Raw genomic sequence first — 57671 nt, 5'->3', positions numbered from 1 at the left:
ACACTCAACACAAAAATCGGAAAAAAATTTTTCTTATCATGCAAAGGAAAAATAATTATTAAAGATAAATATAGGCAGAACAGTACAATACCAATTAAGGTAGCCCATACCGCAAAACTCATACTGATAGGTAACCAAACATTAACAAAATCCCAAGAAAGTCTCCCGAAAAATACAAATGGAATTTTATAAAGCGCATACCCAGCTAAGAACGCAAACAGAAACGTTATAAAGGGGATACAAATACTTTTAAATTTATTTTTTTCCAATTTCCTTTTTTTCTTATACACCTGAATCATAACTATGAAAATGAAGTATAGAGTAATAATTGAAAAAGGAACCATAAACAAAAGTACAGTAACAGAAAAAGCATCGATACTCTTATACATATCTTTACCGTTTGTCACCACACTCTCCCCCACAAGTGTGTCCATAATACCCTGGCCAATATTTTGAGTGTAATCGGAGTTCATGTTAGCCATCACCGCAACTCCCAACTTCTCTTGAGGATGAAATACAACGAAAGAGGAGAAATTCGGATTACTTCCTGCATGTGATATTTCACCAGGACCATTTTGAAAAACTTGCCATCCTCCGGCATAAGAAGAGCCATCCTCAGATGGTGGAACTGATCTGTTTGGTATATGTGTACTATAAATTGCCTTTTGCTGATCATCACTTAGTCCATATATCCCAAGCTGCATACGAAGCCACTTTTCCATGTCTTCAGTATTTGAGATAAAATAACCTGCGGGTGTATTCCCTCGATAAATAGGTGCATTAAACTCTATAGGCTTTAAAAAACCTATTTTATACCCCTTTGACATATCATATTTAGCGACATCTTTTCTAAACAAAAAAGTATTACTCATATTAAATTGGTTTAATATATTATTCTGAACGTATTGTTCAAAAGATTGATTGGTAACTTTTTGTATAACTAATCCTAGAATATCGTAGTTAATACTAGCATAATTGAATTGCTCTCCTGGATATGTCTCCAATTTTTGATTTAATATTTCTCTAACTGTATTTTCCAACGCATCATTGTCATTTGAGATAGGTATGTCCCCAATCGTATGAAAAGGGATCCCACTCGTATGATATAAAAGCTGTTCAAGAGTTATTTCAACATTTTTATTAAGTTGTTGTCCTTTATAATTACCTTCATATGTCATTTGAAACCAATGCAAATATTCGCTAACGGGGTCCTTTAAATCAATTAACCCCTTTTGAACAAGTTGATATATTGCGAGAGCTGTAAACGCCTTACTATTCGAACCGATTTCAAATAATGTTTTTTCCGTTACACGTCGCTTTTTCTCAAGATTTGAATAGCCAAAACTTTTTTTATATACAGCTTGATCACCTTTGACTACTATCACTGACATTCCAGGAATTTTGGCTTCTTGCATTTGTTTTTTTATAAGCGAGTCTAGTTGTTCTTTATCGTTTTCCGTAAACATTCTATTATTCTCTGCATTTGCTATTTGAATCCCAAATAGCATCTGTACATTTAATAATATTACAAGGGTAATCAAAACAAATTTTACTCTCATCATGATTGAATGACTCCTCTCTAATATCATATATTAAATATATTTTCAAGATCTTCACTCGAGAGGTTTGCCGTTTCAAAATCAGATGGAGTGAATTCAACCTGTCTTCTCTGGCAACAATGTTGAATCAAATCTCTCAATTGATTCATATACTCTGTGAAAAATTGGGATATTGTTTCTTGTTTAAATTTATTTTTGCTGTACGTAATCGACAAATTCAACTTTTTATCTACTGTATACGCAACGATATCTAACAAACAATCCATCTCATTTTTATCGCTGTTATCTTGACCGGAATTTTCATACGCAAACTCAAAAATCCCATTGGAAAATGTAGCATTAAAATCACCTAAATAGTTAAAACGAACATGCTTTCGAGATTCGCAACTTAATTCCTTCGAAATATACTTTAAAACTCCATAATTTAGACCTTTATTCGGAACGCCACGCAATTGCTCTTTTAATTGTTTAATTTGTTGTGATATATCTGTATCCTCAAACTGTAACCGAATTGGAAATAGACTCGTAAACCATCCAATAGTTCTCGATACATCGATTTCATCATTTAATTCTTCACGCCCATGCCCTTCAATTTCAATAATCACATCATTTGTTTTAATATACTTAGCCATTACCAATGATAGCGCTATAAGCATTAGCTCATTACCTTTTGTTCGATAAGCTTCATTTGCTTTTTGTAACAGCTGCATAGTTTCTTCTTCTGTTAACTTCTTAATCATTTTCTCGCAAAATTCCATACGATCCAATCCTAAATCAAAATCATTAAATGATTTCTCTTCATATTGATATACATGCTCCCAGTATCGCTTTTCTGATTCTGAAATTTGTTTACTCATTCTCTTCAACTCAATTGCCCAATCCTGTACCGAATTATCTTTTGGCGGCAAAGACGTTTTCTCCTTATTTTCTATCTGTTTATATAATTGATTTATATCTTCAAAAATAATTCGCCACGATATACCATCAACAGCTAAATGATGAGCTGTCATCAATATTCTTTTACCGAAATTACCTAAATCAAATATACAAACTTTAAGAAGAATTTCATTTTCAATATTAAAACTTGATTTCAACATTTCTCCAATACTAGCAATACGAACATTTTGTTCCGATTCCGATAATTCAGATAAATCGAACGATTCTATTTTTATCTTTTTATTGTAATTATTTTGATTATAAAATAATTCCTTCGTTTCCATCCGATAATTCAAGCGAAAAGCGTCGTGATGACAAACTAATAAGCTAAATGCCGATTCAAGTATCCCAACCTCAATGTCATCCTTTACTTTGACTAACACCGACTGTGTATAATGGTTTATATTGTTCAAATCTTTCGAAAAAAACCATGCGATAGATGGTATCGTTTCAATACTACCAACACATTGTTGATTACTCTTCTGCTCTTTTGTGCTATTCATTTCTAAATATAAAACCATATCTTCAATAACCGGATTAGCCAAAATATCCTTTGTTTTTATTTTAATCCCTTTCTCACGTATCTTAGAAGAAATTTGAATTGCTTTTATGGAATCCCCGCCTAGATGATAGAAGTTGTCTCTTATACTTACTTTTTCAACATTTAATACTTCACGTATAATACCTACTAAATCACTTTCTATCTCGCCCTCAGTTTTTTTCTCTATTTTAATTTCAGGTTTCGGCAAAGCCTCTCTATCCAGCTTTCCGTTAAACGTCAACGGTATTTCTTTCAATACAATAAAATACGAAGGAATCATATAAACTGGTAAGATTTCTTGTAAGAATCTAAATAGTTCGGATGTCTTCACCTTAACATTCTCAATATAGTAGGCACAAAGATAGCGATTTCCATCATAATCCTCTTGATCAATCACTACTACTTCCTTAATGCTCGGATGTTTTTGCAAGTTTATTTCGATTTCTTTTAGTTCTATACGGAACCCACGAACTTTTACTTGATCATCTTTCCTTCCCAAATACTCGATTTTATCTCCTTCAATAAATCTAGCTAAATCACCCGATTTATACATCTTCTCTTTTGCCGAATATGGATTTACAATAAATCTCTCTCGTGTCAAATCCTGATTGTTAAAATATCCTCTTGCAACACCCTCCCCAGAGATATAAATTTCTCCAATCCCCCCCATTGGTACTGGGCGAAGATCGGAGTCCAGCACATATATCTTCATATTTTGTGCAGGTACACCAATAGGAACAGATATCCCTTTATCTTTTTCAATATCGAATTGATGAATCATACATCCTACAACTGTTTCTGTGGGCCCATATTCATTATATATTTTTGTTTCTCTACCTAATTTTTTCTGTATGCTTACGGCAAGGTTTACTGTTAAGTTTTCTCCACCAACAATAATTTTTTTAATTGAACACTCATTTATTTCTAAATCTTTCAATAAATTAAGATGAGATGGAGTTAATTTAATAATACTTGCTTTTTTTTCTTTAAATATCTTATATAATACATATTCGTTTTCATCAGCAGGATAAATAATAATCTGATTACCACTAATTAATGGGGTAAATATAGTTGTAACAGTAAGATCAAAAGCAAGAGATGAATACAATGGGAAAACTTCATTTTCACTTGCACCTACATATACTTGCTTTGCCCAAGAAATATAATTAACCAATCCTTTCTGTTCAATCATTGTACCTTTAGGGTTTCCCGTAGAACCCGATGTATATATGATATAAGCGAGGTCAGTCGGCTCACTTCTATTTTTAATATTAGAAGTATCTCCCATATAAATATGAGCTGAATTTATATGGATAACCTCAATCGCATACAAAGAGAGATCCCATTGATGCGAAATATCAAAATTAGTGAAAAGAATATTGATATCTGAATCTTGCAGCATATAATTGACCCGTTCAGATGGATATTGTGGATCAATAGGTAAATATACCGCTCCCGCTTTTAAAATCCCTAAAATTCCAATAATCGTTTCTAGAGAATGCGTAGTTGATATTCCTATCACTGTACCTTTTGTTACATTTTTCTTTAATATATATCTCGCTAATTGATTAGATCTATCATTCAATTCACGATACGTAAGTTCCTTATCTTCCAAGCAAATTGCAACTTTATCTGGTGTCCTTTCTACTTGTTCTTCAAAAAGCTGATAGATTGTCTTGTTCTTTGGATACCCCCTATTCGTTGCGTTAAATTCATATATCAATTTATTCCACATATCTTCTGGTAAAATTTCTAATTCCATCAACTTTTTATTAGGTGATTCCAACATCTGATTCAGTAAATGACTGATTCCAAGATACATTTGTTCAATTTGCTTTTCTGTATACATATGATCCTTATAATCTATATCTAGATTAAATCCTCCTAATCTAGACCATTCTCGAATAATCAATTGAATTGAATAAATCTGATTCCTATTGTAAAATTCTTCATTTTCTATTGGTGTACCATTAATTTCAGTAGGAAGTTTTGTATTGTAATAGTTAATACATGTATCAAATAAATCACCATATCCCTTTTTCTTTAATTCCAAATCTTTCACCAATACATCATATGGATATTTTTGATGATAATAACAGCGAACCAATTCACGATTAATGCCTTTTATAAAATCTAAGACTGTCATTTCACTATCAACAGTATGACGAAATGGCATAGTACTTGTTAACATTCCCACAATATTTTTTTCATTTTTCCCCGCTCGATTAAGTACAGGCATTCCAATAATTAAATCATCCTGCCCATTTACTTTATTTAAGTAAATATAATATAGGGCAACAAAGAATGCGTACACAGAAACATTTATGCCAGTAGCAAATTGTTTAATTTCATCCGATTGGTTATTTGTTAAAGAATATGTTTTTCTATTTGCCTTTGCACAATCTACTTCGTTCTTCCGCTTCACAGTTGGGAGCTTACTAAACTTCTCATTCCAAAATTTTTTATCCTTCATAAATCTTTTTGAAGTTAAATACGATTCTTCCTTCTCAAGGCAATACATATAGGTACTATTAAGCTGATCTGTTATTTTTTCACCTTTCAAAAATTGAGTGTATGCATTACAAACCTGTTCAGTTAAAAGATTCATAGACCAACCATCAGAAATTATATGATGGACCTTAACGAAATATCCCCCTTCTTTAGTATCTCGTAATTTGAACAAAGCAAAATCAAATAAGTGTTGCTCATTGATATCGAAAGGTTTTGCAGCTTCCTGCTGAACCCAGGCATCTAAATCCTTCTGACTATTAAAAATAGTATATCGTACTTGATATTTATGATATTCCTCCACATATTGATGAACCTTCTCATCCGATTCTACAAATCGATGCCTGATTCCATCATTTTGTTTTATAAAATAATTAATTGCTTTCTCAAGGCAAACAAAATCCACTTCTCCTTGTATCTTTACTGTTCCCCCAATATTATGCAATGGCTGATGAGGATTAATTTTCTCCATATACCAAATCCTTTGTTGAGGATGAGTTAGTGAAAAATATTCTCTATACTTCAAATTATCACCACTTTATATTTAATATTTTTTGAAATAATTCACTTTTTGACCATATCTAATCATTTTTTTAGTCATTTCATCCGTAATATTATTCCATACAAAACCCGTTTTTCTTAACAGCATATTCGTTTTATCCCCCGTTATATGAAATAATGTTTGTTCGACATCATTAAATGTTTTCAATTCATCTCCTATACAATGCAGCTGTAAATTATATATATCAGATGCATGTTGATTAGCTTGTTTTTCATCAAAGATATAATCTATAAATTTTTCAATTGAGGTTTCTTTTACGTCTATGTCTAATCCATACGTTGTTAAAAGAGCTGATAAGCTTACATAGTTAGGATTGAAAATGTGATGAGTCTCATTCATTAATTCTTTTTTATTGAACAACTTAATAATTGCCTGACTAACATCATCCACACATGCAAAGTCTATATCTCTTTCCATTTCTGGAACCAATCCAATTCTTATATATGATTTCATCATTGAGTATAATGCATTCTGCTCTATGTTTTCTTGAAACCTTCCTGTTTTAGAATCAAAACCGATGTTTCCCACTCGAAAAACATTTACATTTATCCCCTTATCCCTCGTTTCCAGTACAATCTTTTCAGCTTCTAACTTTGTCTTTGGATAAGGATTTTCAATAATTTGCCCTAAATCATTATCATACTCTGTATACAATACGTCTTCTTTATTCTTTACCACACCAGAAGCTACAGCCAATGTAGAAATATGATTCACATCTTTCTTTACTCCCTTAACAGAAAAATCAATTACATTTCTCGTGGCTAGAACGTTTGCTTCATAGGATTTTTCATATTTCCCATAATGACTAACACTACCTGCTGAATGTATAATACATTGGATTGTTTCACTCAAATATTGATAGTTCGGCAGATCTAAACCCATATATTTTTTTGTCAGGTCGCCACTATATACAAAAATTCTTTTCTTATACTTATCATAAAAAGATGTCCCAAAATAAGAGCAAACTTTTTCTTTAATGCGATTTTCTGCTTTTATACAATTGTCACTTCTTATAATTAAATGTACATTGCAATCTAATTCAGTTAATAAATCATGTAATAAGTAAACGCCCAAATATCCCGTGCTTCCTGTCAATAGAACTTCCTTATAGCCGACTTGGCAAGAAAGGTTGATTCCGTAATACTTTTTGTTTCTATCATCATATAAACTTCGTATCGCTATGTCTCCTCTTATCTTCTCCTCCATCAACCGATGCCTTTCTCCTCTAGCAATCAGATAAGTTGCTAATGCATCTGGAATAGTCTTCTCCTTTTTATATGTCATATGTTGCGCTAAATCAGAGACTCTAGGGTATTCAAATAAATGATTAATAGAAATATCAAAATCCTTCTGCAAACTCGAAACAACATTGATAGCCGTTAGTGAGCTACCTCCTAATTCAAAGAAATCATCATGGATACTAACTTGTTTTACTCCCGTAACTCTTTTATATGATTCTATAATTTTCCGCTGTTTATCATCTTTCGGAATAATATTCCCCTTTAGCTCTTCTACATAGTCGCTTTGCGATAAAGGGGACCTCTCTTCCATTTCAATATCCTTAGAGAGGCTAAAGAACTGTCGTTCAAAAGGATACGTAGGGAGCGGAACACGATATCTTCTTTCTTGCGAAAAATACTTGGACCACTCGATCTTCACGCCATGAATATGCAACTTACCAATACTTTGAAGTAAGTACTTGTCATCACAAGTTTTTTCTTTCGGATGCCTTACAGTATTTACAATCGGGCAACTAGATTCTCCTTGAGTATGTTGTCTAACAAAACTGCTTAATGTTCTACCTGGTCCAACCTCCACAAAAACATTTTCCCTATCCGATAGTAGATGCTTAATTCCCTCAGAAAATTTCACTACATGTCGCAGATGATTCACCCAATAATCTGCACTTTTTGCTTGTTCTTCCGTAATCCATCCTCCTGTAAAATTGGATATAAACGGTATTTTAATGTCATGGAAATTAATTTCTTTTAACTTCTTTCCATAGATATCTAAAATTGAGTCCATCATGGATGAATGAAAGGCATGGGAAGTTGCAAGTTTTTTAAACTGAAAACCTTTCCTAATCAATTCCCCCTCAAAAGTATAGATTGCCTCATCAGAACCTGAAATTACGCATGATATTGGACTATTCACAGCGGCAATAGATACATCTTGATTCATTAGTGGTAAAATTTCATTTTCCGAAGCCATTACACTTATCATGCTTCCTTTAGGTAATTGCTGCATTAAGGTCGCCCGCTCATACACCAACTGTAGCGCTTGCTTTAATGAGAACACACCCGCCAAACAAGCAGCCACATATTCCCCTATACTATGTCCAATCATGCCGTCCGGATAGATGCCCCATTCCATTAGTGTTTTTGCTAATGAGTATTCAAAAATAAATATTGCAGGCTGAGTATTAGATGTTTGATTTATATCATCTCTCATTCTAGCGTCTAGGTCCTTTGGGTATAAGACTTCCTTCCAATCAATCCCACTAATCTCTTCTAAAATCTCGCAACAAAGATTCACTTCATCTCGAAATCTCTTCTCTTCTTTATATAAATCCAATCCCATATTTACATATTGCGCCCCCTGCCCGGGAAACATGAAAATTATTTGCTTGCTACCGCCATCACAAATATTAGTTTGAACCTTAGCAGAATTTTGATTAAAAAGTTCTTGCTTCGCTTCCTCTATATCCGAAACCACTAATGCTCTTCGATATTTTAAATTTTTCCTTCCATTTAAAAGTGTATAAGCTACATCAGCCAAATTTACATTATTGTTATGATTTAAATATTCAGCCAACCTTTTAGTTTGCTCTTCAAGAGATTTTTTCGTTTGTGCAGAGAAAGAAAGTAATTGATATCTCCTGCTCTGTTCCGAAGCTTCTCTTTTGGGAGGCTCCTCAAGTACAACATGGGCATTTGTTCCCCCCATACCAAATGAACTTACTCCCGCTCTTAAAGGAAACTGTGGGTTCTTCCATCCCACCAATGTATCCTGTACATAAAATGGACTATTACCAAAATCAATTTTTTCATTTGCTTTCTCGTAATTAATACTTGGTGGAATCATGCGATGCTCTAAAGCAAGTACAGTTTTTATCAAACCTGCTATACCTGCAGCGTTATCAAGATGTCCAATATTCCCTTTAACCGATCCAATACCACAAAAGTTATTCTTCTCTGTATTAAACGCCAACTTCAAAGCTTCAACCTCAATTGGGTCACCTAGCATTGTTCCCGTACCATGAGCCTCTACATATGATATACTTTCAGATTCTACCTCGGCCATGTGATGAGCTGCTCTAATAACAGCAGCTTGTCCCTCTACACTTGGCGCATTAAAACTAACCTTATCAGCGCCATCATTATTTATTGCGGATCCTTTCACAACAGCATGGATGAAATCTCCATCGACAATCGCATCCTCCATACGCTTCAAAACAACAATTCCCGCTCCATTTCCATTGACCGTTCCTCTAGCATTAGCATCAAAAGGTCTACAGTGTCCATCTGGTGAAAGAATCATACCATCCTTGTATAAATATCCTCTTTTCTCAGGTAATGTAAGTGAAACTCCTCCAGCCAAAGCAATGTCACAATCTCCACTTAATAGCGCTTGACATGCCAAGTGCACAGCAACCAACGAAGATGAACATGCAGTTTGAACTGTATAACTAGGGCCTCTCAAATTTAATTTATGTGATAATCTGGTACCGAAAAATTGAGAACCATTTAAAAATTCCGCTTCTTTGACAAAGTCTTTCGCTCCATGATATACCGTTTCTAACCAATATAAGTTTGTTGCTGCTCCAATATAAGTACCAATTAAACCATTAAAGGTATCCGGAAAGTAAGCACTACTCTCTAATGCCTCCCAAGCACACTCGTGCAAAATTTTCAGCTGTGGATCCATTACCTCTAATTCCCTAGGTGAGTAATTAAATAATTTATTGTCGAACCATTCTGTTCCTGTAATAGCCCCACCAGCCTTTATATAATTGGGATTCTGGATTGTTTCTAGATCAATTCCTCCTTTCTGTAACTCCTTATCTGTAAAGAAAGTTACCGATTCTACGCCATTCCTCAAATTTTCCCAGAATTCATTTATAGTATCTCCACCAGGAAATCTGCAAGACATTCCAATAATAGCAATCTCTATACCATTTCTTATCGGTTCCTGTGCACTATCCTTCATTCGAATCCCTCTTTCTTTGACGTCTCTGTTTCAACCTATTTTTCGATTCCTTTATTACCTGAACTCTATTTGAGTTCATTTCTTCCTGTACCCTGCTCTCAGCAGTCATCTTTAATTGCTGGGATAGAGAATAAATTGTAGGATATCTAAATAGCATCATCACAGTTATGTCAATGTTCAAATCATTTTTCAACCGTTCATTTACTTGAATAATATTCAGTGAATTCCCACCAAGTTCGAAGAAATGATCATAAATACCGACCTGATTTACCCCAAGTACCTGTTTCCAGATTTCCGCTATCATTTTTTCTAGATTCGTTCCAGGTGCCATATAAGTAGTACCTAACGATATATAATTCTCATCATCCCTTTCTTGCAAGGCTCTTACGTCGACTTTGTCGTTATTCGTTAAAGGCATACTCTCTAATTGCACAAAATGTGACGGAATCATATATTCAGGTAACTTATTCCTCAAATAATTCCTTAATTCTGTACTGGTAACCTCTTGGTTTGCAATTAGATACGCACACAAATAGCTTTCATTACTTTGATTTTGTTTTGCAACAACAATTGCATTCTCAATAGATTTATGATTTAAAATATGGTTTTTTATTTCATCTGGCTCTACTCGGACTCCCTTAACCTTTACCTGATGGTCAATCCTTCCAATATACTCGATGTCTCCATTAGGAAGCCACCTTGTAAGGTCTCCCGTTTTATACATTTTCTCACCTGGAATAAATGGATCCGATATAAATTTTTCATCTGTCAAATCTGACTTATTGATATATCCCCTTCCTACACCTGCTCCAGCGATATACAACTCCCCAGTCACACCAATAGGTACAGGATAATAATCTTGATTTAAAATATATGCCCTATAGTTACTTAGAGGTTTACCTATTGGTATGCTCGAACTCTCTTCATTTTCATGACAAATATAGTATGTTGAAAAAATTGTCGTCTCGGTTGGACCATACAGATTAATAATCATCTCAGCATTAACAGTACTCTTTAATTGATTATAAAGACTCTTTGTAAAGACCTCACCGGCTACAAGAACATATTTAAGCGAGTGACTTGTAACAATATTATCTATTAAAACTTTCAAATGGGTAGGTACAGCACCCAAGGCATTAATTTTGTTTCTCTCAATAAAGTTCCACATATTTCTTGGCTCAACGATTAGCTCTTCCTCAGGAATATATAACCTCCCCCCAGAGAGAATCGGGAGAAGAATTTGTTGAACAGAAACATCGAATGTGATTTTCGCTAGTAATAAATGATTCATTTCTTGATTAAATTTTAATTTTCGAATGAGTCCTATCAACTGATTCACAATATTTTTGTGTTCGACCATAACCCCTTTAGGGTTACCAGTTGTTCCAGAGGTATAAATTACATATGCCAAATCTTCGGGCTGGTTTATGCTTTCAAGATGACAACCATCTTCTTTACAGTTTATTTCATCATCCAACCTAATTACTTCCTGTTCAAAAGTAAATCGTTCCTTCATATTATTTCTGGCCAGAACCAACTGACAATCACTGTCTCTCAAAAAATATTTTATCCTGCTTATTGGAAGAGTGGGATCAATCGGCAAAAATGCCCCTCCTGCTTTTAGCACACCGAGAACTCCTATGACCATTTCTAAGGAAGGCTCTGCAATAAGTCCAACAATACTATTTCTTTGCACTCCCTTTTTTCTTAAGGTGCGGGCCAGTTGATTTGCCCTTGCATCCAGTTCAGAGTACGTTAGTGTCATCTCTTTATATACGATGGCATTTTCTGATGGATTTTCTTTCACTTTCTGCTCAAATATCTCATGCACCGTCATTTGATACGAATATTCATCCGTCGTATTATTAAATTCATAAAGAATAGTTTTCATCTCTGCTTCAGACATCATCTGAATATCTTGTAATGGTATATCCATCTTTTTGGTAATCTCATCAAGTAGATAAATAAAATGTTCTGCTAATCTTTGCACTGTATCCTTCTTAAATATATCCTTACGATACCTCCACTTAAAATGCATATCTTCATTAATTTCTAATACATGAATGAACATATCAAATTGAGTCATACTACTTTCAAAGGGGAATTTATGGAAAGTTAAATCCCCTGTATCCTTAAAGAAACACTCATCATTATCCAAAGAAAACATAATATCAAATATTGGATTTCTCCCTGTATTTCGATAAACATCAACTTCATTTACTAACAATTCAAACGGATATTCTTCATAATCAATGGCTTTTATTGTATTATCCTTAACTTCATCCAGAAAATTCAGAAATGTTTTTTCGCGACACGGGAAATTCCTTATTACTACCGTATTCACAAACATACCAATAATCTGTTCCAAACCTGGACGAGATCGGCCAGCTGTAGGGGTTCCAATCGTAATATCTTCTTTACCCGTATATTTTAAAAACAATACATTTAAAGCAGCAAGTAGCACCGTATATAGGGTTGTCCCATTCTCCTTCGCTATCTTTTTCAAACGCTTTGTCAAATCATATCCTGCCATAATTGATACATAATCACTATCATAAAGTTGCACCGGGTGTCGTGGATAATCTGTATTTAACTCTAGCAATGGGGGTTCCTCTTTAAATATATTTAGCCAATACTTTTCTTTACTCTTAAAATCATCAGACTGAAAAAACTCTCCCTGCCATACTGCATAGTCTCTATATTGTAATTTAACCGGAGGCAAGTCTTTGTTTAAATAACTATCATAAAATTCCTCCATAATTATGTCCATCGATATACCATCAAAGACAATATGGTGAGCATCAGTTAACAGTAAATGCTTATTTTTTCTGATTTTAATAACTTTGACTTTAAATAGAGGCGGTTGTTCCAGATTAAAAGGTGTAGTAAACCCATGTACATACTCCATTAATTCTTCTTCCGATGCTTCAACGATATCAACAATAACCTTTAATGTAGGATGTACATACTGCACCACTTGTCCATTGATGAATGAAAACGATGTACGTAAAGATTCATGACGATCAACAAGATGTTGGAAAGCTCTCACCAACATATCATATTCGAGATTACCCTCTATGATTGTCCCAGATGGTAAATTATAAGCTACTGAATCACGATTAAGTTGCCACATAATAAATAGCCTTTTTTGCTGTGATGAAACAGGGTAGTATTCTCTTGCTTCAACAGGTAATATAATTGAACTTTTATGTTGTTCCCCATCCAGTATTAGAGTTGTAAATTCTTTTATAGTTGGATTTTTAAACATTTCACTTAATTGTATATTCACGTCAAATTCTTGGTTAACTTTCAATATAATCGAAGCAGCATTTAAAGAATGCCCACCTAACTCAAAAAAATTATCATACACTCCTATCTTTTGAATATTAAGAACATCTCTCCATATATGGGCAACCTTTTTTTCCAATTCACCTTCTGGTGCAACATAGTCGAAGTCTGATACTGGATCCAAGTTGGACACCGGCAATGCTTTACGATCAATTTTCCCATTTTGATTGAGTGGCATTTTTTTCAGTTGAGTGAAGTAGGTTGGCACCATGAAATTCGGCAAACTTTTAATAAGGAAATTTCTTAATTCTGAGTTTGTTATATTCACATTGGCAACAAAATAAGCACTTAATACTTTCGTACCGAAAGTATCTTCGATTGCAACAACAACAACCTCATCTACATCTGGATGCTTCATAAGACAAGTCTCTATCTCCCCAACTTCTACCCGAAACCCCCTTATTTTCGTAAGATTATCTTTTCTTCCAATAAATTCAATATTCCCATCAGGCATCCACCTTGCCATATCTCCTGTTTTATAAACTTTTTTTGGAGTGATTTTCGGAAACTCTACAAATTTTTCTCTCGTTAAATCTGGAGCATTATAATACCCACGTGCCAATCCAATCCCAGCAATACACAGTTCTCCCGTTATACCAATAGGTACAAGATTCATCTCTTGATCAACAATGTATATTTCGACATTATTAAGAGGCTTTCCGATTGGAATCACCTTTAATTGTTCTATCTCTTGATTACTAATTCTATAGAAAGAGGCTAAATCCGTGCATTCCGTGGGACCATACGTATTTATAATTTCGCCCTTGAAATTTATTGATTTAACTAAAGGTTTGAGTTTTTTACAATTTATCGATTCACCACCTAAAAAAATACGCTTCAACGTGATTAACCTACTAAAATTAGTTCTCTCATTATAATCAACCAATGGATAAAAACCACTTGGGGTACAATTAACGCTCGTAATTTTATGAATATTTATATAATCAGACATTTTATTGTAATCATACATACCCGACTCAAAAAGGTGCAATCGCCCGCCTTTTATCAATGGAGCAAATAAATTTTTATGCGCTGTATCGAAACTAATTGGGGCAATTAATAATACATTATCGGTTGGATTCATATCAAATTCATTGGTATACCAGTTGAGCAAATTCATAAATGAATTTCTTTTCACCATAACTCCTTTAGGGTCACCAGTGCTTCCAGATGTATAAAGAACATACATTAAGCTCTCTAATGGGATTTTCAATTCTAAATTCCCACTCATTTCTATAGGTGTACCGTCTCCCAAAGTTGTATCTATATCAACAAATCTAGTGTTTTCATTTATAAAATTAAATTCATTATTGCTGCACTTCAAAATGATATCTACATTAGAATTACTTAAAAGATAATTAATTCGTTCATTTGGATAGTTTGGATCAATAGGTAAATATGCAGCTCCTGCCTTTAAAACACCTAATATACCAATTGGAAGTTCAAGCGATCTATCTAACATAATTCCTATTACAGAATCTTGTTCAACTCCTAATTCAACTAATTTATGTGCTATATGATTTGCTTTTATATTTAATTCCTCGTAAGTTAAATTTTGATTTTGGTAAAAGACTGCTAGCTCATGTGGACTTTGAGCTACTTGAAATTCAAATAAGTCAACAACAGATTTATCCTGAGGAAAACTTGATATTGTGTTGTTAAACTCATTTAGAATACGATTTCTCTCATTGGATAAAATGTCGATTTCAGAGAGCCTTATACTCGGATTAGCTACTACAGCTTTTAACAAATGAGTCAGTTGATCTATAACTCTTCCAATTAAGTCTCCTTCACTTTCTTTACAAGTGATACAACACTCTATTTTATTTCCATACCATTTAAAATTAAAGACGGTATCTGCATTTGTATAATGATTAGAACTATTATGTTGAATATTTTCAAACTGTATGACTGTACGAGGATTCAGTTTATTAGAACTTGTATTCTCATCTCCTAAAAGTTTTGCTAATCGCTTATGCGATACTTTCTGATTTTTATTTGCCTCTGTAATGTTTTGTTGTACTTTTAATAGAAGCTCTTTAAATGTCATATTACTATGGACATTACTTCGTATAATCAAAAGATGATCATAATATGCTGTACCAGATTTTGATTGAATTACTGGCGTTCCAATAGAAACATCTTTACTATCCGTGTATATTGAGAGTAAATATTTCACACTAGCAATCAAAATGATAAACATTCCATATTCAGAATGATTACTTATTTCACTAATTTTATGTGATATGTTTTCTGACAATCTATATGTAAATAATTTTTCTTCCTGATTTTTTACACCAACTTTTTTATTAAAATTTACAAAACTACTCATTTCTAAATCCGTTGATAGTTGATCCAACCAAAACTTCTCCTCTTTAGTTAACAAATCTGTATTATAAACATCATTGCTCATAATAATCTCCTCTCCCAACCAATGTTGAATTAATAAGATTTATAATATCAATGTAATTTTCATTAATAAAAAAGTGATCTCCTGGATAGCCATAAACAACCGTATCTCTCGAAGTAAACTCACACCATTTTTTCATGTATTCCTCAGTAACATCATCCACCTTACCGTACATTGCAGTAATACACGTATTTAACTTATACAATTCATTACTGAATTTGTATTCTTCTATCAATTTAAAATCAGATCTTAAAATTGGGATAAATATATCCATTAACTGTTGATTATTAAGAATCTCTTTTGGAGTACCATTTAAATTTAATATCACATCTTTAAATTCTTTTTCTGGTAAGTTAGACACTTTTTGTTCTCTAATAAAATTGGGAGGCTTTACACCTGATAGAAAAATATGCACAGGAGCATTGAGATTTCTACTTTCTATTTCCTTACAAAGTTCATAAGCGATAAGTCCTCCCATACTGTGACCAAAAAACGCGTAATCACAATTACCTACAACTCCATATATATATTCTAATATATCACTAACAGCATGATTCATATCATCATAACAATCTTCTTGAAATCTTATACCCCTTCCTGCGTATTGAATTGGTTTTAATTCAATACTAGGATGTAAATAATTTTTCCACTTACTATATATCGAGCCAGATCCACCAGCATAAGGGAAACAAAAAAGCATCGTATTATTCATATGCTCTCCTTTCCTATAAATCAAAATTATTTACTAAATTTTAAAAGGCTCTATAGAACTTAATTAGCCACCTAACATCTCCCAATTTCTTTATTAATCTAGCTCCCATTTATATTTTAGGGTGCAATCAGGAATTATCTTTGGTAAACCATTAAATTTCCATACAGCCTATGCTAGCACAACACGTATAATTATCTATTTCCTTTTCACTTTATTCCAAAATGGTATCCGTCCTTGTATATCATCTATTACAGAAGAAAATCCTGGTGCAGTGGAAAAAAAGAACCCTGTACAATGATGCGCTTTTTGATATTCTTCATCCTTCATTAAAATAAGATGGGCCTTCTTTATGTTAAAGTGTGGAACAGCCGGGAACAGATGATGTACCAAATGGTATGAGTTTCTATGAGGATGTATGAGAAAGCGCTCAAACCAATTCCCAAAAGAATTTCTTGATGCAAATATCTCATTTTCTGATTCTAGTCCTGCATGTTCGGCCATTTCAGCCCAATATTTTAGCATTTGAAAAGTTGTTAAAAACGGAACTACCCAAAATAAAATCAACTCTTTCCAGAAACCGAAAACAATTGAACAAATAATGATAGCGCCCCAATATAGAGTCCTGATTATTTGATCAAATCTAGGTTCCTCTTTTGCATATGCTGTTACTTTGATCATTCCAATCAAATAATTTGGCACATGTACTAAGAACAAAGGCTTTAAGCAATGCTGAATAAAAAATTTCAGTTTATTTTTAGTCGGTTTATCTAATCCAACAATTTGATACCTTTGCTTATCAGGGTCTATCTCACTCCATAAATACCTGTGGTGATTCATGTGACTCTTACAATATGCTTTATAAGAAATCATTATCGGATAAGCAGCAAATAAACACGCAACCCACTTATTTAATTTACGATTTTTAAAAAGCATACGATGACTTGACTCATGCATCATAATATCAAGGCCACGCATACGGCTACCAATGATAACAATACTAATCAAATACATCCACATAGTTGGGATAAAATAATTCAAGGCAATTACTAAGGACACAATACCCCAATCTAATCCTATGGCAAAAAAATTATACCAATTGTTGGTTTTTTGTAATTCGCGAATTTCCAAGTTGATTTCTTTCGAAAAACGATGCTTCTCTAACTCTTTCTTTTGACTTTCCCCTAAATCGGTAGTTCCTCTAATCATGTTATTAACTCCTTTATATAGAAATTAATGCTTTTGATTTATATCAGGAATCCTTAACAAACACCCTTAGACTCTCAAAATTTTATACTCTAATTGATTATTTAAAGCGAACAATCCAACAGTTTTTATAAGCATATTAACTCTTAGTTAAATATTCATATCCTTTTTTATTTTGTAGGTATCAAAAAAACATCCATGAATCTCAAAAACTAAATCCTTTTTTCAGTAATTAATTTATCAATCCCAATTTTAATAGGAACTACGTTTTGTTCTATATTAGACATAATATGGAATTGCATCTTAGACTTGGCATTTACAGATGAATGAACTCTCACACCTGGATCAAATCCAAATACAAAATATTTGAGAATCTCATCATTTTCCATTGAAATCCAAACACCATATCCATAGTGTAAACTGTTATTTTTCACATAAGGAGTTAACAACTGATTAGTGTACTCTTCATTTAGGAGTTTCCCATTAAATAATCCGTTCCAAAATTCTCCTAAATCTAAAACTGTTGTAAAAGCCCCTCCATCTGGACCACCAACTATAGGAACTGAATAGATATTAGTTCTCCAAGTGTTATCATCTTCATTATCTATATATCCAAGTGCAGTTCGTTCCGGCAGTTGATCCATCCGGAAATACCCTGAATCTGACATACCGCAAACCTTAAATATATTCTCTTTTACATATTCTGCAAACTTCATCCCTGTCAATTTCTCTACAATCAACCCAAGTAAAATATAACCTGCATTACTATAAGAAAATTTACTTCCAGGATTAAACTTCATATGAAAATTTTGAAACATAGGTAGAAAATCTGCAGGAGATTTAATAGAATACATTGGGGTATCCTTCCATAAATCTTCAAAATCATCCATCTCTTCTTCATCAAAATAATCTGGTATGCCCGAAGTATGAGTTAATAAATGATGAATTGTAATATTTTCATAAAAATGTGGGAATGAGTCTTCTAAACACTCTTTCAAGCAGGTATCAAAAGTTAAAACACCTTTTTCAACTAATTGACATATTGCCACTGCAGTGAAAATTTTACACCCAGAAGCCATACCAAACCGAGTCCGTGATGTATTAAGAATTTGTTCACTTCTATTCGCATATCCAAATCCATCTTCAAAGATCTTTTTTTTATTTTGAATTAAAATTGCACCTGAGAATGGTAATTTTCCATCATAATTCATTATGAATTCTTTTATTTCTCCAGAAATTATCACTTACCCAATCCCCTTTTAATTTTCTAATTTTTCTAACTATTAAACAGGGTTAATTGTAACTTTATTTAATTTTCAAAGCAATCTAAAATACATACCAAAACTTGAGAAACTTTTTTAATAATTGAATTGACTTCAAAAAAAAAAAACACACATAAGTTTGTTCATTTTTTTCAAACTAGCTATACAATAACACTTAATATAATTCACATTATTTCTCAATAAATTTTATATAGCTCTCTATAATTTGATGGTAGTTGATAAATAATAAAATTAATTATACATTTAAATTCTCTTGAGACTATTATTTATATTGTTAGTGAGGTCATTATGAAAAAAATTGATAGTTATTTAGAAATTATTGCAGTTAAATTAGAAATTTTACTAACCTACAAAGACATAGAGCTGAAACTCACAGAATTACCTAGAAATGAAAGGGAACGAATTTTAAGATTTCATAAATTAGAAGATCAACAAAGAACATTATTAGCTCATCTATGCATCAGAAAACGTTTAGAAAAATTTTTACTCATACCTGCAGATACTATCTCTATAAACAGAGATCGAGCAGGCCGCCCTTTTTTAAATAAATATCATGGTTGGAAGGGGGATTTTAATTTATCTCATTCTGAAGAATGGATTATATGTGGACTTGCTTCAACTGGAAGAATTGGTGTAGACATTGAAAAAATTCAACCTATAGATCTTTCCATAACCGAACTATGCTTTACTCAAGAAGAAATTGACTATTTTCAGCATATTCCTCACGATCAAAAGTTATCGTTTTTCTTTGATATTTGGACTTTAAAAGAATCATTTGTTAAAGCGATTGGAAAAGGACTTCTATATCCATTAGATAGTTTTGGCTTCAATATGGACGATTGGTCCCAAAATAAAATAACATTACGGAACACTAATTCCGCTTTTAGTCAATTTTATTTCTGCCTAAATCGGTTAGAGCAAAATTACACTATCGCGGTTTGTTATACAGATTGGGAACAGATAAACAATTTGTCTATAAAGATACTAGATTGTTCTGAGTTCCTATAATTATTTTACGTTTTTTCTAGAGCAATGATACATCCAGTGTTTGAAATAACTGAAAACACAGAAAAATAACCACTTATAATAATCACTTTAATTATTATAAGCTCCATCTTTTTTAAGTTCATATTTTATTACGTTTTATCTTCTGTATCCAAAATTATTTTAAGCTTCAATCATCGTATAACAATTTAAAAATTAACTATATTGGAGGATTATTAGAATGAGTATTGTAAAGTCATATTGCTCAAGTGAGTATAGTACGTTAAAAAAAGTTATACTATGCGAACCACTATATATGAATATTTCTAGCGGTATAAACAAGACCCAAAAATATTTTATCAATTTAGGCTTTAATGTAAATCTAGCGAGAGAACAATACTCAAAATTTATTGATATACTTAAAGAAAATAGAATACACACTTTAATGCTACCACCTGAAGTACGCTTTCCCGAACAAGTTTTCACGAGGGATGTCGGTTTTACTATAGGGGAAACTGTTTTCATTTCTAACATGAAAAATGAAGTTCGTAAAGGTGAAGAGCAAATTTTCAAAAATATATTGTTAGAAAAAGATATTACTTATATAGATTGTATTAATAGTCATATAGAAGGTGGCGACGTCATTATCGATCAAGATATTATATATATTGGCGTAAGCAACCGAACGTTATTTAAATCTGTAAAAAAACTTCAACAGTTGCTCACACACTATAAAATAATTCCTGTTCCTTTTTCAAAAGATTTTTTACATTTAGATTGTGTTTTTAATATCATTTCACAAGAAGAAGCTTTAATATATCCACATGCATTTAGTAATAGTACACTAAAAATGTTATCAGATCGTTATAATTTAATAGAAGTATCTAAAAAAGAGCAATTTACTTTAGCAACCAATGTATTATCTTTAGGCAATGAAAAGATTATTAGTTTACCCAGTAATACTAAAACAAATAAAGAGCTGAGACTTAGAGGTTATGAGGTTATTGAAATTGACTTTGAAGAAATTATAAAATCTGGCGGATCTTTTCGCTGCTGTACTCTTCCTCTGCAAAGAGAATGATAAAAGAACTAGAAATTAAATGCTCTCATTTTAAAGCGTAGCCTACTGTTACTGGCTTTCTCTACTAATCTGAATTCTTTTTTTATTATATAACTATAATAAAAACTGCCATGATTATGTATTCTATATATAAAAGGGTTATAGGATTAAATTCTATAACCTTTTTTTACTTAACCTATTTTCTTACTCACTCTTGCTGCTGGTTGCAATTGATTTTTCACTCTTAAAATACTAATACCCTCCCCAATAAATTCACCGATAATCGCGAGGAAAATCCAGCCTAACCCTATTACCTGCATCGGAAGGAATTTCGTGAACAGATGGCTTACTGCTTCAATGTTAACTCCAGCTGCACTTAATCTATTACATAAACTGATGATAAATGTATATTTTCACAACAGTTAGCGTTTCTTCAACGTTTCATGTTCAGTAGGATTCGATGTCACAACATACGCATGAGCAGAGGTACTTTTTAATACTCCTATAATGAAAACGCACTCTATTAACAAACATGCCTCTAACCTTCTTATTACTTTCACACTTCACTTATTTTTTCGTCACTACACTTTTCTTACATATACTTCCTAAACTATATTCCTATCCTAAGAATTTAACCTCATTAAATATAAGGAACTCTATAGCCTGATGTTCCATCTAAAGAAAGTACACAAATTAAAAGGTGTTACACAATTACGCAACACCCTTTTTCAATAATAAAATCCCTCTACTTCTCTTCCGGATAATCACAATACTCAATGATTGTTCCTTCTGTATCCGCTGGGTTAAGATAAATTAATCTTCTGCCGTGTTTATTAATTCGAAGTGTATGCTCTAACGTTCGAATACCTTGTTCTTTTAAATCTTCTAAAGCTACATCTAAATCATCTACTCGATATGCAACATGATGTACACCTTTACCTTTTTGTTTAATGAATCTGGCAATTGGCGACGTCGTATTATTCGTCGGTGCAAGTAATTCAATTCTATCTCCATCCACTTCAAGAATGGCTACTTCACTTTCTACACCTGGTGTCTCACTTACGTAACGATCTATTAATTCTCCTGATAGAACCTGTTCATAAAAACGTATCGTACTATCTATATCACGAACTGCGATTCCGATATGATCAATTGTTTTTTTCATTTTATTTCTCCTGCTACTTTATTTTTTCTCATTATTAATAGTAACAAAAAAAGCTATAGAAACAAGTTCTATAACTTTTTTATTTAACCTATTTTCTTATTTGTACTAGCTGCTGGTTGAACTTGATTTTTTGCTTTCACAATGCTAATAACGTATCCGATCAATCCGCCGATAATCGCTGGGAAGATCCAACCTAATCCTACTTCCTGCATCGGAAGGAATTTAGTGAACACTTGGCTTACTACTTCAACGTTAACTCCAGCTGCACTTAATCCATCGAATAAGCTGATAATAAATGTTACAGTTAAGCTCACTTGATAAACTTCAGCTCTTCCTTTGAATAATGAATGGAAGAATGTTAAGAAAATCAATACGATTGCTAGTGGATAAATTGCTGTTAATACTGGAACAGAAACTGCAATTAATTGTGTTAATCCTACATTTGCAACAATTGCACTAAATATACATAGCGTGATTGCAATTGCTTTGTAAGGAACATTTGGGAATAACTTATGGAAGAATGAAGAACATGCTGATACAAGTCCCACACTAGTTGTTAAACAAGCTACTGTAATCATTAACCCTAATAATACTCCGCCATATGATCCAAAATAGTAGTTAGAAACTTTCGCTAATACTTCTCCGCCGTTCTCTAAATGTCCAAGCTTTGCAACACTTGAAGCACCCATATAAGAAAGTGCTGTATAGATAATTGCTAAAATAGATGCTGCAATGATTGTTGCTTTTGCACAAACGACCATAATTTGTGTTTTCGTTTTTGCACCTTTTTCTTTAATTGCATTAATGATGATGATTCCGAATACGAATGATGCAAGCGTGTCCATCGTTAAGTATCCTTCTTGGAACCCTTTAAAGAATGCATGTGATGTATAAGCTTCAACTGGTGCTTGCATTTCTCCAATCGGATGAATAAAAGCAACGATTACTAAAATACCGATGAAAGTTAACTTAATTGGCGTTAAGATTTTTCCAACAATATCGACAATTTTCGCAGGATTTAGCGAAAAAAAACAAGTGATGCTAAAGAATACAATTGTGAAAAGAATTAAAGGTGTAGAACCTAGTCCCTCTGGCATAAACGGTTTAAGACCAATTTCATAAGAAACATTTCCTGTTCTTGGTATTGCAAATAACGGGCCAATCGCCAAGTATAAAACTGTTGTAAACACAATTCCGAATACTGGGTGAGCACGACTTGCTAATGACTGTAAATCATCTTTACCTGAAAAACCAAATGCTAGTACACCTAGTAATGGTAATCCAACACCAGTTACTAAAAATCCAGCGTTAGCAATCCATACATTCTCTCCTGCTGATTGACCAAGCATCGCTGGGAAAATTAAATTTCCTGCTCCAAAAAATAGTGCAAATAACATTAATCCAATAACTACTATGAACGAAAACGGTACTTTATTCGCCATAATATAACCCCCATTCAAATTTACTTATCTCATTTTCCAATTTTAACTAATTGAATTTTCTGAATATTTAATTTAAGTATCAACTATTCTTGAACTCATTATAGTTTGCTATATAATATTTTGCAATACTATTTTCGAACTTTTCTTTTATTTTATAAATATACATTTTTTAACATGAAAAATAGACTAAAAAACCAACACGGTCATCCATGTTGGTTTTTCCATTTACTATCATAAATTAAAATTTCGCTGCTACTTTTTTAACGTTTTCTAGACCTTCTTCAACAATTTGTTGTGAACGATCTGGATATTGATTGTGCCCTTCAATTACAACTGTCTCTGGATTTGTAATTCCCCAGAATCCAAGTACAGTTGTTACGTAATTAACTGCCATTTCCATAGGAGCCATTTGCTCTGAAGAGTAATCTGAACCACGAGCACCTAACACAACTACTTTCTTACCACCAACTAAACCTTCTGGGCCATTTGCTGTATATTTAAACGTTTTTCCAGCTTGAGATAAGTATGAAATATATGTGATTAATGGTGCTGGTACTGTAAAGTTCCATAATGGGAATGCAAATACAACCTTATCAGCTTCTAAAAACTGATTTAAATATTGATCTACTGTAGCAACTGCCTTCTCTTCTTCAGCTGTTAACTCCATGCCTTGGCTACGTTTATATCCACCTGAAATCGCGATATTTCCGTAATAAGGAAGATCTAATGCAAATAAATCTAATTCCGTAATTTCTGTATTTGGATTTGCTTCTTTATAAGTACTTACAAATGTTTCATACATTTTTGAACTAACTGCTTGCTCCGCTGGACGATCGTTTGCTTTTACAAATAATACTTTTGACATTTTTTTATTCCCCTCTACATTCGTATTTTCTTCTTTTTTACCAAATAATGAGCTAAATAGTCCCATTTTCTTCACCTAATCTTTCTTTTCATATTCATTATTCATCATCATAAAAATTCTTATTCTAAGAAAAAGTTCCAATAGATACCTTAAGTTAAACCGCCGAAACTTTTTGTTATTTAATTACCTTATGTAAGTGATTGTAATATAGTCACTTACTTTAGTCAAGTAACTTTTAATAAAAAATAAAATCTCAATTTAAAAATATTAACTAAAATACAATTGAACACCAAATACATCTTTATTACTTGTATAATAAACTTAGAGAGGAAAATTCATATATAGAAAGGATTTATTCATGAGCACTATAGAAAAGATTCAAACTTTTATTATTCTTTTTGCTGTTACATGCGGCATCGTACTCGGACAATTTAATATGATACATACGTATTCAGACCAGTTTATTGTCCCCTTCTTATTTTTCATGCTATATGGATTATTCCTCAGCATCCCATTAAAAGAAATAAAAAACGGATTTCGTAATTTAAAATTTGCTGGAACAAGTCTTACTATTAACTTCTTATGGACACCTTTACTCGCTTGGGGATTAGGAGCACTATTTCTTTCAGATCATCCAGCACTTTGGGTTGGATTTATAATGTTAATGGTTACTCCATGCACAGATTGGTACTTAATCTTTACTGAAATAGCGAAAGGAAATGTAGCACTTTCTACTGCAATTTTACCTGTAAATTTAATTTTGCAAGTACTACTCCTTCCAATTTATTTATTTTTATTTGCTGGTGTCATGAAAACTGTAGCGGTTTCTGTTTTAGTAGAAAGTATTGTTATCGTAATCGTCTTACCATTTATACTTGCACACGCTACAAAATTCATTATGAATAAAATGAAAAAAGCTGAAACTCTCGAGAATAAACTCATTCCGTTTTTCAGCTCTGCTCAAATTGTATTTTTAAGTTTAGCAATAGTAGCGATGTTTGCATCACAAAGTAAATATTTACTGCAAAATATGAATGTCGTTTTATTATTACTCGTTCCTGTTCTATTGTTCTTCATCATTAATTTTTTACTAGGACAATTTATCGGGCGCATCATGCATTTATCTTACAAAGATACAGTAAGTCTAAGCTTAACAACGTTAGCAAGAAACTCACCTGTTGCACTCGCTATCGCTGTAACAGCTTTTCCAGACGAGCCTCTTATCGCACTTGCACTCGTTATTGGACCGTTGATTGAGTTACCGGTACTAGCTTGTGTTTCACAAGTTTTGTTGCTTATTAAGAAAAAACGGCAATACGCATAATAAAAAACCGTCCCATTTTGGGACGGTTTTTATTATGGAAAGATTACATACAACACTTATTTCTTATTTATCAATACAAATGAAATTACCGAAACTACAAACGTAATAATACCAATTGTAATAAAGTGAAACTTTAATCATTGGGGGTTTTGTTCATCCCCCAATGATTATTAGCCCTCACCACTCCCGCATTAACAGATCCTTTCTAATTAAAAATGATAGGAAACGTAAATATAACGAAAGCTGCCCAAAGTCCGTATATTGGCAAAAACTTCGTAACGGCATCTTGGATAGCTTTTGGTCCTGATTTATTTTGCAAGAAACGCATATAGGCAAACATAATCCAAATGAGATTTGCCCAAATCACTATGTTTACTCCTAAAACAGCAAGTCTATTAGGCGTAATCCCGTAAGAAGAAAGTCTAAATACTATGGCTGACAATGCGACAGTGTCAATAATAAGCGCCAGAACAATTAAGGAAAAATTTATATAATCTGAAATGTTCTTTTTCTCATCCGAGTCACTTTCAACGATAGAAAATATGGTAACAGCCAATACAACAAGGAGGATTCCGTTGAAGGCCATTAGGAAATTGCGATCCAAGAACGGATTTTTCCCGATCCAAATTACCGTTATAAGATAGATAAGCAACGTGATCAGGACGAGAGGACTAAAAATTTTAGATATGTATGGTGTAATATTTTTAGCAAACTTAAGATTCATTGATACTAAGTATGCAGCCACAATAGCGAGAGCCGCTGCTCCAAATAAAACAACATTACTAAAATAGAATTCTCCTATATCTAAGTCAACAAAGCTAAATAAACGCATGGTGAATACTGCTAGTATCATTCCGCTCACTGCCATGCTCCCGTAGAGAAGACAATATTCTAAATTAAATTTAATATAGGCTAATCTTGTACTGCCTTTTAAATATTCATTTCCTGTAAACGCAAGCCCTACTAAGACCCATAAAAATATAGGAAGATGTAAATAAGCAAGGATGGTACTGTCTTTATAATTTACTGGCAACGTATTAAGATACATCCCGGAAATTAGGAACAACGCTGCAAGGGAATAAATAATACTTTTTTTGGGAGTATTATTGTAAACAAAATAAGCAGCAATAAAGGGAATTACACCAAAAGCCAAGTTAATTGGAGCAATTGCTTCCTGCTCAACAAAGTGGAAAATGATCCTGGTGCTTATGCCGGCCAGAATAGCTAAAAGGCCCATGAATAAGAAACCTTTTTGAAACAAAGATGTTTTTTCTTTATTTACTTTCTCCTTGAAATGCAACCTTTCATACCAAGCACCTAGAACCTGAGAATCAGGGTTTTGGTCCCATGCTTGTGAGAATGCTTTTTTAAAAGCTTTCGGATCTTTTCTATACATCTTCTCCAACTCATGGGGGTTATCCATATTTTTAACAATCAAATTGTTAATGTTCATAGTTATACCTCCTCTAATTTTAAAAATAAGGTTGTTACCTTTTAACAAAAGCACCTCACTCATTTATTATGATTTTGATTTTAATACAAGATTTATTGTTTTACAATAAAAAATTATTATTTAAAGGATTTTTTTTATCGTTAAATTTTAAATAAAAGAAAAAACAAAAGAGCATGACAGTTTTATGTCATGCTCTTTTAACAAATTAATTCTCAAATACAAAATTAATCTTATTATCTTTCCACTCTAATTTCGCATCAAACGTTTTCTCGCCCTTTTTAAAACCTTTAATTAAATCAGTCTTTTCACCTTTTAAGAGCTTTGTCATATTCTTTTGCGAAATTGTTTTACTTAATATCTTCTTTGAAATGGTGAAATCACATTGCGTTGTATTATAGTTAGAACAACCGTAAAACGTTGACTTATCAATTACATCACCATCACATTTTTTACAGCTACCAACCTTTTTACCCGTTGTAAATTTCGATCCTTTCCGTTCAATCGATTCAACATGTAGTCCCGTGAAATCCCACTTCTCAGACATTTCCACTGCGTCTTCAATAATTTTAGCTGATAGCTTTTTCGTCTGTTCCATAAATGTAGCTGGTGAAGCTGTACCTTCACCAATTTCCGCAAGACGTTGTTCCCATTTCGCAGTCATTTCCGGTGAAGCTAGTATTTTATCACCAATTGCGGTAATTAATACTTTTCCTTTATCAGTCGCATACACTTGGTTTTTCTTTACATCTATATACTTACGGTCTTTCAGCATCGTAATAATACCTGCGCGAGTCGCTTCCGTACCTAAACCTTCTGTTTTCTTTAATACTTTCTCCAGCTCTTCATTCTCTAAATACTTACCAGCTGTTTTCATTAACGTAATAAGTTGTCCTTCTGTATAGCGTTTCGGTGGCTGTGTTTTTCCTTCTTTCACTTTCACCTTTACAACTTTTCCTTCTTCGCCTTCAGCTACAATTGGAAGAATGGTTTCGTCATCTTTATCGTCTTGGAAAATAACTTTACGCCAACCTTCTTGAATTTGCTGTTTTCCTTTTGAAATGAATTCAGCACGTTCATCTACAAGCGTTACAATCGTTGTATAGTCAAAGATTGCAACTTCATAATGAGCTGCAATAAGCCTTCTTACGATCATATCGTATATTTTCTTTTCATCACCTGATAGTCTGCTTGGGTTTGTAACTTGCTCTGTCGGAATAATTGCGTAGTGATCTGTTACTTTCTTTTCATTTACATAACGCTTGTTATTCATAATGGATTCAACCGGAGCCGGTAATAAGCCTTTATATTCATCAAACTGACTTAACTTCTGTAAAATATCAGGGAACGTCGCTGCTTCTCCTTGTGTAACATAGTTAGAATCTGAACGTGGATAAGAAACAATCCCTTTTTGATAGAGTGCTTGCGTTATATCAAGCGTCTTTTTCGGTGAAAACTTAAAGGCTTTATTTGCCGTTGCTTGCAGTGATGATAAGTTAAATAAAAGCGGCGGCTGAAACTCTTTACGCTCCGTTTTCATTTCCTTCACAACAGCCGGTTTCCCTTGGCAAAATGCCGCAATTTTATTCGCCATATCAGGGTCTTTTAAGCGGGATTCATTATCCTTTTCCCATTTTCCGTCATATTTCTTTCCTTCTATATTAAAGGTTGCGAACACTTCCCAAAACGGCTCTGACTTAAAGTTTTCAATTTCTTTCTCTCGCTTTACAATCAATGCTAACGTTGGTGTCTGGACACGACCAGCAGAAAATACATCATTCATTCCTTTTTTCTTTAGCAAAATACTAAAGACACGTGATGCATTCATACCAACAACCCAGTCAGCGCAAGATCTTGTATATGCTTCGTAATACGTATTAATTGTATCTGATTCATCAAGTAAATTTTTAAACCCCTGATAAATAGCTTGCTTCGTTAAAGACGAAATCCATAGACGCTTCATCGGCTTTTGCACGTTACAAAGATTAATAATATTTCGTACGATCAGTTCCCCTTCACGCCCAGCATCGCCTGCGTGAATAATTTCTGTTACCTGTGGATTATGTAACAGCTGTTTCACAACGTTAAATTGCTTATACTTTGACTTTGTTACTTCAAATTGAAAACGTTCTGGAATCATCGGTAATGTATTAAGTGACCATTTTTTCCACTCTGCGTGATAATGCTCTGGATTACATAACTGCGTCAAATGACCAATTGCCCATGTACAGTACGCTCCATTTGGAAATAACTCATTCGCTTCTACCTCTAAATATCCATCTTTCCGGCGATATTTAAACTGTGAAACAAGAGCCAACCCTTGATCTGGTTTCTCGGCAATAATTAATTTCATTTTATAACTCCCTATCTGTATTCCAGTGTTACTTTCATTGTCTATATGTTTAGAAGCGATGATAAAACAACAATCTTATTTATCATTCGCAGTTTGTCTCGCAAATGTGAGACCTATAATATTATACGCTTATTCTTTATGGCTTCACAATAGAAACTCATAATATAACAATTTCTTTCACATGCTTACAATTAAAAAAGACGCCCTAAAAAATCAAGCGTTCCTTTGCTTACATCTATGAAATTGTGCAGATAATATGCAGATATAAATTATCATAAGTACACATATGATGAAATGAACGATAGGACAAGGAGGTATCATAATGTTTGCTTATACGTTAACTACCTTAACACTTTGCTGTACCTCAATTCTTATTGTATCCAATATTTCTAAACGTAAGGGTACCCTAATGGAGTATATGGTATTTATTATGTCTTTTAGTATGAGTATCGGTTTAAGTATTGGTTTTTATTTAGGCATTCTCTTTAAGGGGGAATTGCTATATTCTACTTTACTTGCTATTTTAATTAGTGGTTTTATCGGTTTTTTAGTGGGTCTACGTTTTCACCTATATACTGCTTTAGAAGGAATGTTCTCTGGATTAATGGCAAGTATGATGGGAGCAATGATTACAGAAATGTTAAACGCTCAACAAGCTCATAGTATATTGTTCATTAGCCTTTTACTTACTATAACGATTACTATGTCCTGTGTGATTCAATTGTTATCGGAGAACTTTTCTACTTTTATCCAACGTCGTTTTTTGTTATTCCTTTCAATTAGTGTAGTAATTATCGTTGCCGTATTCGCGACATTCCCAGATCATACTCCTGCACCTTCACCTTCACCTGGGCATAATCAACATATACATTAGTACTTGCAACAAAAATGAATAAGCAGCTATCCATAGGATAACTGCTTCCTATTATTCTGGCTTATTAGGAATGTTTTGGTTTGGAACATAGTCAGATTTATAATCTGTATAGTTCACTTCCGTTACCATCCCTGCTGAAGCATGATGTAGGTCGTGACAGTGGAACATCCACTCACCGGGATTGTCTGCTACAAAGGCTACTTCATATTCTTCTCCTGGTTTTAAGTTCAATGTATCTTTTACAATTGGAGAACCTTCTATCGGTTTTCCATCTTTACTCAACACCTGGAAGAAGTGACCATGTAAATGCATTGGGTGATCATCCATTTTAGAACGATTTACCAATTTCACTTTTACTAAATCACCCTTTTTCACTTGAATTGGGTCAATATCCGGAAATACCTTTCCGTTAATTGTATATACCATTTCATTTTCATTCATTTGCGTATTTAAGTCCATATTATATGTGGCAGTATACTCTTGATTTAACGTGAAACTACCTAATTTTTTAGCACCATATTTCGTCATATCTAATTTCGCTAATTTTCCCTTTTCATCTGCTTTATCTTTCATCTCTTTGCTGCCATCATACTCAATAACAGCTTTCATTCCTTTTGCACCTTTATTTTTTGAATGGTCCTCAACATACCACTTCCCAGGATTATTAGCAGTAAATTCAATATCATAACGTTCACCCGGTGCGATTGAAATTACTTTATCCTTTATAACTTTTGGATTGTTTATTGGTTGACCATCTGTCGCAATTACTTTTATATCATGACCGTGAACATGTATATCATGTGATAGATAACCAGCATTAACGAGTCTAAGACGAACGTTATCTCCCTTATTCACTTTCAATGGCACTACTAAATCACCGCTTTTTCCATTGATTGTGAATAAATCATACATACTCATATCATGACCTTCCATCTTCATATCTCCATGGTCCATTCCTTCCATATTACTAGAGTCTTTTTTATCACTGCCCATGTTCATATCAGAATGATCCATGCCGTTCTTATCATCATTCTTTTCCCCATTTTCATTACCTTTAGATTTATTACCTATTTGCCCTTTTGTCATTTCTTTTAACTGCTTTTTAATTTCTTCTTTATCTGTAACCCATTCATCCAACATTAATGTGTAATCTTTATCATATTTTTCCTTTGTATCTTCTACAATGAGTGCTCCATACAAACCTCTATCTAATTGATTTACAGAATCTTGATGCGAGTGATACCAGTACGTTCCTGGTACGTTCGCTTCAAATTCGTAAGTGAAACTTTTTCCTGGTTCAACTGCATCTTGTGTCACGCCTGGAATTCCATCCATGTTATTTGGGACAGGATATCCATGCCAATGAATAGATACTGGTGCAGATAATTCATTTTTTAATGTCACTTTCACCTTTTCACCTTTTTTCACCCGAATTTCTGAACCAGGAGATGAGCCATTAAATGTCCAGACTGGAACAATAACACCGTTACTTAATTTTTGCTTTTCTTCTTTCGCTATTAAAGTAACTTCTGGTCCTTTTTCAACCTTCAATGGTGTTGTAGCTGTTTCAGTCTGTAGTGTTTTTTTATCATTCATATTTTTATGATCATTTGTTGTATTTGTCGTCACAGAACAGGCAGCAATTAAAAATATTACAGAGACTGTAATGGCTGCTAATACAAATCGCTTCATGGAAAATCCCCCCTTTTTCTTTTTCAAAATCATTATAGAAGTTGATTTTCAAGAAAATAAGGAGATGTAATTAGATCTTACGTAAGCTAATTGGAAGATTACTAAAAGCGGAGACATTACAAGAGGCGAATATTTTAGAAATACAAAATGCTTTCCTTGTAGCGACTATATTAGCCGTTCTCGTATTTGTTTTGACGTTATTTCTTAAGAAACAATAACACTGCTATTATTAAATAAGAAAAATGTAGCTAAAATGCTCTTCACAAAAGAACTTACATTTTTGTATAATAAGAACTAATGTTCTTTACAGACAATGGACTCAAATTACACAAATATATCAAATAGAAGAGGATTGATATACGATGAAAATTGATAGACCAAAAATTTCACCAGAGTTATCTTCAAAGAATTTTCAAGATATTTTTTATGAAGAAGATCCAACATTAGAAGTGTGTGAAATTATAGACTCCACTTTCGAAAATGAATCTGTAGATAGAGTGCGATTGTATGATGCAGTGATAAAGAATTGTAAATTCACTAATACAGACTTTAGCAATATTGATATTACAGATGTTTGTTTTGAAAACTGCGATTTATCAAATGTTAATTTAAGCAATTCTTCTGTTCATAGAGTCGAATTTAAAAATAGTAAATTAATCGGGGTTAATTTTGCAGAATCTAGCTTAGGAAATGTTAAATTTGAGAATTCAATTTTGAATTTAGCGGCATTTGGAAATTCTAAACTAGAAAAAATTATATTTAATGAAACTTCATTAAATAATGCAGATTTTTTTGACTGTAAACTTAAAAAAGTTGAATTCCAATTATGTAGTCTTGATGAAGCTAATTTTGATCAGACATCACTGAAGGGGATAGATATTAGTTCTTCTACCTTTGATACACTTACAGTTTCAGTGAACGATTTAAGAGGATGTAAAGTATCAACATATCAAGCTGTTCAGTTTGCTACTTTATTAGGATTGATAATTAAAGATTAGTATTTCGAAGAAAAGAACCTTATCCCGAATCATGGATTTTTTAATTGTCCACGATTCGAGATAAAGTTCAAATAAATTAGTGATGACTCTTTTATTATTTAACTACAGCTTGGTTTCCTTTTACATGTTCATTATTTACACTCATAAATTCTTCAATTTCTTCAACTTCTCTAATGATATCTTTTGACAAGTTTTCATACCCGTCTTTCGTTACAAGAATGTCATCTTCAATACGAATTCCAATTGATTCTTCTTCAATATAAAGACCAGGTTCAATTGTTATAACCATACCTTCTTCTAACATTCTATCTTTATATGTTCCTACATCATGTGTATCTAAACCAAGGAAATGGCTGACACCATGATAATAGTATTTTGATAACTCTTCATCTTCTTGAATTAAACCAATTGCTTTACACTCTTCTGCCAGTACCTTTTTTGTATGCTCATTTAATGCAGCGAACTTTAATCCCGGCTTAATAATCTCTGTTGTTTCTTTTAATGCTTTTAATACAATATTATAAATTTGTTTTTGACGACTAGAGAATATTCCATTTGCCGGGAATGTATAACTAATATCAGCATTATAGTAGTCTTTTTGAGCACCTAAATCTAGCAATACTAAATCACCATTTTGAATTTGTGCATCATTATCTTCATAGTGAAGAACTGTAGCATTTTTACCACTTGCCAAAATTGTATTGAACGCATGATGCTTAATGCCAGATGATTTCAGTGTAAAATCAAATTGAGCTTCTAATTCATACTCCATCATGTCTGCTTTTGCATGCTTAAGTACGTTGTAAATACCGTCTTTCGTTATAGCAATCGCTTCTTTAATAATTTCAATTTCTTCCTCGGTTTTAAAAACTCGTAATTCACAAATGTTCGGATATACATTACCAATTGTTACGTGTGGATATTTTTCTCTTACATGTTTAGCAAATGCTAATGTTTTTGTCTCCGTACCATTCCACTCGCGACGTTCTATATCTAAATATAGATGCTTCGCATTTTCTGTAAAGAGTATATTTGATACTGCTTTTTCAAAGCTATCTAAATATAAAACTTTCTTTATACCTGAAATTCCCTCTGCTTCTTCGCTAGAAACTGTCTTCCCAACCCATTTTTCCATTACTGGATCTGATTTTTCAATGAAAAGTGTCTCTTCTACACTATTCCCAAACTTTTTCAGCATAAAAATAACATTTGGTTCATCGATTCCCGTTAAGTAGTAAAAATTACGATTCGGTACAAATTTATAATGTGCATCAGCTGACATATGCGGTGCTTGTCCCGCAAATAAAATCGTAACGGATTCATCAGGTAATGTTTTCGTTAGTCTTTCTCTATTTTGAGCAAAAAATGTTGATTTCATAATAATCCCCCTAGTGTTCTATGTATGCTTGTGAAACTAATCATCAATACAATTTATTCTATTATTGTTATAATTTTTCGTCAATTAATTATACTCATAGCGAAAGGAGAATTTTCATTACTCGGGCCTCTTCCACGCTAAATTATGCATACCACTCCACAATTTCTTGATATTTATTCCATATACTTAAAATCTCATATATAGGAAAGGAGCCATAACTTTGAAACATTATGTAGCAACAGGGTTAGCAATTACTTCTTTATTAATAATTTCAGGATGTTCTAGCAACGTCGAAACAGCACCAGTGAAAAAAGAAACGGTGCAATCTCAGCCAAAAAATATAGAAACAGCAAATACGAGTCCGCAAGACTTCTATAAAGAAATTACATCTGGAAAAATCGAGCACATTCACGGAATTGGCTATGCAGGAAATATGTCTGGGGTTTCTATCGCCACTCATAGCGGGATAAAAGTTTATCAAAATGGAAAATGGCTTGAAACTAAAACTGGACTACATGATTATATGGGCTTTCAGGCAACGAAGAACGGGTTCTTTGCCAGCGGTCATCCTGAACCAGGTGCAAATTTAAAAAATCCTTTAGGATTATTGAAAAGTTCTGATGGCGGTAATACCCTTGAAAAGCTAGCGTTTTATGGAGAATCCGATTTTCATAACCTTGCTGTCGGATATAATACGGAAGCAATTTATTTATACAACGAACGCCCTAATTCTGAATTACAACAAGGTTTTTATTTCAGTACGAACAACGGACAAGAATGGAAAAATAGTAAGTTAAAAGGTCTTTCAAGTACGATTCATTCCTTTTCAGTACATCCGAATCAATCTAGTGTAGTCGCGGTAAGTGCTAAAGACGGTGTTTACTTATCTACAGATTACGGAAATACATTTGAACTATTCGCTAAATCACTTGAATCGACCGCAATTACATTAAGTAATGAAGATGTTATTTACGCCCCTATTAATAAGCAAATCGTAACGAAGAAATCAATTGCTACAAATGAAGAAACAAACATACAAATTCCACCTTTAGATTCTAAAGATGCAATTATGTATATTTCACAAAACCCTCAAAACTCAGCCGAAATCGTATTTGCTACAATGAAATCAAATGTATTCCTCTCTACAGATGAGGGTAATACGTGGAAGCAGATTGCTAATGAAGGAACATTCCAATTTAAGTAGAAGGGTGAATATAACGTGTTTTCAACAATAAGTGAATGGAGCTATCAACTCATGTCTCCTTTAATGGATGCCGCGAATGCTACGAAATCTGTACCTCTTTTATTTTCGTTTTTATTAGGCATAGTAGGTACCCTTGCTCCTTGCCAATTAACAGGAAACATTAGTGCTATTACACTTTATAGCAACCAATCTTTACAAAAGGGACATGTATGGAAACATATACTTTTATTCATTTTAGGAAAAATAATGGCTTTTACGACGCTTGGACTATTAGTATGGTTTTTAGGAAAAGAGATTCAGCAAATATTGACTTTGTATTTTCCATGGTTACGAAAAATGATGGGACCCCTATTAATTTTAATGGGGCTACTGTTGTCAGGTATTATAAAAAGAAGATATTTCTTCTCGATTAAATTTATACGAAATCAAAATGAAGTTGGTTCATTTTTACTCGGATTCTTCTTTTCCTTAGCTTTTTGTCCGACTATGTTCGTTCTATTTTTTGGAACGTTAATCCCTTTATCTTTATCATTTAATTACGGGTACTTGTTTCCAACGTTCTTTTCGATAGGAACTGCTCTTCCTATCGTCGTATTAATGTCCTTCATCTCCTATCTGGGATTAAACGGGGCATTACTAAAGAAGAGCAGGAAAATAGGAAATAGCATTCAGCGTATAGCTGGTTTTCTCCTTATTTTAATCGGATTTTATGATACTGCTCTTTATTGGTAATACATACAAAAGATAAGCTCTAGTGAAATGAGCTTATCTTTTGTAATATTATATTCATTTTTTCTTTTGCTGTAGTTGAGCTAATAAATTCTTAACAAACGCGAGAAACAGCGGGTCATTCTCTTTTTTAGGTGACCATTGCATAATAAGTTGTCGTGGAATTGTAATTTCTATCGGCTGTACAATGAAGTCATGAATAATTTGCTTATGTAGTCCTGATAACGGAACGATTGTTATGCCATTAACTTGTATAGTAAGTGCTAATGCTGAACTAATTGATTCTGACTCCATCACTTTATTAACTGTTATTTCATTTTTCATCAAATACGGTTCGAGCACTTCTTTGCAACCAGAAAGTGGCATAATAAAAGGATAATTTTTTATATCATTAATAGTAAGGTTAGGCGGAACTTTTTTTGAAGAAACCATAACATACGGATCTTCACCAATGACATCATAATGAAATCCTTGTATTAAATTTTCTTTTATAGAAATAGAAAAATCTGCACTACCTGATGATAGCCAATCTAACACTTCTTGATAGCTTCCTTCTCGAACTGCAAGTACATATTGACTATGATCAATATTCCCTAGTTGAATACACTCCGCCAAACAATATACAGTAACGGAAGGATACGTAGCTAGTACAATTTTATACAAGCTTTTATTCTTCAACTGGAAAGCTGTTTCCTCAAGTTTTTCATACTCCATTAGAAGTCGATTCACACCAACTAAAAATTCTTTACCATTTTCAGTTAGAATCGTTCCTTGTCTAGAGCGATCAAATAAAGTTATAGCATATCGTTTCTCTAATTTGTTAATAATATGGGTTATTGCTGGCTGTGTCATATGTAATTCCTTTGCTGCCAGACTAATACTATTTAAACGAGCCACATATGTAAAGACTTTAAAATCAAAAACATTCATTCTGTTCTCCTTATATAAAATATATTTATATCATCTATAAATAACCTTCATTATATTTATGAAACCACTTCATTTACACTGAGTATACATCATCAATATTACAAATAGATGAAACTTATATACCCTAGAGGAGTGTTGATTAAATGAGTACTTACATTTTAGTACATGGAGCATGGCAAGGTGAATGGGCATGGGAATTAGTAAAACCTCAACTAGAGGCTTTAGGTCACACTGTTATTACACTAGACTTACCTGGAAGTGGGAAAGATACAACTCCTTCACAAAATATAACGTTAGATTCCTATGTTGATGCAGTAACAGCTAATATAAATCAACAAAATGAAAAGGTTATTCTTGTTGGACATAGTATGGGTGGAATCGTTATTACTCAAACTGCTGAACTTATACCAAATAAAATCGATAAATTAGTATATCTTTGTGCTTTCTTACCACGAAATGGAGAAAGTCTTGGTAGTAAATTAGGCGGAGAAGATGGCCCGCAATTCACTATAAATGAAAATGACTTGACTGCTGAACTTATACCTAATCTAATTGAACAAACATTTTTAAATGCTACAGAAGACGGTTCTATTAAAGAAGCATCTTTTAATCAAATGCGTCCTCAACCACTAGGACCCTTCCAACAAGAGCTGAAAATATCTGAAGAAAACTTTGGATCCATAGATCGCATTTATATTGAAACGACTCTAGATAGAGCGATTCCAATTGATTTTCAGCGCCGAATGAATACAGAAACACCCTGCAAGAAAATTATTACTTTAGAAGCTGATCATTCTCCATTTTTCTCTAAAGCATTGGAACTTGTTCATTACTTAAATGAATTAAACTAAATTTTTCATAAAATAAATAGACACTCACAGGTGTCTATTTATTTTACTAATTAAAAGCTATCTTTACTCTATCTACATTGCCATGCCCTTTTGCTTCATCTCCCACTTTTTATACAGTAGTACTGCACCAAATAAAAATACTCCCGCAACAAATGAAGCTACTGGTAACATCTTTATCATTCCATCTGGAAATACGAGCGGCAATAATGGAAATGCATACACTGCTGGAATACGTACACCAACAATTTTTAATAAAATAAGCATTAATATCATATTTAATAAAGTGACTACAATCCATGAATCAATCGCAAAGTACAATATTGTTCCAACAGTTGCAGATGTAGTTAATACTACTATTTGTTTAAAAGCCATTTTTTCATTGTACATCGGCTTTTGAAGTGATTCATATACAACAACTAATATTGGTGGAATAACTGCTAATTGTTCATAACCAGTTATCCAACATAAACTAATCCATACGAAATTTAGTATGAGAAATACAGTCATATATTTATACTGTATTTGCACTTTTCGCTTAATACCGTTATTCAATTTAAATATAAGAACACCAACCATTAAAATAAATGTTAAAGCGAATACCGCGATAACAAATGACCATTCCGTCGCATTTGTTACTAATGGTAATAAACCTGTCGCAATAGATGGTGCTAAATTGGATTGAATTACACGTAAAAAAAGCATCATGAATACAAGCGTTAAACTTACTTTCCCTAAATAAGCAATATCCATTTGATTCACCATAAAACCAATCACAGCTGTTATTGAAGGTGCAATGAAGATTTTTTCTGGTTGCCTTAACCATCCTGGCTCACGATACGCCCATAAAGCAATTGCCATCGCTGCTATTTCCGGCAGAATAACTTCCGGATCATTTAATAACACACCCGCTGTTACCATGGCTAAAATAAATAAAATAGCAATCGTATATGAGATGATTGTTTCTTTCTTTGAAATTACTGCATTCATTATTACATACTCCTTTGTGCTCATTTCTTTCATAATGTAAAACAATAAATTTTATACCATACTACGGTATTGTATATTAACATCTTTTCTATTTCAAGTATCATTAAGTTATTCACATCCTTTTTCACTCCATACCCTTACAAAAAAGAAATTTTTATAGACGTTGACACTTAATGAAAGATAGGTTACAATAACTATATATTAGTAAGTAACTAATGTAATTAATTCTAACTAGAGGTGAAAACAAATGCAAAACATTTTATTCCGTATTAATGAATTATCAAAAAAAGAAAGAACATCTGGATTAACAGTTGATGAAAAACAAGAACAACAAATGTTACGTCAAAACTATACAGAAACATTTCGTGGAAGCCTAGATTCCATTTTATTAAATACAAAAATTGTTGATTCGAATGGTCTTAACGTTACACCAGTTGCATTACAAGATGCTCAAATACGTTTAAAATTAAGCAAATGAGTTCCGCGCTAAAGAATTTCAATAAAACATAAACAGAGCTGGATTTCCTATATAGAAATTCCAGCTCTGTTTATTGTCTTTTCTAATTTAGTAAACGAGCGATACATCGCAATTCTCCACGACACAATCATCGCAAATGCTAGTAAGAAAAACATGCCGCTTAACTCTGCCAAATCAATTGATTGGCTTAAATATGACTTTAATGCCACGCGTACAGCTAATAAGCCTACTAAAATGAATATGAATGCTTTTGACGGTTTCATAAATATATGTTCGCCTTTTATTTCGAACTTAGTTGTTTTAATAAGAAAAATAGAGAAAATAATCCCTATACTAATTGCCTCGACTATTTCTAACGATGTTAATCGAAAATCTGGTAAAAAGTACATCATCGCGCCTGTACTCATAAAAAATGGTGGTAATATAATTTTCTTTTTCGTTACCGGCTTTTTCGCTGCTTTAAAACGTAGAAACATTACCCCAACAGCCATACAAACTGCTACGACACTTGATAAAAGTGCTATCATACTTTCCACTCCTATCTATTTAAATGACTTTTTTAGCAAAATCATAAACCATAAGTAACTACATGCCGCATTATAGAATTTCTTCATTATATTCCTCCTGCTGTAAACTTTCCATATTCGCTGCAATCATTTTACGCAAAGTTTATGAACGGAATATGAACAAAAAAGCCATTCTGCAATTAATAATTGCAAAATGGCTTTTTAACTTATTTTAAATCATCAATTGTGAAAGCACCTGGAAGTAATTGCTCAACAGTCACTTCTTTTTCATCACCTTTTACATTCGTTAGTAATACAGGCATTTTCGGATCACAGAATTCAGCAATTACTTGTCTACACGCACCACATGGTGAAATCGGTCCATCAGTTTCTCCTGTAATAACTAAGTAACTAAAATCGCGCTCCCCTTCTGATACCGCTTTAAATATTGCTGTTCTTTCTGCACAGTTACATAAACCATAAGAAGCATTTTCTATATTACAACCAGTATAGATTTTCCCTTCTTTCGTAACTAACGCTGCGCCAACAGGAAATTTAGAATACGGAATATACGCTTTCGATAACATCTTGTTTGCTTCTTCAATATATTTTTTCTTATCCATATTATTTCCCCCTCAAAGTAAATGAAATGATCATTAGTCAGTAATAACTGTATGAACTAATTTAGGAGCCACTGCTGTTTCAGCGATAGAGATGTTCTCATAAATTTTTGCTTTTACATCTTCTACATTTTCACGGTTTGCGTAGATTGTTACGAACGGCTCGCCTTCTTTTACTGCATCGCCAACTTTTTTACGTAACATTAATCCTACTGCTAAATCGATTTCATCTTCCTTCGTTGCACGACCTGCACCAAGTAACATAGCTGCAATACCAATCTCATCTGCAACAATGTTAGAAATAACACCTGAAGTTTTTGCAGGTACATCAATTACATACTTCGCTTGTGGCATTTTTTCTGGATTGTCTACAATTGAGCTATCTCCGCCTTGATTGCTTAAGAACTCTTTAAATTTCGCAGTTGCTTTTCCGTTTTTCATCACTTCAATTAGCATTTCACGAGCTTCTTCTAACGTATTTGCTTTTTTCGCAAGTACGACCATTTGACTTCCTAATACGAGTACTAATTCTGTTAAATCTTCTGGACCTTCACCTTTTAACGTATCAATCGCTTCTTTCACTTCTAGAGCATTACCAATCGCAAATCCAAGAGGTTGTGACATATCTGAAATAACTGCCATTGTTTGACGTCCTACATTATTTCCGATACGTACCATTGCATGTGCTAATTCTTTTGCATCTTCTTCTGTTTTCATAAATGCACCAGCACCTGTTTTTACATCAAGTACGATTGCGTCAGCACCAGCTGCAATTTTTTTACTCATAATTGAACTTGCGATTAAAGGAATTGAGTTAACAGTTCCTGTTACGTCGCGTAATGCATAAATCTTTTTATCTGCAGGTGTTAAGTTTCCTGTTTGTCCAATAACAGCTACTTTGTCACGGTTTACAATATCAATGAATTGTTCTTTCGTAATTTCAACGTGGAATCCTTCTACCGCTTCTAATTTATCAATTGTTCCGCCTGTATGTCCTAAACCACGACCAGACATTTTTGCTACTGGTACATCTAAAGCAGCTACTAACGGTCCTAATACTAATGTTGTTGTATCACCAACACCGCCAGTTGAATGTTTGTCTACTTTAATTCCTTCAATTGCTGATAAGTCGATCGTTTCTCCAGACTCAACCATCGCCATCGTTAAATCTGCACGTTCGCGATCTGTCATATCTTTAAAGAAGATTGCCATTGCAAGCGCACTCACTTGATAATCAGGAATACTTCCGTCTGTATATCCATTAATAAAGAATTTGATTTCTTCAGTCGTTAATTCTTTGCCGTCACGTTTTTTTGCAATAATATCTACCATTCTCATTACAATCACCATTCCTTTTTATATTATATAAATCTATTAAAATAATAAGCCAACGATTGTTGCTGATAAGAAACTTACTAATGTTGCACCGAATAGTAATTTCAAACCAAATCTTGCGACTACATTCCCTTGCTTTTCATTTAAGCTCTTAACTGCCCCTGCAATAATCCCAATTGAAGAGAAGTTTGCAAATGAAACTAAGAATACAGAGATAATCGCTGTCGTTCTATCTGAGAAATTAAAGTTTCCTTGTGCTAAATCTGTCATAGCGACAAATTCATTTGATACTAATTTTGTTGCCATAATATTTCCGGCATTAACTGCTTCATGCCAAGGTACACCCATAATAAATGCAAATGGTGCAAATGCATAACCAAGAATTTCTTGGAATGAAATACCGATTACACCTTTAAATACTGCATTAATGAATGCGATAAGAGCAACGAAACCGACTAACATAGCTGCTACTGTAATCGCAACTTTAAATCCATCAATAATGTATTCCCCTAATACTTCAAAGAAAGTCTTTTTCTCTTCTTCTTGTACTTCTAACATATCTTCTTCCTCAGTAACTTCATACGGGTTAATGATAGAAGCAATGATGAAGCCACCGAATAAGTTAAGCACTAAAGCGGTTACAACATATTGTGGTTTTAATAAAACCATATATGATCCAACGATAGACATAGAAACTGTAGACATTGCTGATGCACATAATGTATACATTCTTTTCTCTGGCAATAACCCTAGTTGTTTCTTAACCGAAATAAATACTTCCGATTGTCCTAAAATCGCCGATGCCACAGCGTTATATGATTCTAGTTTCCCCATTCCATTTACTTTACTTAATGCTAGACCGATAGATTTCACAATAATAGGTAATACTTTAATATGTTGCAAAATACCTATTAAGGCTGATATAAATACGATTGGCATTAATACACTTAAAAAGAACGAAAACTCTTTTTGATTTACTAATCCACCAAATACGAAATTCACACCGTCAGCGGCATATTTTAATAACTCTCCAAAACCATCTGCTATTCCGCTAATTAATATATTCCCTACACTTGTATTTAATAATAGAAACCCCAAAATGAATTGTAATATAACCATCGTTATGATTGGACGATATTTGACTTTCTTTCTATCGTTACTAGCAAGCCAAGCGATACCTAAAATCAATACGAGGCCAAAAACACCGATTAAGTATTTCATAAGCCGTTTCCTCCCATTCGTATCCGCTTACATTTTTTTCAATTATTAAAGCAATAGATATACTTTAAACGTATATCTATTGCTTTAAGCTTTTATCGATTAGTAGTTATCTGTAGCACCTTTTGCATCATTTAATACGATTGCAACACTAGCACTTGCTCCAACGCGAGAAGCTCCAGCAGCTACCATTTTGTCTGCATCTTCACGTGTACGAACACCGCCAGATGCTTTTACACCAACGTTTGGTCCTACTGTTTTACGCATTAATGCGATATCTTCAGCAGTTGCTCCGCCAGTTGAGAATCCAGTTGAAGTTTTTACGAAATCAGCACCAGCTTTTACTGATAATTCACAAGCACGTACTTTCTCTTCATCTGTTAATAGGCAAGTTTCAATGATTACTTTTACAAGAGCTTTTCCTTTTGCTGCTTGTACTACTTCATAAATGTCTTTTTCAACAAATTCGTTATCGCCATCTTTTAAAGCGCCTACGTTGATTACCATATCAACTTCAGTTGCACCTTTTGCGATAGCATCTTTTGTTTCAAATGCTTTTGTTTCAGTAGTGCTTGCTCCTAATGGGAAACCGATTACAGTACAAACGTCTACATCATGTCCAGCTAGTTCATCAGCCGCTAATTTTACCCATGTTGGGTTAATACAAACAGAAGCGAATTTATATTCCTTTGCTTCTTCGATTACTTTCATAACATCTTCTTTAGTAGTATTAGCTTTTAAAATTGTATGGTCAATTAACTTTGCAATGTTCATTATCTTCACTCCTCATATCTTTTAACAACTTCATTCTAACTCTTAGTTGAACAAATGTAAATACACTTTTGAAATTTTGTTCATTCTTTTTTAAAAGGCATTTTCTTGTAGTAAATAAAGCGCATTCTAACAAAGAACACTTCATATATAATCAAATTTTCTATGTTAACAATGGTAGTATGTATCTCCATATCCATAATTATTTTTAAAAAGGCAATTTGTGTTCAAAAAAGACTCCTATCATTCATACATAACAAAATAAAAGGAGTTCTCAAAATTAACATTTTGAGAACTCCTTTTATTTCTAACCTTTTTCATAATGTAACAATTCTTTTGCTGTATGCTGATCGATAATTAATACATTTGCATACCCGCCACGTAACGCACCATCAATTGCTTTTATTTTTCTATTACCACCTGCAACTAAAATAGAGCGTTTCTTTAATTTCAGTTCCTCTAACTCAATTCCAATTGTACGCTGATTAATCTCTTCGCTACTAATATTTCCGTCTCCATCAAAGAAACGTGAACAAATGTCACCGACCGATTGTTTTTTGAGTAAACTTGTTTCATCCTTATCGAAATAACCTAATCGGAATAATAGCGCTTCGTCTCGCACTGTTCCTACAGTGAAAACTGCAATATTCGCTTGTTTCCCCATTTCGATAATGTGATGAATATGTCGATCCTGCTCTACTAATTCTTTTGTCACTGCATTATCAAATATAACTGGAAGAGGTAGGTTTCTTGGCGTCGTTTGAAAAGCATCTGCAAATAAAGCTATCGTCTCATTCGCATATGTATTTACACTCGAATGACTAATGCCACCTTTTAGCTGGACAACCTCTACCCCTTTTACATGTTGCGGTACGATTTTTCTAGCGATTTCATACATCGTCATTCCCCAGCTTACACCAACAATATCACCGTTTTTAACCGTCTTTTCCATATACTCAGCAGCATATTTACTTATATACTCTGTAATCGTTGCATATTCCGGTACTGGAGAAAATACAACATGTGCCTCTAACAAGTTGTACTTTTCTTTCAGTAAATTCCCAACGTTATCTAAATCCGCAAATGGATCGGCGATGCTAATTTGAACAAACCCTTTTTCTTTCGCGTACTTTAACAATCTAGAAATCGTCGGTCTTGAAATATTTAATTTGTTAGCAATTTCTTGCTGACTATAATCTGATTGATAATATAATCTTGCAACTTCAACGCTTAATTGTTGTTTATCTTTTTCCATAGTAACTCATTACAAATCCCTTCCTGTATTTCCCTTTCGTTACAAGCATTATACAGCTTTATGCAAAAAAATTCGACTACCGAATTTTATCTAACTGAACTTCTATTCCACTTATTATATACAATGAAACCTTATTGTGTAGATTTACAAACTGAATATAGAAACACTTACAACATATAAATCGGTTTATATGTAATTCTTTATTGCTTTTTCTGTAGTAACGATAACAAAGCCGTTCAATAAGAAACATGAATATCGTCTAAAAAGCTATTCAAATACCCCTCATAAACAAAAGATACTGTTCATAAGGGGTATGTATTCAATTTAAGTTTATAAAAATCGGATGGAAACACTGCAAGTTCTCACTTATTTAGAATAAGTGAAAAGATGATGTTTTATTTGTTCAATAAAATAATGATGGTGTATATTATCGTTAGATACGCGACTTGCCATAATAGCTCCCTCCATTGAAGATGCAAGAAAAGAAGCGAGCGATATAATATCTATATCTTCTTTAAGTTCTTGTTTCTCTATTCCTTCTTTTATGAGAGAAGCCATTAACATTACTGTATCATCATAACCTTTTGCTGCTGCTTTTTGTAATTCTGGAAATACTCCAGTACTTTCAATTGCGCTATTAAGTAATGGACAGCCTCCAGCAATAGGAGGATTATTAGCTGCATCTTGATATACAAGGAAAATTGCAAGGATTTTATCGATTGCTGTCTTTTTATTTTCCATTGCTTTATGAAAATGACTCCACATAATCTCACCACTTTTGTCATAGGCAGCAAGGACAATTTCTTCTTTACTTTTGAATCTACGATAAATAGATCCTTTAGGTAGTTCAGTAGCTGTCATTATATCCTGTATGGATGTGCGAGTTATCCCATTAGTATTAAATAAATATAAAGATGTTTCAATAATTTTTTCTTTAATCTTATCAACTTTAGTCATACTTTGTAATCCTCCTAATAAAAACGAGCTTAATATTCCAGGTGATATTTACCATCTATTTTCTTGAATTTTTTTGTAAGTATAAATAAGTTTGGAACAAAAATATATTATCCATCCCTATATTATGTGAACCTCAAACAATACAGTTTGAAAAGAGGTAATCAAATTGTATTATCTATATCATTCAAATAAATTTTCTGTCAAAATTAACATGTCCAATTATTTAATTCAGTCCTGTTATACAACTAATTTCACCTACAATTGTAGAAGGTGTAAAAATATATAGTTAATTTTAACGTATAGACTATGATTATTATATATAATTTTTATTAATATGTTTAGCTAAAGTGTTTGAACCACCCCACTCTCACTTCATTCTATAAAAGATTAATCATTAATGATTATTGGAATTAAATTGTAACAAAGCAACTGAGATATAAATATATTTGCTTTTTACCATTTTGATTTCGTTAAAAGGGTTTAAAAAACTAGAAACTTGTAGTATCATTAGATTTCGATTCAGACCGAACCGTCCGGTTTTTAACATAAATATATTTAGAAGGAGAACGTTATGCAGAAAGAAAAATCAAAGATTATAGGTAATTTAATTACGGGGGCAATAAAGTGAACTTTATAAAAATGAATAAAAAAGAAATTATTATGCTAATCGTTTATACAATGTTTGCACTACTTCAAATTGGCTTGTTCATATTATTTGGCCTATCACTTTTAACTAAAAGCAATTTAGTTGAATCAGAATTTGCTCTTAGTGCCATCGGTTTGACTGTACCTGCTATTGTAGGAATAATTTTCTTTAGGAAAGAAATTATTGAAAGTTTTACTTATTTTAAAGAGAAAACAATTTTGAAAATAGTAAGTGTTCCTCTGGTGGTTTTATTTACGGTAATTGTAGAACAATCTGTTATGCGTTTTCTAGCAACTGCCCAGCCAGAGAACCAAGAACAGCTCCTTGAAACAGGTACGGGGATACCTCTTATTTTTACATTGCTAGTATTTGGTATTCTAGGGCCATTGCTTGAAGAAATTGTGTTTCGTCATATAATATTAAATCGTTTTTCACATTATATTGGTACTGCTATTGCATCTATCATCTCGATTATAATTTTTACAGTTCTTCATACGAATCAGCTTTCGGATATTGCTATTTATTTACCTGGCTCGGTGATACTTACTGTAGCTTATCTTATTTCTAAGAGATCCATTGCATATGTTATGGCGATACATATGTTAAACAATTGCATCACTTTCATTCAATTGCATATGTCATAGCGATACATATGTTAAACAATTGCAGGTTTTGATGCAAAAATACTCTATGTTTCTATCGAGTATTTTTGGCACCAGAACCACTTTTTCTAAGGCATAAGAAATCTTATCAAAACTACAACTTATTAGGAGAGTGTCGGTCATGATTGTAACAACAACTTCTGGAATTCAAGGTAAAGAAATTATTGAGTATATTGATATTGTAAATGGTGAAGCTATTATGGGTGCAAACATTGTCCGCGATTTATTCGCTTCAGTTCGTGATGTTGTCGGTGGCCGTGCTGGTGCTTATGAAAGTAAGCTAAAAGACGCTCGTGATATTGCAATGGACGAAATGAAAGAACTTGCAAAACAAAAAGGTGCGAACGCTATCGTTGGTATTGACGTAGATTACGAAGTTGTACGTGATGGAATGTTAATGGTTGCTGTCAGTGGTACAGCTGTACGTATATAAGTAAATAAAAAAAACGGTTCCTCCCTTGGAATTTATACTTTGAGGAGAGGCCTGGTTCTGTTGCAGATTTTAAAGAATAAAAAGAGATGTTGATAAAGCATTATACGTCGAAAAAACACAGTTTGAGTGTAAACTGTGTTTTTTTATATAGAAGCCTCATCCCATCACTATCAAGCTAAAATTTTGTGTTAACTTGTAAAAAATGTACATTTTTTACTTTGGGGTAATTTTGAATCCTTAAGCTTATGGGCATGTGCTGGTACCCTCTAATACTGTACAAATTTTTTATAAATGGTTGTAAGGTTCTACGTTTTTGACCATTCTGTACAACGATAACTTTGGTTTATTGATTTCACCTGTAATCTGGTAGCCTATCCTCTGATACAATTTAATGGCAAGTTGGTTCTCTTTCTTTACCGTCAGAGAGCATTTGGCAAAGCCTTGCAGCGAAGCTTGTTCCTCAGCAAACTCAATTAATCTGGTACCTATCCCTAGTCCTCGACTTTCGGGCAGTAAGGCAATTGTTCCGATGTGAAACTCGTCATCTTCTCCCTCCTTCAAGGTAAACATGGAATAAAGCATTTTAATATTCAGAATGTTATAAACAACAAAACCCAGCTTTCGGAACGAAAGCAGCTGTTTAAAAGTGGGCCAGGCAAGACGATTTAAAACGGGTATGGGATAGCAAGTAATCATCCCTAAAGTTTTCCCGTCCATTTGAGCTTCATAGGCGTATTGATGACTAAAACGGTTGTTCTCCTGCCGCCATAGCTTACAAAATGTCCAATCGACTGTGTTCTTCTCCTCAGATCCTGCAAGTGGAAACGCCATGTATTCCAATGCCATTACATTTAGCTGGGCGCCGACCATGGATTGATGAACAGCCTTTACAATAGAGATTTTATTCATTATCCTATTGCTCCTTTTCACTTTCTATATTATTAATATTAATTATCATGGATTTGAATCAGTTCACTTCCCTCTCAATTCATCCTTAGCTTTGAAACCATAATAAAATGTATTTAAAACAAGCTCTGCAGCAGATTTTTTAGCCACATTTCCTTCATGTACCTGTTCCCAGGTATGGAAAAGCAGAGCATAAAGCGTATTCAAAATCCATTCACTGCTAACTGTTTGCTGAAAGTAACCTCTTTGTTGTAGCAATTCAATAACGCGTCTTAAGGGTTCCCTCAGCTTCTCTTCTGCTTCACCTAATTCTTTGTTGTTAAATACAGATGCATCATGACCTAGAAAATAGATTTTGTCACCTAAAGGGATTAACGCTTCAATGAGTTCCGGGATATAGTTTTCGCTTCTTTCCTCATCCAGTGGAATCTGGTTTACAGTATCACTTACCAGTTGTATAGCCCGATGGCCCAAGAACAGCATCAATTTCTCCCTGCTTTCGACGTAGCGATGGAGTGTAGCAATTCCAATTCCCGCATATTCCGCAATTTCATTCATCGAAGCAGTAGGATTTTCAACAAGCAATATAGTAGCTGAATCAAGAATTGCATTAAATCTCGCTTCCTTCAACGCTGACAAGTCTTTCTTCATCGTCAATCTCTCCCTTTTTCTGTATAAAGTCGTCATTTTTGATAGATAAATATATCATTTGATATTATAATAAACAATCTCAAATAAAGTTTCCAGCTGCTGAATGTAGCTTTTCAAAAAGAATTATATTCCTGAAACTGATAGTACTTTGAATGTTTCATTTTTAGCATTTCATTATTTAGATAACGATGAAGAAATTAAATTCTTTAATGTAATAAATACAAGAGCCAAAGGAAATGGTACGAGTTACTTTCTGCATAAAGTTATCGGTTTATTTTAAAATTCACTTCCGGGTATTTGCTTATCAGCCTTTTAAGGGTTGAGCCGTCATCCTTCTGTTTTACATACTGGTCAAAAAATGCCAGGCTGAATTCGTTAATAATACGATGAACTTCCTTTGGATTTTCACCTGGGCTCTGCAACAGAGGTGAGAACAAATGTAAATCGGTAAAGCTTGTATGATCCGTATGAGGAATGACCATTGACATACCACCGCCAGCTAACCCGCGTCCGTATCGCTCCCTCACTTCAAAGGGATCTGCTTCATCAGGCTCTTCTGCATTCATGAGCAGAAATGGTTTTCCAATGCCACTTTCAGGCAAGATTTCACCATACAATGTACCATCCATATTGATAGCTGCTTTGACACGAGAATCTTTTGCAAGTATTTGTGCTGCGGTAGCTCCACCGTAAGAGTGGCCAAACATTCCAATTCGCGAGGTATCCAGTCTTCCTGTAAAGAAACCGGTCTCATCGTTTTCGTTAAGTTTCTCTATCTGATTAAGGACAAAGCTGACATCTTCCTCCCATAATTTTATGTGGCTATCTCCTTCATCAGTTAAATTGATGGGCTGTACGTAAGCAGTTCGACCACCTGGAAAGACGGTAGCTGCAGCATCAAAGGTATGATCGATACTTAGAACAATATATCCTTGACTAGCCAACTCCTCAACTTGAAACGTGTTTTGATTACGAAAACCATTAAAACCATGAGAGAAGAGTAATATGGGATAGTGATTCTCTGAGTCTGAGAGTTGTAAATCTATAAACGAATGAGACTTTACCAATTCCATGTGGCTGAATGCAAATGCAGGAATAGACAATGTTTTTTCCAATCCCTTGGAGAGCTCATTTATGTTACGAATATAAGGTTCTGGATCCCCCTTGCTTTTTTCAGCTGCAGGATACCAAATTTGCACCATCAGTTCGCGCCGATCGTTTGGATTTTTTGAATATGGTTCATTTCTCTGATGATCAACCCAATGATATAGCTTCGTACCGACCCTATGTGGACCAGTTGGTTCTTCAAATGAAAATACTGGCATAAGTAAGGGTAGCGCAACTGCTACAGACAAATAGATACATAGTAACGAAGTCTTAACTATGAATACACCCGAACTTCTAAAGCCCTTTTTCCGTCCAGCTAATAAATAGCATAAAATTAAGATAACTGGGGATACATATGCCGGAATCATCTGCCACCTAAAACCTTCTGCCAATAACTGAACTGTAACCATTACAACGGCAATCAAAGTAGCTAATTTAGACCACTTTTTCGTTTCTCTGCCTATTAACAGTATCCAACTCAATAGACTAAAATTCACTACTATCAAAACAACTTCCCAGAAATTCATTGGCCTATCTCCTTTGCATGCATTTTACTTCTAATTAAAGAGGTAGTTTTCAGCCTAAGCAAAAGCAGATGAAACACCTATATAGTTGCACTAATTATGCTTAGTAACCGTTTCATCCACTCTACTCCTTTATTCAAATTAAAAACTTAAAATGCCCAGCTACCTTTACGGAAAATTGGTTCTACAGTTCCATCTGGTAGAATACCGTCAATGTCCATCTCACTGCTACCAATCATAAAGTCCTCATGTGTTACAGAAATATTTGCCCCTAACGTTTCAAGCTGATCGTTTTCTAAATCTCTTCCATCCTCTAAGCAAGTTGGATAAGCTTTACCAATCGCTAAATGGTTCGATGCATTTTCATCAAACAATGTATTAAAATATAAAATTCCCGATGCTGAAATTGGTGATTCATGTGGTACAAGTGCTACTTCACCTAAATAGCAAGAGCCTTCATCCACATTAATAAGCTCTTGTAATAAATCATGTCCTACCTGTGCTTCAGCTTTAACAATTTTTCCTTCTTCAAATGTCAGTTTAAAGCCATCGATAATATTCCCTTGATAAACTAATGGTTTTGTATTGCTTACATAGCCATTTACACCTTGTTTCATCGGTAACGTATAAACCTCTTCTGTCGGCATATTAGCCATAAAGATAGTATCATCAGGAGTTTTACCACCTCCAGTAACCCATTTATGCTGTGGTGCTAATGCAATTGTTAAATCAGTACCTGGCGCTGTATAGTGAAGCTTCATATATTTTTTATCGTTCAGTATGACCGCACGAGATTCTAAATTTGTTACATGTTCACGCCATTTTTCAATAGCACTGCCGTCACCAATACGAACAGCTTTAAAAATAGCCTCCCATAATGCTGGTACTTGATCCTCAGTTGCTAAACCTGGGAACACCTTCGATGCCCACTTTGGTGAAGGAACTGCTACCATCGACCAAGCTATTGAATCCTTCATTACGGCGTTGCGATTGTTTCTCAGAGCAGCTCCTGCTACCTTTTGATAGGTAGCTAGACGATCAGATGAAATACCTGTAAATTTATCAGGATCTGTAGCATCTATCATTAATAGTGCTCCTTTACGTTCGATCAGCTCATCATTCATTTTGACTATCCACTCTGGGAAGCGATTAAATTCTTCATCTGAGGCATAATCAAAGTAAGCACGTTCCATTTCTTCATCCGAAAAATTAACATGAACACGCCCTGCCCCAGCCTTATAAGCCTCTTTCACAATTATACGGGCGAAATCCAATGCATCCACTGATGTATTGACTAATAAGTATTGCCCTGGTTGAATATTGACACCGATTTTCACCGTAAGTTCTGCATATGCTTGTAATTTTTCTTCAAAAGTCATATTATTTACCTCGCTTTTATTAAATTGGTTTTGAATTCCCCTCACTAACTTACTTTCTGAACAGGTTTTCTCAGAATTTCCATTTCCCATTTTTTATTAGAACATGATAACAACTAATGGATTTTTTCTACTACTCATATATTTAATTTCTAAACTTTGATTCAATTAATATTGATTTGTTTTTCAAAAAATCTAATCGAAGGGTATCAAACACTACATAAAGTTATAGAGTTCTTTATTGTGAAAGCTCACTCAGTTCTTCCCAATCTTTTCAATGCTACTGCACCTAAAGACTTACCATCAATGGGACGATTAACATTCTCAATCACTCCTTTATCTTTATAAAAGCATTTTTGATAGATAAACATATCATTTGACATAAGATTAAATCATTTTGAATGAATTATCAAGCCGTAAAATTTAATTTTTAAAAAATTCAGTAAAAAACTCATATGAAAATGGATTCTATCAAAGGGAGCGATAACGGAAAGATTTTTATACACACATGGATAAAACACATGACAAACTTATATATAATTGCAAGTTCAACTCTCACAAAAAACAGGATAAAAAAATAAACAGCAGAACTAGTCCACTGTTTACTTTGCCACACCTTCATGTAATTTTTCTGTATAATCCTTTACATCTTTCCAGCTATCTTTCGCTGTATGTAAATCTTCTTTTATAAACGTAAACTCTTCTGGAGAAATTCCTTTTACGTTTTGTAGTAAATTATTATATTTTGCACCTACTGTATACCATTGATTTGATATGTTTTGTAGTGCTGTAATTGCTGCATCAATTGTTTCTGTCATGTTTGTTGTTTTATTTTTTACATCAGTCAAAATTAAGACTTCTGCTTGTGCTCCTGAAATTCTATCTTTTAAATTGGCGATTTCTCTTTCTGCATTTGCGATATCTTTTTTCGCAACCGCAATCATCGGCCCACCAGCAAGACATGTTATTAGAGCTACGCAAAGTACGCCACCAGCAATGACCATATCATTACTCTTTTTAATCGAATCGTTATATGTATTTATTTGTTGCTCTAGAGCTGGAATACCAGCATTCGTACTTGCCAATATCGCTGTTAACTGATTTGTATCCTCTTTGAAACTATTTGTATCTTTCGCCATTCTATCGCGAAAAGCTTTCAAATTCCCTAATAATCCATCTACCTCATTTTGATTCTTTACAATATCCGCATACAACTTTTCTAAATCCGCTTTTAATTTTCCGCTATCCTTTTGATCAATCGCTATTAACATGTCGTTATAATACGATTGAAAAGTATTATTGTAATTTATAATATTTTGATCCGTTTTCATAATTTGAGGCTTCATATTATTTAACCAATATGCTGCATTAACTTTTGCATCTCTTTGATGCTGAATCATATTCCCTTTAAATTCACTATTAATCGAACTTATTTTACTTAAATCTGTCTCTTGCTGATTTTGAATTAATTTTGCATATGAATCCATTGCAAATATGCTCGATGTCGTTTGCGCCATAACGTCTTGGAATCCAGCTGGCCCTAGAGAATAATTTTTCGCACTTTCTTGCAATGTTTTTACGTTTTGTTCTGCTGCAAAAGGATGTAAAGGAAATGCGTTACTCGTTGCCACTCCAGCAATCATTAACGTTAAAAGGCATTTTTTATAAAATCTTTTCTGCATACTTTTCACCTATTTTCTTTATAAAAGTATAAAAAGCTCCTGCTCACAACTGAACAGGAGCTTCAAACCATTCATCAACACTTAACGCTCTAACGATTCGTATTCGATTATGCTTTTTTCGTATCTACTACTTTAATATCTTCCGCATAAATCTTTTCTGCATAGTCTTTAATGTTTTTCCAGCTATCTTTCGCAATGTTTAAATCTTCTTTAATGAAAACTAGGTCATTTGGACTAATAGAATCTACATTTTGAAGTAAAGAATTGTATTTTGATCCCATTGTGTACCATTGGTTTGAAATATTTTGTAACGCTGTAATTGCAGTATCAATTGTATTTGTTAAATACTCTGTTTGTGTTTTAATGTTCGTTAATCCTGCTACTTCTAATTGCGCAGTTGTAACTTGTCCTGTTATCTTTTGAATTTCTGCTTGTGCATTATCAAGCTCTTTCTTCGCTAATACGATTCCAGCTGTACCACCGCCTACAGCTGCTGCGCCACCTGCAATTAATGCTACTCCTAGCGGTGTTCCTGCGCCCGTAGCAATAACTACTGCACCACCGATAATTGCAATTGGTCCTAGAGCTGTCGCAACAGATGAACCGATAATAATTGCATTATATTTACTAATTGCTTCATTGTACGTTGTAATTTGATTTTGTAATAGTGGAATTCCTGCATCTTGACTAGCTAATATAGATGTAATTTGATTTGCATCACCCTTGAAGTTTTGCGTATCCGAAGTCATTTTATTTCGGAATTTCTTCAAGTCTTCTACTAACTGATCCACTTGCGCTTTATTTTCATTAATACTACTTGATAATCTAGTTAAGCCTTTCGTAAGAGTTGCTTTATCCTTTGCATCAACTGCAGCAACTAAAGTATCATAATAGTTTTGGAATTTCGTATTGTAGTTAATGATATTTTGATTCGTTGAAATAAGCTGTGGTTTTAATACATCTAACCATTGCTTCGCATTTCCTCTCGCTGTATCTTGATGCTGAATGACTTTTCCTTTTAAAGCCGCATCAACAGATGATACATTCCCAAAGTTAACATTACCTTGTTTAATAATTGTTAAAGCGTACAGATCCATTACTAAAGCATTTGAACCTGTTCTTTCCATTGCATCTTTTAAGCCTTCTGGTCCTAATGAGTATTCTTCATAGTCATTATAAGCTTTTGCTACCGCATGAACTGGAGCTTGTTTCACTGTGCTTTCAGCTGCATACGTATGGGCTGGCATAATGTTTCCTGCTGCAAATACTGCCATAAGTGCTGATAGAGCCATTACTTTATATGGTTTTTTTGTCATTTTTCTTCTCTCCCTATATCGCTAATTATTTTTCTGCTTAATGTACTTCAACGTTTGTAACGTAATCTTCAAATTGATTTGTTTGTTTATTCATTTCATCACTTACTTTTTTAATTTGATTGAAATGTTTTTGAAGTAAACTACTGTCTGTATACGTGCCTTCTTCAACATTCTTTTGAATTTGAATCATATTATTATTTAAAACTTTCCAATCCGTTAATAACGTTTCTAAAGTTGTAATTTGACGATCAATTAATTCTGTAAAGCTATTTACTTGATCTTCAACGAATGTAATTTGAGTCGCCTCTGCTTCAGTTTGTGATAACTTTTGAATAAGTGGTAATAACTCTTTTTGCTTTTGTTGAATGCGAAGAGCTGCTTCTCTCGTTTGACTATCTGCAGCATTTACAATTTCATTACTTAAAGTACCGATAGAAACAAAATCGATTGTTTTCGTTTGTGCAGTTTGATTTGTGATTGTAAATACTTGTTTACCGATATTAATAGAACCTTTAATGATTTCTTGAGGTCTATTCAAAATAGTAGTTAGTTCAGCTTGAATTTCCCCTTGAATTCTTTTAATATCTTCTCTTAATTTCACAATATCTCCACTTGATCCTTGCAGTGTTTTTATTGCTTCATCGGCTTTAATTGATAAGTTGTTACTATCTTTGTCTAATACTGTTTTAAATCGATTTAACTCTAATAAATCTTGCTCCATACTCTCTTGGATGCTTTGTACTTGCAATTGTAATTTTCCATATGCACTCATAAAATCTGCTTTTGCTTGCTGATCTTCATTTACGTTTCCTGCTAGTTCATAGAGCTTACTATAATAGCTATTAAATCTAGTGCTGTATCTCATCATTTCTTGATTTAAGTCAATTAGCTTCGGATTATATTCATCAATCCACTCTCGCACATTCGCCTTTGCGAACTTTTGATGATTCGTTAAGCTACTCATCGCATTTACCTTAATGTCTGGCTGTTGCAAAATAATTAATCCGTATGCTTGAATAAGCGGTGATTGTGATCCTAACATTCTAATTGAATTGGATAATGTATTTGGAGCAATTACATTTTGCGCATATACTGTTTTCACTTCCGTTTGCCCCTCCTTAGCGTAAGCGCTTACAGGAATGAAGCAACTCGTAGATACTGCTGTAACCAATAACCCTGTAATTAAAGTCTTTTTCACTTTAACTCCTCCTATGTATTAGCAACTATTACTATCGCATTTTATTATTCTATTTTTTTGTCCATAACTTGAGATGGTTAAAATAGAGAACGTCCTCACCACGATCCATGTATGAACCACCTCTCTCATATTGCTACAGTACTTACTTATCGCCACAAAACATTTTATTATTTTTCATATGTGTTTAGTATGAATAATATTGTATAAATTTTCTATTTCATCGAAATTCCCACATTCACATAGTGAATATATTACGTAAAAATATTATTCATTTTAAACTAAAAAACATGCGTAAATATGAAATTTCGTTTTGTTTTCATATATGTTTTGTACTGTAAGGTCATTTAAACACAGCTGTTTATATAACGTAAAGAAGTATTTTCATTCCCTTTATTTCCAAGCTTTCATGTCCTTATTTCAAAATATAATCCGATTCACTTTATCGATTGAAATATCTATATATCACAACAGAA

41 protein-coding genes and 2 pseudogenes (1 of these 43 running past the window's edge) are annotated in these 57671 nt (G+C 33.4%); 11 read left to right on the top strand and 32 right to left on the bottom strand.

Going from position 1 to position 57671, the window contains the following annotated elements; all coding sequences use genetic code 11:
• From AC3EMB_RS09720 to AC3EMB_RS09690, 7 genes are all read right to left on the bottom strand, one after another.
• A protein-coding gene (locus tag AC3EMB_RS09720; protein ID WP_088025304.1) for a cyclic peptide export ABC transporter crosses the window boundary here: on the bottom strand, positions 1 to 1562 show its 5' portion. Its footprint begins 1606 nt before the window's first position; 1562 of the gene's 3168 nt are visible here — the first part of the coding sequence; it begins with the start codon at positions 1560 to 1562; its stop codon lies beyond the left edge, outside the window.
• Between the two features lie 23 nt (positions 1563 to 1585).
• Positions 1586 to 6070, bottom strand: coding sequence for an amino acid adenylation domain-containing protein (locus AC3EMB_RS09715; RefSeq protein ID WP_488517654.1), 4485 nt, complete (start codon positions 6068 to 6070; stop codon positions 1586 to 1588).
• An 18-nt stretch (positions 6071 to 6088) separates the two neighbouring features.
• Entirely contained in the window at positions 6089 to 10315 is a 4227-nt protein-coding gene (locus tag AC3EMB_RS09710; RefSeq protein WP_074562337.1) for a type I polyketide synthase, read from the bottom strand.
• Entirely contained in the window at positions 10305 to 16076 is a 5772-nt protein-coding gene (locus AC3EMB_RS09705) for an amino acid adenylation domain-containing protein (protein ID WP_488517653.1), read from the bottom strand. Before AC3EMB_RS09705 ends, AC3EMB_RS09710 begins: the two co-directional genes overlap by 11 nt.
• The gene (locus AC3EMB_RS09700) at positions 16066 to 16785 is read right to left on the bottom strand and encodes a thioesterase II family protein (protein ID WP_074569218.1); all 720 of its coding nucleotides are present in this window, start codon (positions 16783 to 16785) and stop codon (positions 16066 to 16068) included. Before AC3EMB_RS09700 ends, AC3EMB_RS09705 begins: the two co-directional genes overlap by 11 nt.
• A gap of 195 nt (positions 16786 to 16980) precedes the next feature.
• On the bottom strand, positions 16981 to 17991 hold the full coding sequence (locus AC3EMB_RS09695) for a fatty acid desaturase family protein (RefSeq protein WP_088025310.1): 1011 nt from the start codon (positions 17989 to 17991) through the stop codon (positions 16981 to 16983).
• Positions 17992 to 18200: 209 nt separating this feature from the next.
• Positions 18201 to 19232: a serine hydrolase domain-containing protein gene (locus AC3EMB_RS09690; RefSeq protein WP_088025312.1), complete on the bottom strand. Its 1032-nt coding sequence runs from the start codon at positions 19230 to 19232 to the stop codon at positions 18201 to 18203.
• Between the two features lie 327 nt (positions 19233 to 19559).
• On the opposite strand from AC3EMB_RS09690, the gene AC3EMB_RS09685 reads away from it, so the two are divergent.
• Both AC3EMB_RS09685 and AC3EMB_RS09680 read left to right on the top strand, forming a co-directional pair.
• Complete coding sequence (locus AC3EMB_RS09685) at positions 19560 to 20279, top strand: 4'-phosphopantetheinyl transferase family protein (protein ID WP_088025313.1); 720 nt, start codon at positions 19560 to 19562, stop codon at positions 20277 to 20279.
• Between the two features lie 217 nt (positions 20280 to 20496).
• Complete coding sequence (locus AC3EMB_RS09680) at positions 20497 to 21336, top strand: dimethylarginine dimethylaminohydrolase family protein (protein ID WP_088025315.1); 840 nt, start codon at positions 20497 to 20499, stop codon at positions 21334 to 21336.
• A gap of 170 nt (positions 21337 to 21506) precedes the next feature.
• Here the strand turns inward: AC3EMB_RS09680 and AC3EMB_RS09675 are convergent.
• From AC3EMB_RS09675 to AC3EMB_RS09655, 5 genes and pseudogenes are all read right to left on the bottom strand, one after another.
• A pseudogene (locus AC3EMB_RS09675) lies at positions 21507 to 21722 on the bottom strand (branched-chain amino acid transport system II carrier protein); the annotation flags it as partial.
• 21 nt (positions 21723 to 21743) lie between these two features.
• Positions 21744 to 21875, bottom strand: a pseudogene (locus AC3EMB_RS09670) (copper resistance CopC family protein); the annotation flags it as partial.
• Positions 21876 to 22060: 185 nt separating this feature from the next.
• The gene (locus AC3EMB_RS09665) at positions 22061 to 22480 is read right to left on the bottom strand and encodes a VOC family protein (protein ID WP_074569468.1); all 420 of its coding nucleotides are present in this window, start codon (positions 22478 to 22480) and stop codon (positions 22061 to 22063) included.
• Between the two features lie 83 nt (positions 22481 to 22563).
• A complete protein-coding gene (gene brnQ, locus AC3EMB_RS09660) occupies positions 22564 to 23922 on the bottom strand; it encodes a branched-chain amino acid transport system II carrier protein (RefSeq protein ID WP_074569469.1) in 1359 nt (452 codons plus the stop codon).
• 238 nt (positions 23923 to 24160) lie between these two features.
• Positions 24161 to 24853 carry an FMN-dependent NADH-azoreductase gene (locus AC3EMB_RS09655; RefSeq protein ID WP_000522528.1) on the bottom strand — a complete coding sequence of 231 codons (693 nt, stop codon included), beginning with the start codon at positions 24851 to 24853 and terminating at the stop codon, positions 24161 to 24163.
• Between the two features lie 292 nt (positions 24854 to 25145).
• Here AC3EMB_RS09655 and AC3EMB_RS09650 point away from each other — a divergent pair, with 292 nt between their 5' ends.
• On the top strand, positions 25146 to 26111 hold the full coding sequence (locus AC3EMB_RS09650; RefSeq protein WP_095691069.1) for an arsenic resistance protein: 966 nt from the start codon (positions 25146 to 25148) through the stop codon (positions 26109 to 26111).
• 205 nt (positions 26112 to 26316) lie between these two features.
• On the opposite strand, the gene AC3EMB_RS09645 is transcribed toward AC3EMB_RS09650, so the two are convergent.
• Together AC3EMB_RS09645 and topB are read right to left on the bottom strand one after the other, a co-directional pair.
• Positions 26317 to 27564, bottom strand: coding sequence for a DUF4153 domain-containing protein (locus AC3EMB_RS09645; protein ID WP_075717588.1), 1248 nt, complete (start codon positions 27562 to 27564; stop codon positions 26317 to 26319).
• Between the two features lie 205 nt (positions 27565 to 27769).
• Positions 27770 to 29914, bottom strand: a complete 2145-nt coding sequence (topB, locus tag AC3EMB_RS09640; RefSeq protein ID WP_000766771.1) for a DNA topoisomerase III — start codon at positions 29912 to 29914, stop codon at positions 27770 to 27772.
• A gap of 322 nt (positions 29915 to 30236) precedes the next feature.
• On the opposite strand from topB, the gene AC3EMB_RS09635 reads away from it, so the two are divergent.
• The gene (locus AC3EMB_RS09635; protein WP_087968045.1) at positions 30237 to 30788 is read left to right on the top strand and encodes a hypothetical protein; all 552 of its coding nucleotides are present in this window, start codon (positions 30237 to 30239) and stop codon (positions 30786 to 30788) included.
• 51 nt (positions 30789 to 30839) lie between these two features.
• Here the strand turns inward: AC3EMB_RS09635 and AC3EMB_RS09630 are convergent, their stop codons facing one another.
• Positions 30840 to 32480 (bottom strand): multicopper oxidase family protein, encoded by a 1641-nt coding sequence (locus AC3EMB_RS09630; protein ID WP_488517652.1) that lies wholly within the window; start codon positions 32478 to 32480, stop codon positions 30840 to 30842.
• Positions 32481 to 32842: 362 nt separating this feature from the next.
• Here AC3EMB_RS09630 and AC3EMB_RS09625 point away from each other — a divergent pair, with 362 nt between their 5' ends.
• The gene (locus AC3EMB_RS09625; RefSeq protein WP_000687268.1) at positions 32843 to 33478 is read left to right on the top strand and encodes a pentapeptide repeat-containing protein; all 636 of its coding nucleotides are present in this window, start codon (positions 32843 to 32845) and stop codon (positions 33476 to 33478) included.
• Positions 33479 to 33572: 94 nt separating this feature from the next.
• Here AC3EMB_RS09625 and AC3EMB_RS09620 read toward each other — a convergent pair whose 3' ends face one another.
• The gene (locus AC3EMB_RS09620) at positions 33573 to 34856 is read right to left on the bottom strand and encodes an aminopeptidase P family protein (RefSeq protein ID WP_000842977.1); all 1284 of its coding nucleotides are present in this window, start codon (positions 34854 to 34856) and stop codon (positions 33573 to 33575) included.
• A gap of 220 nt (positions 34857 to 35076) precedes the next feature.
• Between AC3EMB_RS09620 and AC3EMB_RS09615 the strand changes: the two genes are divergently transcribed.
• Both AC3EMB_RS09615 and AC3EMB_RS09610 read left to right on the top strand, forming a co-directional pair.
• A complete protein-coding gene (locus AC3EMB_RS09615; protein ID WP_069355411.1) occupies positions 35077 to 36060 on the top strand; it encodes a F510_1955 family glycosylhydrolase in 984 nt (327 codons plus the stop codon).
• Positions 36061 to 36075: 15 nt separating this feature from the next.
• Positions 36076 to 36792, top strand: coding sequence for an urease accessory protein UreH domain-containing protein (locus AC3EMB_RS09610; protein ID WP_219993459.1), 717 nt, complete (start codon positions 36076 to 36078; stop codon positions 36790 to 36792).
• Between the two features lie 54 nt (positions 36793 to 36846).
• Here the strand turns inward: AC3EMB_RS09610 and AC3EMB_RS09605 are convergent, their stop codons facing one another.
• The gene (locus AC3EMB_RS09605; protein WP_001100328.1) at positions 36847 to 37719 is read right to left on the bottom strand and encodes a LysR family transcriptional regulator; all 873 of its coding nucleotides are present in this window, start codon (positions 37717 to 37719) and stop codon (positions 36847 to 36849) included.
• A gap of 143 nt (positions 37720 to 37862) precedes the next feature.
• On the opposite strand from AC3EMB_RS09605, the gene AC3EMB_RS09600 reads away from it, so the two are divergent.
• The gene (locus AC3EMB_RS09600; RefSeq protein WP_095691075.1) at positions 37863 to 38570 is read left to right on the top strand and encodes an alpha/beta fold hydrolase; all 708 of its coding nucleotides are present in this window, start codon (positions 37863 to 37865) and stop codon (positions 38568 to 38570) included.
• 72 nt (positions 38571 to 38642) lie between these two features.
• Here AC3EMB_RS09600 and AC3EMB_RS09595 read toward each other — a convergent pair whose 3' ends face one another.
• Positions 38643 to 39557: a membrane protein gene (locus AC3EMB_RS09595; protein WP_000994724.1), complete on the bottom strand. Its 915-nt coding sequence runs from the start codon at positions 39555 to 39557 to the stop codon at positions 38643 to 38645.
• Positions 39558 to 39804: 247 nt separating this feature from the next.
• On the opposite strand from AC3EMB_RS09595, the gene AC3EMB_RS09590 reads away from it, so the two are divergent.
• On the top strand, positions 39805 to 40035 hold the full coding sequence (locus tag AC3EMB_RS09590; protein WP_001179618.1) for a DUF896 domain-containing protein: 231 nt from the start codon (positions 39805 to 39807) through the stop codon (positions 40033 to 40035).
• Between the two features lie 47 nt (positions 40036 to 40082).
• Here AC3EMB_RS09590 and AC3EMB_RS09585 read toward each other — a convergent pair whose 3' ends face one another.
• The 7 genes from AC3EMB_RS09585 to AC3EMB_RS09555 all read right to left on the bottom strand — a co-directional run bounded on the left by AC3EMB_RS09585 (position 40083) and on the right by AC3EMB_RS09555 (position 46697).
• Positions 40083 to 40562, bottom strand: coding sequence for a CcdC family protein (locus tag AC3EMB_RS09585; protein ID WP_095691076.1), 480 nt, complete (start codon positions 40560 to 40562; stop codon positions 40083 to 40085).
• A gap of 206 nt (positions 40563 to 40768) precedes the next feature.
• The gene (locus AC3EMB_RS09580) at positions 40769 to 41164 is read right to left on the bottom strand and encodes a cytidine deaminase (protein WP_000358533.1); all 396 of its coding nucleotides are present in this window, start codon (positions 41162 to 41164) and stop codon (positions 40769 to 40771) included.
• A 33-nt stretch (positions 41165 to 41197) separates the two neighbouring features.
• Positions 41198 to 42499 carry a pyrimidine-nucleoside phosphorylase gene (locus tag AC3EMB_RS09575; RefSeq protein WP_002093946.1) on the bottom strand — a complete coding sequence of 434 codons (1302 nt, stop codon included), beginning with the start codon at positions 42497 to 42499 and terminating at the stop codon, positions 41198 to 41200.
• Positions 42500 to 42535: 36 nt separating this feature from the next.
• Positions 42536 to 43717, bottom strand: a complete 1182-nt coding sequence (locus tag AC3EMB_RS09570; protein ID WP_000876188.1) for a NupC/NupG family nucleoside CNT transporter — start codon at positions 43715 to 43717, stop codon at positions 42536 to 42538.
• Between the two features lie 99 nt (positions 43718 to 43816).
• Positions 43817 to 44488, bottom strand: coding sequence for a deoxyribose-phosphate aldolase (gene deoC, locus AC3EMB_RS09565; protein WP_001017440.1), 672 nt, complete (start codon positions 44486 to 44488; stop codon positions 43817 to 43819).
• Between the two features lie 304 nt (positions 44489 to 44792).
• The gene (deoR, locus tag AC3EMB_RS09560; protein WP_016082054.1) at positions 44793 to 45740 is read right to left on the bottom strand and encodes a DNA-binding transcriptional repressor DeoR; all 948 of its coding nucleotides are present in this window, start codon (positions 45738 to 45740) and stop codon (positions 44793 to 44795) included.
• 366 nt (positions 45741 to 46106) lie between these two features.
• Positions 46107 to 46697, bottom strand: a complete 591-nt coding sequence (locus tag AC3EMB_RS09555) for a TetR/AcrR family transcriptional regulator (RefSeq protein ID WP_025687223.1) — start codon at positions 46695 to 46697, stop codon at positions 46107 to 46109.
• Between the two features lie 624 nt (positions 46698 to 47321).
• Here AC3EMB_RS09555 and AC3EMB_RS09550 point away from each other — a divergent pair.
• Positions 47322 to 47987 carry a CPBP family intramembrane glutamic endopeptidase gene (locus tag AC3EMB_RS09550; RefSeq protein WP_406652167.1) on the top strand — a complete coding sequence of 222 codons (666 nt, stop codon included), beginning with the start codon at positions 47322 to 47324 and terminating at the stop codon, positions 47985 to 47987.
• A gap of 139 nt (positions 47988 to 48126) precedes the next feature.
• Complete coding sequence (locus AC3EMB_RS09545) at positions 48127 to 48438, top strand: heavy metal-binding domain-containing protein (RefSeq protein WP_000637505.1); 312 nt, start codon at positions 48127 to 48129, stop codon at positions 48436 to 48438.
• 285 nt (positions 48439 to 48723) lie between these two features.
• Here the strand turns inward: AC3EMB_RS09545 and AC3EMB_RS09540 are convergent, their stop codons facing one another.
• From AC3EMB_RS09540 to nheA, 7 genes are all read right to left on the bottom strand, one after another.
• Positions 48724 to 49347 (bottom strand): GNAT family N-acetyltransferase, encoded by a 624-nt coding sequence (locus AC3EMB_RS09540; RefSeq protein WP_001033856.1) that lies wholly within the window; start codon positions 49345 to 49347, stop codon positions 48724 to 48726.
• Positions 49348 to 49410: 63 nt separating this feature from the next.
• Positions 49411 to 49995, bottom strand: coding sequence for a TetR/AcrR family transcriptional regulator (locus AC3EMB_RS09535; RefSeq protein WP_000710981.1), 585 nt, complete (start codon positions 49993 to 49995; stop codon positions 49411 to 49413).
• 263 nt (positions 49996 to 50258) lie between these two features.
• Positions 50259 to 51629 carry an alpha/beta hydrolase family protein gene (locus AC3EMB_RS09530; RefSeq protein WP_088025331.1) on the bottom strand — a complete coding sequence of 457 codons (1371 nt, stop codon included), beginning with the start codon at positions 51627 to 51629 and terminating at the stop codon, positions 50259 to 50261.
• A gap of 146 nt (positions 51630 to 51775) precedes the next feature.
• On the bottom strand, positions 51776 to 53005 hold the full coding sequence (locus AC3EMB_RS09525; protein ID WP_488517651.1) for an aminopeptidase: 1230 nt from the start codon (positions 53003 to 53005) through the stop codon (positions 51776 to 51778).
• Positions 53006 to 53604: 599 nt separating this feature from the next.
• Positions 53605 to 54684, bottom strand: coding sequence for a non-hemolytic enterotoxin NHE subunit C (nheC, locus tag AC3EMB_RS09520; protein ID WP_088025333.1), 1080 nt, complete (start codon positions 54682 to 54684; stop codon positions 53605 to 53607).
• Positions 54685 to 54791: 107 nt separating this feature from the next.
• On the bottom strand, positions 54792 to 56000 hold the full coding sequence (gene nheB, locus AC3EMB_RS09515; protein WP_000162968.1) for a non-hemolytic enterotoxin NHE subunit B: 1209 nt from the start codon (positions 55998 to 56000) through the stop codon (positions 54792 to 54794).
• Between the two features lie 37 nt (positions 56001 to 56037).
• Positions 56038 to 57198, bottom strand: a complete 1161-nt coding sequence (gene nheA / locus AC3EMB_RS09510) for a non-hemolytic enterotoxin NHE subunit A (protein WP_000751827.1) — start codon at positions 57196 to 57198, stop codon at positions 56038 to 56040.
• Positions 57199 to 57671: the final 473 nt, after the last annotated feature.

The organism is Bacillus sp. LQ16, from assembly GCF_057784645.1.
The sequence above is the reverse complement of the archived record's forward strand: the minus strand, read 5'-3'. Positions and strand labels throughout refer to the sequence as shown.

Coding starts and splice junctions, on each gene's coding strand:
- AC3EMB_RS09710 (WP_074562337.1), bottom strand. CDS start 10,315: ATGAAGGATAGTGCACAGGAACCGATAAGAAATGGTATAGAGATTGCT.
- AC3EMB_RS09705 (WP_488517653.1), bottom strand. CDS start 16,076: ATGAGCAATGATGTTTATAATACAGATTTGTTAACTAAAGAGGAGAAG.
- AC3EMB_RS09700 (WP_074569218.1), bottom strand. CDS start 16,785: ATGAATAATACGATGCTTTTTTGTTTCCCTTATGCTGGTGGATCTGGC.
- AC3EMB_RS09695 (WP_088025310.1), bottom strand. CDS start 17,991: ATGATTAGAGGAACTACCGATTTAGGGGAAAGTCAAAAGAAAGAGTTA.
- AC3EMB_RS09685 (WP_088025313.1), top strand. CDS start 19,560: ATGAAAAAAATTGATAGTTATTTAGAAATTATTGCAGTTAAATTAGAA.
- AC3EMB_RS09680 (WP_088025315.1), top strand. CDS start 20,497: ATGAGTATTGTAAAGTCATATTGCTCAAGTGAGTATAGTACGTTAAAA.
- AC3EMB_RS09665 (WP_074569468.1), bottom strand. CDS start 22,480: ATGAAAAAAACAATTGATCATATCGGAATCGCAGTTCGTGATATAGAT.
- brnQ (WP_074569469.1), bottom strand. CDS start 23,922: ATGGCGAATAAAGTACCGTTTTCGTTCATAGTAGTTATTGGATTAATG.
- AC3EMB_RS09655 (WP_000522528.1), bottom strand. CDS start 24,853: ATGGGACTATTTAGCTCATTATTTGGTAAAAAAGAAGAAAATACGAAT.
- AC3EMB_RS09650 (WP_095691069.1), top strand. CDS start 25,146: ATGAGCACTATAGAAAAGATTCAAACTTTTATTATTCTTTTTGCTGTT.
- AC3EMB_RS09645 (WP_075717588.1), bottom strand. CDS start 27,564: ATGAACATTAACAATTTGATTGTTAAAAATATGGATAACCCCCATGAG.
- topB (WP_000766771.1), bottom strand. CDS start 29,914: ATGAAATTAATTATTGCCGAGAAACCAGATCAAGGGTTGGCTCTTGTT.
- AC3EMB_RS09635 (WP_087968045.1), top strand. CDS start 30,237: ATGTTTGCTTATACGTTAACTACCTTAACACTTTGCTGTACCTCAATT.
- AC3EMB_RS09630 (WP_488517652.1), bottom strand. CDS start 32,480: ATGAAGCGATTTGTATTAGCAGCCATTACAGTCTCTGTAATATTTTTA.
- AC3EMB_RS09625 (WP_000687268.1), top strand. CDS start 32,843: ATGAAAATTGATAGACCAAAAATTTCACCAGAGTTATCTTCAAAGAAT.
- AC3EMB_RS09620 (WP_000842977.1), bottom strand. CDS start 34,856: ATGAAATCAACATTTTTTGCTCAAAATAGAGAAAGACTAACGAAAACA.
- AC3EMB_RS09605 (WP_001100328.1), bottom strand. CDS start 37,719: ATGAATGTTTTTGATTTTAAAGTCTTTACATATGTGGCTCGTTTAAAT.
- AC3EMB_RS09600 (WP_095691075.1), top strand. CDS start 37,863: ATGAGTACTTACATTTTAGTACATGGAGCATGGCAAGGTGAATGGGCA.
- AC3EMB_RS09595 (WP_000994724.1), bottom strand. CDS start 39,557: ATGAATGCAGTAATTTCAAAGAAAGAAACAATCATCTCATATACGATT.
- AC3EMB_RS09590 (WP_001179618.1), top strand. CDS start 39,805: ATGCAAAACATTTTATTCCGTATTAATGAATTATCAAAAAAAGAAAGA.
- AC3EMB_RS09585 (WP_095691076.1), bottom strand. CDS start 40,562: ATGATAGCACTTTTATCAAGTGTCGTAGCAGTTTGTATGGCTGTTGGG.
- AC3EMB_RS09580 (WP_000358533.1), bottom strand. CDS start 41,164: ATGGATAAGAAAAAATATATTGAAGAAGCAAACAAGATGTTATCGAAA.
- AC3EMB_RS09575 (WP_002093946.1), bottom strand. CDS start 42,499: ATGAGAATGGTAGATATTATTGCAAAAAAACGTGACGGCAAAGAATTA.
- AC3EMB_RS09570 (WP_000876188.1), bottom strand. CDS start 43,717: ATGAAATACTTAATCGGTGTTTTTGGCCTCGTATTGATTTTAGGTATC.
- deoC (WP_001017440.1), bottom strand. CDS start 44,488: ATGAACATTGCAAAGTTAATTGACCATACAATTTTAAAAGCTAATACT.
- deoR (WP_016082054.1), bottom strand. CDS start 45,740: ATGGAAAAAGATAAACAACAATTAAGCGTTGAAGTTGCAAGATTATAT.
- AC3EMB_RS09555 (WP_025687223.1), bottom strand. CDS start 46,697: ATGACTAAAGTTGATAAGATTAAAGAAAAAATTATTGAAACATCTTTA.
- AC3EMB_RS09545 (WP_000637505.1), top strand. CDS start 48,127: ATGATTGTAACAACAACTTCTGGAATTCAAGGTAAAGAAATTATTGAG.
- AC3EMB_RS09540 (WP_001033856.1), bottom strand. CDS start 49,347: ATGAATAAAATCTCTATTGTAAAGGCTGTTCATCAATCCATGGTCGGC.
- AC3EMB_RS09535 (WP_000710981.1), bottom strand. CDS start 49,995: ATGAAGAAAGACTTGTCAGCGTTGAAGGAAGCGAGATTTAATGCAATT.
- AC3EMB_RS09530 (WP_088025331.1), bottom strand. CDS start 51,629: ATGAATTTCTGGGAAGTTGTTTTGATAGTAGTGAATTTTAGTCTATTG.
- AC3EMB_RS09525 (WP_488517651.1), bottom strand. CDS start 53,005: ATGACTTTTGAAGAAAAATTACAAGCATATGCAGAACTTACGGTGAAA.
- nheC (WP_088025333.1), bottom strand. CDS start 54,684: ATGCAGAAAAGATTTTATAAAAAATGCCTTTTAACGTTAATGATTGCT.
- nheB (WP_000162968.1), bottom strand. CDS start 56,000: ATGACAAAAAAACCATATAAAGTAATGGCTCTATCAGCACTTATGGCA.